42 protein-coding genes and 1 pseudogene (1 of these 43 only partly in view) are annotated in these 46,866 nt (G+C 59.8%); 22 read left to right on the forward strand and 21 right to left on the reverse strand.

The genetic code is table 11. The features are described 5' to 3' along the window. From ACQKPC_RS17425 to ACQKPC_RS17465, 9 genes are all read left to right on the forward strand, one after another. Window positions 1–128, forward strand: the final stretch of a protein-coding gene (locus ACQKPC_RS17425) for a chemotaxis response regulator protein-glutamate methylesterase (RefSeq protein ID WP_427625689.1). Its footprint begins 883 nt before the window's first position; 128 of the gene's 1,011 nt are visible here — the last part of the coding sequence; its start codon lies off the left edge, out of view; it ends in the stop codon at window positions 126–128. Window positions 129–176: 48 nt separating this feature from the next. Next, entirely contained in the window at window positions 177–1,178 is a 1,002-nt protein-coding gene (locus ACQKPC_RS17430; protein WP_427625690.1) for a diguanylate cyclase domain-containing protein, read from the forward strand. Window positions 1,179–1,439: 261 nt separating this feature from the next. Beyond that, window positions 1,440–2,535 (forward strand): peptide chain release factor 2 gene (gene prfB, locus ACQKPC_RS17435; RefSeq protein ID WP_095920368.1). Its coding sequence is split into 2 segments (ribosomal slippage): window positions 1,440–1,511 and window positions 1,513–2,535, totalling 1,095 coding nucleotides; the frame shifts between segments, so codons are not numbered across the junction. A 111-nt stretch (window positions 2,536–2,646) separates the two neighbouring features. Further along, on the forward strand, window positions 2,647–4,149 hold the full coding sequence (lysS, locus tag ACQKPC_RS17440; protein ID WP_008014060.1) for a lysine--tRNA ligase: 1,503 nt from the start codon (window positions 2,647–2,649) through the stop codon (window positions 4,147–4,149). 103 nt (window positions 4,150–4,252) lie between these two features. Next, complete coding sequence (locus tag ACQKPC_RS17445) at window positions 4,253–4,969, forward strand: TetR/AcrR family transcriptional regulator (RefSeq protein WP_427625691.1); 717 nt, start codon at window positions 4,253–4,255, stop codon at window positions 4,967–4,969. Between the two features lie 163 nt (window positions 4,970–5,132). Then, entirely contained in the window at window positions 5,133–5,687 is a 555-nt protein-coding gene (locus ACQKPC_RS17450; protein ID WP_008070395.1) for a hypothetical protein, read from the forward strand. A 36-nt stretch (window positions 5,688–5,723) separates the two neighbouring features. Further along, window positions 5,724–7,001: a flavohemoglobin expression-modulating QEGLA motif protein gene (locus tag ACQKPC_RS17455; protein ID WP_007897658.1), complete on the forward strand. Its 1,278-nt coding sequence runs from the start codon at window positions 5,724–5,726 to the stop codon at window positions 6,999–7,001. Window positions 7,002–7,151: 150 nt separating this feature from the next. After that, the gene (locus ACQKPC_RS17460) at window positions 7,152–8,066 is read left to right on the forward strand and encodes an alpha/beta hydrolase (protein ID WP_427625692.1); all 915 of its coding nucleotides are present in this window, start codon (window positions 7,152–7,154) and stop codon (window positions 8,064–8,066) included. Further along, a complete protein-coding gene (locus ACQKPC_RS17465; protein ID WP_008014068.1) occupies window positions 8,063–8,392 on the forward strand; it encodes a hypothetical protein in 330 nt (109 codons plus the stop codon). The genes ACQKPC_RS17460 and ACQKPC_RS17465 overlap by 4 nt, the downstream gene beginning before the upstream one ends. A 252-nt stretch (window positions 8,393–8,644) precedes the next feature. Here the strand turns inward: ACQKPC_RS17465 and ACQKPC_RS17470 are convergent, their stop codons facing one another. The 3 genes from ACQKPC_RS17470 to ACQKPC_RS17480 form a co-directional block, all read right to left on the reverse strand. Then, window positions 8,645–9,433, reverse strand: a complete 789-nt coding sequence (locus ACQKPC_RS17470) for an OmpA family protein (RefSeq protein ID WP_427625693.1) — start codon at window positions 9,431–9,433, stop codon at window positions 8,645–8,647. A 56-nt stretch (window positions 9,434–9,489) separates the two neighbouring features. Beyond that, entirely contained in the window at window positions 9,490–9,903 is a 414-nt protein-coding gene (locus tag ACQKPC_RS17475; RefSeq protein ID WP_063342619.1) for a DUF4398 domain-containing protein, read from the reverse strand. A gap of 364 nt (window positions 9,904–10,267) precedes the next feature. After that, entirely contained in the window at window positions 10,268–10,612 is a 345-nt protein-coding gene (locus ACQKPC_RS17480) for a hypothetical protein (RefSeq protein ID WP_007897668.1), read from the reverse strand. A gap of 219 nt (window positions 10,613–10,831) precedes the next feature. Here ACQKPC_RS17480 and ppc point away from each other — a divergent pair, with 219 nt between their 5' ends. The 7 genes from ppc to ACQKPC_RS17515 all read left to right on the forward strand — a co-directional run bounded on the left by ppc (window position 10,832) and on the right by ACQKPC_RS17515 (window position 18,339). Then, window positions 10,832–13,462 (forward strand): phosphoenolpyruvate carboxylase, encoded by a 2,631-nt coding sequence (gene ppc, locus ACQKPC_RS17485; protein WP_427625694.1) that lies wholly within the window; start codon window positions 10,832–10,834, stop codon window positions 13,460–13,462. Between the two features lie 289 nt (window positions 13,463–13,751). After that, window positions 13,752–14,399 (forward strand): adenylate kinase, encoded by a 648-nt coding sequence (gene adk, locus ACQKPC_RS17490; RefSeq protein WP_007906266.1) that lies wholly within the window; start codon window positions 13,752–13,754, stop codon window positions 14,397–14,399. A 94-nt stretch (window positions 14,400–14,493) separates the two neighbouring features. Beyond that, window positions 14,494–15,168: a tRNA (adenosine(37)-N6)-threonylcarbamoyltransferase complex dimerization subunit type 1 TsaB gene (gene tsaB, locus ACQKPC_RS17495; RefSeq protein ID WP_427625695.1), complete on the forward strand. Its 675-nt coding sequence runs from the start codon at window positions 14,494–14,496 to the stop codon at window positions 15,166–15,168. A 298-nt stretch (window positions 15,169–15,466) separates the two neighbouring features. Continuing rightward, complete coding sequence (locus ACQKPC_RS17500; RefSeq protein WP_427625696.1) at window positions 15,467–15,772, forward strand: hypothetical protein; 306 nt, start codon at window positions 15,467–15,469, stop codon at window positions 15,770–15,772. Further along, window positions 15,769–16,629, forward strand: coding sequence for a DUF72 domain-containing protein (locus ACQKPC_RS17505; protein WP_427625714.1), 861 nt, complete (start codon window positions 15,769–15,771; stop codon window positions 16,627–16,629). Before ACQKPC_RS17500 ends, ACQKPC_RS17505 begins: the two co-directional genes overlap by 4 nt. A gap of 190 nt (window positions 16,630–16,819) precedes the next feature. Then, complete coding sequence (locus tag ACQKPC_RS17510) at window positions 16,820–17,641, forward strand: isocitrate lyase/PEP mutase family protein (protein WP_427625697.1); 822 nt, start codon at window positions 16,820–16,822, stop codon at window positions 17,639–17,641. Between the two features lie 2 nt (window positions 17,642–17,643). Next, on the forward strand, window positions 17,644–18,339 hold the full coding sequence (locus ACQKPC_RS17515; protein ID WP_427625698.1) for an extensin family protein: 696 nt from the start codon (window positions 17,644–17,646) through the stop codon (window positions 18,337–18,339). Window positions 18,340–18,342: 3 nt separating this feature from the next. Here the strand turns inward: ACQKPC_RS17515 and ACQKPC_RS17520 are convergent, their stop codons facing one another. Continuing rightward, window positions 18,343–18,963, reverse strand: coding sequence for an energy transducer TonB (locus ACQKPC_RS17520; RefSeq protein ID WP_218398476.1), 621 nt, complete (start codon window positions 18,961–18,963; stop codon window positions 18,343–18,345). Window positions 18,964–19,056: 93 nt separating this feature from the next. On the opposite strand from ACQKPC_RS17520, the gene ACQKPC_RS17525 reads away from it, so the two are divergent. After that, a complete protein-coding gene (locus tag ACQKPC_RS17525) occupies window positions 19,057–19,839 on the forward strand; it encodes a class I SAM-dependent methyltransferase (protein WP_008012270.1) in 783 nt (260 codons plus the stop codon). Between the two features lie 120 nt (window positions 19,840–19,959). On the opposite strand, the gene ACQKPC_RS17530 is transcribed toward ACQKPC_RS17525, so the two are convergent. Then, entirely contained in the window at window positions 19,960–20,604 is a 645-nt protein-coding gene (locus tag ACQKPC_RS17530) for a TetR/AcrR family transcriptional regulator (RefSeq protein WP_427625699.1), read from the reverse strand. Between the two features lie 93 nt (window positions 20,605–20,697). Between ACQKPC_RS17530 and ACQKPC_RS17535 the strand changes: the two genes are divergently transcribed. The 3 genes from ACQKPC_RS17535 (at window position 20,698) to ACQKPC_RS17545 (ending at window position 26,397) form a co-directional block, all read left to right on the forward strand. Then, entirely contained in the window at window positions 20,698–21,798 is a 1,101-nt protein-coding gene (locus tag ACQKPC_RS17535) for an efflux RND transporter periplasmic adaptor subunit (RefSeq protein WP_427625700.1), read from the forward strand. A 6-nt stretch (window positions 21,799–21,804) separates the two neighbouring features. Then, window positions 21,805–24,876: an efflux RND transporter permease subunit gene (locus tag ACQKPC_RS17540; protein WP_427625701.1), complete on the forward strand. Its 3,072-nt coding sequence runs from the start codon at window positions 21,805–21,807 to the stop codon at window positions 24,874–24,876. A gap of 174 nt (window positions 24,877–25,050) precedes the next feature. Beyond that, on the forward strand, window positions 25,051–26,397 hold the full coding sequence (locus ACQKPC_RS17545; protein ID WP_427625702.1) for a Fic family protein: 1,347 nt from the start codon (window positions 25,051–25,053) through the stop codon (window positions 26,395–26,397). Between the two features lie 110 nt (window positions 26,398–26,507). Here the strand turns inward: ACQKPC_RS17545 and ACQKPC_RS17550 are convergent, their stop codons facing one another. The 3 genes from ACQKPC_RS17550 to plsB are packed head-to-tail and all read right to left on the reverse strand — an operon-like array spanning window position 26,508 to window position 30,208. Continuing rightward, entirely contained in the window at window positions 26,508–27,197 is a 690-nt protein-coding gene (locus ACQKPC_RS17550; protein WP_427625703.1) for a DUF4197 domain-containing protein, read from the reverse strand. A gap of 56 nt (window positions 27,198–27,253) precedes the next feature. Then, window positions 27,254–27,652, reverse strand: a complete 399-nt coding sequence (locus tag ACQKPC_RS17555) for a YbaY family lipoprotein (RefSeq protein WP_427625704.1) — start codon at window positions 27,650–27,652, stop codon at window positions 27,254–27,256. 51 nt (window positions 27,653–27,703) lie between these two features. Then, on the reverse strand, window positions 27,704–30,208 hold the full coding sequence (gene plsB / locus ACQKPC_RS17560; protein ID WP_427625705.1) for a glycerol-3-phosphate 1-O-acyltransferase PlsB: 2,505 nt from the start codon (window positions 30,206–30,208) through the stop codon (window positions 27,704–27,706). Between the two features lie 167 nt (window positions 30,209–30,375). On the opposite strand from plsB, the gene ACQKPC_RS17565 reads away from it, so the two are divergent. Then, on the forward strand, window positions 30,376–30,585 hold the full coding sequence (locus ACQKPC_RS17565; protein WP_007964248.1) for a cold-shock protein: 210 nt from the start codon (window positions 30,376–30,378) through the stop codon (window positions 30,583–30,585). 116 nt (window positions 30,586–30,701) lie between these two features. Here ACQKPC_RS17565 and ACQKPC_RS17570 read toward each other — a convergent pair whose 3' ends face one another. The 4 genes from ACQKPC_RS17570 to ACQKPC_RS17585 all read right to left on the reverse strand — a co-directional run bounded on the left by ACQKPC_RS17570 (window position 30,702) and on the right by ACQKPC_RS17585 (window position 35,935). Then, window positions 30,702–31,079 carry a hypothetical protein gene (locus ACQKPC_RS17570; RefSeq protein WP_008070352.1) on the reverse strand — a complete coding sequence of 126 codons (378 nt, stop codon included), beginning with the start codon at window positions 31,077–31,079 and terminating at the stop codon, window positions 30,702–30,704. Between the two features lie 84 nt (window positions 31,080–31,163). Beyond that, window positions 31,164–31,973, reverse strand: a complete 810-nt coding sequence (locus tag ACQKPC_RS17575) for a putative RNA methyltransferase (protein ID WP_427625706.1) — start codon at window positions 31,971–31,973, stop codon at window positions 31,164–31,166. Then, window positions 31,973–33,124 carry a succinyl-diaminopimelate desuccinylase gene (dapE, locus tag ACQKPC_RS17580; RefSeq protein ID WP_427625707.1) on the reverse strand — a complete coding sequence of 384 codons (1,152 nt, stop codon included), beginning with the start codon at window positions 33,122–33,124 and terminating at the stop codon, window positions 31,973–31,975. The genes ACQKPC_RS17575 and dapE overlap by 1 nt, the downstream gene beginning before the upstream one ends. Window positions 33,125–33,343: 219 nt before the next feature. Further along, window positions 33,344–35,935: a glycosyltransferase gene (locus ACQKPC_RS17585; protein WP_192344208.1), complete on the reverse strand. Its 2,592-nt coding sequence runs from the start codon at window positions 35,933–35,935 to the stop codon at window positions 33,344–33,346. A gap of 288 nt (window positions 35,936–36,223) precedes the next feature. Between ACQKPC_RS17585 and tcdA the strand changes: the two genes are divergently transcribed. Further along, complete coding sequence (tcdA, locus tag ACQKPC_RS17590; RefSeq protein WP_161794720.1) at window positions 36,224–37,036, forward strand: tRNA cyclic N6-threonylcarbamoyladenosine(37) synthase TcdA; 813 nt, start codon at window positions 36,224–36,226, stop codon at window positions 37,034–37,036. A 126-nt stretch (window positions 37,037–37,162) separates the two neighbouring features. On the opposite strand, the gene ACQKPC_RS17595 is transcribed toward tcdA, so the two are convergent. The 9 genes and pseudogenes from ACQKPC_RS17595 to ACQKPC_RS17635 form a co-directional block, all read right to left on the reverse strand. Then, window positions 37,163–37,567: a SufE family protein gene (locus ACQKPC_RS17595; RefSeq protein WP_427625708.1), complete on the reverse strand. Its 405-nt coding sequence runs from the start codon at window positions 37,565–37,567 to the stop codon at window positions 37,163–37,165. Beyond that, window positions 37,564–38,769 carry an aminotransferase class V-fold PLP-dependent enzyme gene (locus tag ACQKPC_RS17600; RefSeq protein ID WP_427625709.1) on the reverse strand — a complete coding sequence of 402 codons (1,206 nt, stop codon included), beginning with the start codon at window positions 38,767–38,769 and terminating at the stop codon, window positions 37,564–37,566. The genes ACQKPC_RS17595 and ACQKPC_RS17600 overlap by 4 nt, the downstream gene beginning before the upstream one ends. Window positions 38,770–38,911: 142 nt before the next feature. Beyond that, window positions 38,912–39,946: a 2,3,4,5-tetrahydropyridine-2,6-dicarboxylate N-succinyltransferase gene (gene dapD, locus ACQKPC_RS17605; RefSeq protein ID WP_008070343.1), complete on the reverse strand. Its 1,035-nt coding sequence runs from the start codon at window positions 39,944–39,946 to the stop codon at window positions 38,912–38,914. Window positions 39,947–39,979: 33 nt separating this feature from the next. After that, the gene (locus ACQKPC_RS17610; protein ID WP_007907995.1) at window positions 39,980–40,342 is read right to left on the reverse strand and encodes an ArsC family reductase; all 363 of its coding nucleotides are present in this window, start codon (window positions 40,340–40,342) and stop codon (window positions 39,980–39,982) included. 266 nt (window positions 40,343–40,608) lie between these two features. Further along, a complete protein-coding gene (locus tag ACQKPC_RS17615) occupies window positions 40,609–41,340 on the reverse strand; it encodes a M12 family metallopeptidase (RefSeq protein WP_427625710.1) in 732 nt (243 codons plus the stop codon). Window positions 41,341–41,506: 166 nt separating this feature from the next. Further along, complete coding sequence (gene dapC, locus ACQKPC_RS17620) at window positions 41,507–42,706, reverse strand: succinyldiaminopimelate transaminase (protein ID WP_427625711.1); 1,200 nt, start codon at window positions 42,704–42,706, stop codon at window positions 41,507–41,509. Window positions 42,707–42,937: 231 nt separating this feature from the next. After that, window positions 42,938–45,640: a [protein-PII] uridylyltransferase gene (locus ACQKPC_RS17625; RefSeq protein ID WP_427625712.1), complete on the reverse strand. Its 2,703-nt coding sequence runs from the start codon at window positions 45,638–45,640 to the stop codon at window positions 42,938–42,940. 45 nt (window positions 45,641–45,685) lie between these two features. Then, complete coding sequence (gene map, locus ACQKPC_RS17630) at window positions 45,686–46,468, reverse strand: type I methionyl aminopeptidase (protein ID WP_008070337.1); 783 nt, start codon at window positions 46,466–46,468, stop codon at window positions 45,686–45,688. A 304-nt stretch (window positions 46,469–46,772) separates the two neighbouring features. Next, a pseudogene (locus tag ACQKPC_RS17635) lies at window positions 46,773–46,865 on the reverse strand (hypothetical protein); the annotation flags it as partial. Window position 46,866 lies beyond the last annotated feature (1 nt).

Consider the following 46,866-nt stretch of genomic DNA (forward strand, 5'->3'; position numbering starts at 1 on the left):
TCGCTCAGGACCAACAAAGCAGTGCGGTGTACGGCATGCCGAAAGCGGCCGCGGCCATCGACGCGGCTGTGGAAGTTCTCCCGCTGGACAAGATAGCGCCACGATTGATGGAGATCTTCTCAAAATGACTATCATTAGCAGCAATCGTGGCCAAGGCAGTACTCAGGTGACCGCACATGAATGAATTACAGCTCGACGACTTCAAAACCGATGAAAACGCCGCCATGGTGTTGTTGGTGGACGATCAGGCGATGATCGGCGAGGCAGTGCGGCGTGGTTTGTCGAACGAAGAAAACATCGACTTCCATTTCTGTGCCGACCCGCACCAGGCGATCGCCCAGGCGATTCGCATCAAGCCGACCGTAATCCTTCAGGACCTGGTCATGCCTGGCCTCGACGGCCTGAGCCTGGTGCGCGAATACCGTAATCACCCGGCGACCAAGGACATTCCGATCATTGTCCTGTCGACCAAGGAAGACCCGCTGATCAAGAGCGCGGCGTTTGCCGCCGGTGCCAACGATTACCTGGTCAAACTGCCGGACAACATCGAACTGGTAGCGCGTATCCGCTATCACTCGCGCTCCTACATGACCCTGCTGCAACGTGACGCGGCGTACCGCGCGCTGCGGGTCAGCCAGCAGCAGTTGCTCGACACCAACCTGGTGCTGCAACGCTTGATGAACTCCGACGGCCTGACCGGGCTGTCGAATCGCCGGCATTTCGACGAATACCTGGAGCTGGAGTGGCGGCGTTCGCTGCGGGACCAGACTCAATTGTCGCTACTGATGATCGATGTCGACTACTTCAAGTCCTTCAACGACAGCTTTGGCCACCTCGAAGGTGATGAAGCACTGCGCAAAGTCGCCACGGCGATTCGCGACGCCAGCTCCAGACCTTCGGACTTGCCGGCCCGTTACGGCGGCGAAGAGTTCGTCCTGGTCTTGCCCAACACTTCGCCGGGCGGTGCACGAATGGTGGCGGAAAAACTGCGCCAGACCGTGGCCGGGTTGAAAATCCCGCACATTTTCCCGACCGAGGGTTCGAGCCTGACCATCAGCATCGGCCTGTCGACCATGATTCCGCAGCAGGGCAGTGACTGCCGGCAATTGATCTCGGCGGCGGACAAGGGGTTGTACCTGGCGAAGAACAATGGGCGTAATCAGGTGGGGATCGAGTAGTCTTCAGATTAAGTGAAGCTCCCAAGACTGGCATAAACACTGTGGCGAGGGGGCTTGCCCCCGTTGGGTCGCGAAGCGGCCCCAGCATTCTTTCAGTCAAACCCAGCAATCAGGTTTTACGACCGCTTCGCAGCCGAACGGGGGCAAGCCCCCTCGCCACTGGTTTATGTTGCGCCTAAAGCCGCCGGGCGGGCTGCCGTGACAGCTTGATTACGTTATACTCGCCGGCTTTCAAAAGTTCGCCAACGAGTGCTGCCTGCCATGGAAATCAACCCGATCCTTAACAGTATCAAGGACCTGTCCGAGCGCTCCGAAACTATTCGGGGGTATCTTTGACTACGATCAAAAGCATGAGCGTCTGACTGAAGTCAATCGCGAGCTTGAAGATCCGTCTGTCTGGAACAACCCGTCGTACGCTCAGGAACTGGGCCGCGAGCGGTCGCTGCTGGCTCAGATCGTCGAAACCCTCGACGAAATGCACAGCGGTCTGGCCGATGCCAAAGACTTGCTGCTGATGTCCGCCGAAGAAGAAGACCAGGCCGCCGTCGATGACGTCGCTGCCGAAGTCGAGCGCCTGCGCGAGTCCCTGGAAAAACTCGAATTCCGTCGCATGTTCAGCGGTGAGATGGACGCCAACAACGCCTACCTGGACATCCAGGCCGGCTCCGGCGGTACCGAGGCTCAGGACTGGGCCAATATCCTGCTGCGCATGTACCTGCGCTGGGCGGATAAACGCGGTTTCGACGCGACCATCATGGAGCTGTCGGCCGGTGAAGTCGCCGGTATCAAAGGCGCTACCGTGCACATCAAGGGCGAATACGCCTTTGGCTGGCTGCGTACCGAAATCGGCGTGCACCGTCTGGTGCGCAAGAGCCCGTTCGACTCCGGCAACCGTCGTCACACCTCGTTCTCGGCCGTGTTCGTGTCGCCGGAAATCGATGACAACATCGAAATCGACATCAACCCGTCGGACCTGCGCATCGACACCTACCGCTCCTCCGGTGCCGGTGGTCAGCACGTTAACACCACCGACTCGGCCGTACGGATTACACACGTACCGACCAACACCGTGGTCAGCTGCCAGAACGAACGTTCCCAGCATGCGAACAAAGACACCGCGATGAAAATGTTGCGGGCGCGCTTGTACGAGCAGGAAGTGCAGAAGCGCAACGCCGCTTCCCAGGCTCTGGAAGACACCAAGTCGGATATCGGCTGGGGTCACCAGATCCGTTCGTATGTGCTCGATGCCTCGCGGATCAAGGATCTGCGTACCAACATCGAACGCAGCGACTGCGACAAGGTGCTCGACGGCGACATCGACGAATACCTGGTGGCCAGCCTGAAACAAGGCTTGTAAGACATGCATGCAGTGATCAGCTGATTCACCGCGATCCTGTGGGAGCGGGCTTGCCCGCGATCCCCAGCCGAAGGCTGGGGGCAACGAACCTGTGATGGAATATTTAAAGACATGAGCGACCTACAACTCGACCCGCAAGCCCTGCAACAGGAAGAAAACTCCCTGATCGCCCTGCGCAAGGAAAAGCTTGCTGCCGAGCGCGCCAAGGGCAATGCCTTCCCCAACGACTTCCGCCGCGACAATTACTGCGAAGACTTGCAGAAACAGTACGCGGACAAGACCAAGGAAGAGCTGGCAGAGGCTGCAATCCCGGTCAAGGTGGCGGGTCGCATCATGCTCAACCGTGGCTCGTTCATGGTGATTCAGGACATGACCGGTCGCATTCAGGTTTACGTCAACCGTAAAACCCTGTCCGAAGACACCCTGGCCGCGGTGAAAACCTGGGACATGGGCGACATCATTGCAGCCGTTGGCACCCTGGCGCGTTCCGGCAAGGGCGACCTGTACGTTGAAATGACCAGCGTGCGCCTGCTGACCAAATCCCTGCGCCCGCTGCCGGACAAGCACCACGGCCTGACCGACACCGAGCAGCGCTACCGTCAGCGTTACGTCGACCTGATCGTCAACGAAGAGGTGCGCCAGACCTTCCGCGTTCGCTCGCAAGTGATTGCGCACATTCGCAGCTTCCTGATGAAGCGTGACTTCCTGGAAGTGGAAACACCGATGCTGCAAACCATTCCAGGCGGCGCGGCGGCCAAGCCGTTCGAGACGCATCACAACGCGCTGGACATGGAAATGTTCCTGCGTATCGCGCCTGAGCTGTACCTCAAGCGTTTGGTCGTCGGCGGTTTCGAGAAAGTCTTCGAGATCAACCGCAACTTCCGTAACGAAGGCGTTTCGACGCGTCACAACCCTGAATTCACCATGTTGGAGTTCTACCAGGCTTACGCCGACTACGAAGACAACATGGACCTGACCGAAGAGCTGTTCCGCGAGCTGGCTCAGTTGGTTCTGGGCAGCACCGACGTGCCTTACGGCGACAAGGTGTTCCACTTCGGCGAGCCATTCGTGCGTCTGTCGGTGTTCGATTCGATCCTCAAGTACAACCCTGAGCTGACCGCTGACGACCTGACCGACATCGACAAGGCCCGCGCCATCGCCAAGAAGGCCGGCGCCAAGGTGCTGGGCTTCGAAGGTCTGGGCAAGCTGCAGGTAATGATTTTCGAAGAGCTGGTCGAGCACAAGCTGGAGCAGCCGCACTTCATCACCCAGTACCCGTTCGAAGTGTCGCCGCTGGCCCGTCGTAACGACGAGAACCCGAACGTCACCGACCGTTTCGAACTGTTCATCGGTGGCCGTGAAATCGCCAACGCCTACTCTGAGTTGAACGACGCCGAAGACCAGGCCGAGCGTTTCATGGCGCAGGTGGCCGACAAGGACGCCGGCGACGACGAAGCCATGCACTACGACGCCGACTTCGTTCGCGCGCTGGAGTACGGCATGCCGCCAACGGCCGGTGAAGGGATCGGCATCGACCGTCTGGTGATGTTGCTGACCAACTCACCGTCCATCCGCGACGTGATTCTGTTCCCGCACATGCGGCCACAAGCGTAAGTGTTTCAATTAAAAAGCCGCCTATAACAGGCGGCTTTTTATTGCCTGTCTGGTACAAACGTATCAATTGGTTACTTTTGACGTTTAGAGAGGAATACCTGTCGTGAATCGTGCAATGGCTCAAGAAGGTGCAGCGGGTATCGCCACTGCGGTCGCTGAAAGTGTTCAGTACCAGGGCCGCAAGGCCAGCCGACAGGGCAGCGAACAGCGTCGACAGGACATTCTCGACGCAGCGATGCGCATTGTTGTGCGCGATGGCGTGCGGGCCGTGCGGCACCGTGCTGTGGCCGCTGAAGCGGGTGTGCCGCTGTCGGCCACGACCTACTATTTCAAAGACATCGATGACCTGCTCACCGATACCTTCGCCCAATACGTGGAACGCAGCGCGGCGTTCATGGCCCGGTTATGGGCCAGCAACGAAGGCCTGTTGCGCGAGATGGTTGTCAGCGGCGATGGCACCGTCGAGTCCCGCTCACAGTTGGCGGACGATATCGCCCGGCTGATGGCTGACTATGTTCATCGGCAATTGATCAATCGCCGCGAGCACTTGATGGCCGAGCAAGCCTTCCGCCAGGAAGCCTTGCTCAACCCGCGCCTGGCCTTGTTGGTGCGCTCCCATCAGCAAATTCTCCTGCAGGGCACCTGCCAGCTTTTCGAAGTATTGGGTTCCCGTGAGCCACAACAGGATGCCAAAGTGTTGACTGCTATTATCGGACGGATGGAATATCAGGGCCTGCTCAACGACGCCGAGCCTGTAGCCGAAGAGGAAATGCTCGGCATCCTCAACCGCTACATGCATTTGGTGCTGGCGTCGGTGTAACCCGGTACTCCGATCGTTCCCACGCTCTGCGTGGGAATGCCGCCCGGGACGCTCCGCGTGTCCCCTTACTGACGTGACGCAGAGCGTCACCGGATGCATTCCCACGCAGAGCGTGGGAACGATCAATGCGCAAAAGTCGTCGTGTATCGATAGGGAGTGTTGAATGAAAGCCTGGCGCGTCATTGTGATCGCCTTGTCGATCCTGCTGCTCAGTGGCTGTCTGGTGACCTTCAAGGAGCCGCTGCCCGCCAGCGAGCCCGCGCCCAAAGGATTGCTTGGCAAGTGGACCAGCACCAATGCCTGGGGTGAGCCGATGAACCTGGAACTGACGCGCATCGGCGACAATCGCTATCAGGCGGTCAGCTACTTCAAGGCCAAGCCCCATGAGCGTGAAGCCTATCCCTTCACCGTGTCGCGCCATGGCAATCGCTGGTACCTGTCGGCGAAGGTGCCGGCGCAGTTCGGCGGAAACTTCACCATCACCGGTTTCGAGCTCAACGATAAGCACGAACTGGTGGTCTACAACCTCGACCTTGAGCAGATCAAACAGGCCATGGGCCAAGAAGCCCTCAGTGGCCAAGGCTTCCGGACCGACGACGGCGACGGGGTGTTGATCAACAACAGCCTGGATCAGGTGTTTGCCTACCTCGATGACCCGGCCAATTCCGATGTTTTCGTCGAAGCGGTGCGTTATCAGCGCCTGGCCAAAACCAAATAAACCCAGCACGTAACGGTTTTACTACAGGAGTTTCGGGTGGACGAATACCAGCAGACGATACGCATTTTGTCCGATCGCATAGTGCTGGCGCAGACGCCGATTCGCGTTCTGGATGCGGTCAAGTGGGACGACAGCATTCGCAAGGGGTTCTTCAAAGGCAAGGGCAAGGAAATGCCGGCCGTGGACCGCGACTATTACCTCAATCGACCGCTGGCATTTGATTCCAGCAAAGTGAAGCTGGAATTCCAGAACATCGAGCGCGACATCACTCGCCAGCTCGGCCAGTTCAATCCGGTCGGCCAGATCATGCGCCGCATGTGCAAGGAATACCGGATGGTGGTGCGCATGCTTGAAGCGCGCGGCACCGAGGATTTCGGGCTGATTTCCCAGGAATTGTATGGCGCGGCGTCCGATGCGTTCCACGCGGGCGACCCGACCCTGGCCGACCTGGGGCTGATGCTCTCCGATTACCTGAACAACATCGACGGCCGTGGCGACCTCAAGGACGAACCGAAAATCCTTACCGCCAAGGAAGCCGTCGACCTGCTGCAACATCGGTTGAACAAGGTGTTTGGCGAGAACGAAGAAACCATTCGGGTGTTCGAGTCCGACGGGATCGTCGCCGATGCGGCGGCCGGCGCCGACTACATCAAGATCCGCGCCGACGCGATGTTCAACGACCGTGACGTGCGTGCGCTGGAAGTCCACGAAGGGCTGGTGCATGTGGGCACCACGCTCAACGGCCTGAATCAGCCGATCTGCACCTTCCTGTCCAAAGGCCCGCCGTCGTCTACCGTGACCCAGGAAGGCTTGGCGATCCTGATGGAAATCATCACCTTCGCCTCCTACCCGAGCCGCCTGCGCAAACTGACTAACCGTACCCGCGCCATTCATATGGTGGAGGAGGGCGCGGACTTCTTGCAGATTTACGAATTTTTCTGTGAGCAAGGCTTCGAAATGGCCGAAAGCTACGGCAACGCCAGTCGGGTTTTCCGTGGCTCGGTGCCGACCGGTCTACCGTTTACCAAAGACTTGTCCTACCTCAAGGGCTTTATCATGGTTTACAACTACATTCAGTTGGCCGTGCGTAAAGGCAAGCTGGAGCAGATACCGCTATTGTTTTGCGGCAAGACCACGCTGGAAGACATGCGGACCTTGCGCCAGTTGGTGGACGAAGGCCTGGTGGTGCCGCCCAAGTACCTGCCTGACCAATTCCGCGACATGAACGCGCTATCGGCCTGGATGTGCTTCTCCAACTTCCTCAACCACCTGAGCCTGGACCGGATCGAAGCGGATTATTCCAATATCCTCTAACCATGATGAGATCCCCTGTGGGAGCGAGCCTGCTCGCGATAGCGGCTTAACATTCAACATCGATGTTGTCTGACACACCGCCATCGCGAGCAGGCTCGCTCCCACAGGGGGGTGTATTCCAATCCCCCATTTTTCGCGAGGCTTCACCGGATGAGAATCCTCGGCATCTTTTGCCTGCTCCTGGCCCTTGGCGGTTGCGACTCTCTGCTGTTCTATCCCGAGCCCGGCCAGCCGTTCACCCCGGCAAAAGCCAAACTCGAATTCCGCGACGTCACCCTGGTCACCGCTGACGGCCTCAAGCTGCATGGCTGGTGGCTGCCGGCGAAAAAAGGAGTCGAGGTCAAAGGCACGGTGCTGCATTTGCACGGCAACGGCGGCAACCTGGCGTGGCATTTGGGGGGGAGCTGGTGGTTGCCGGAGCAGGGCTATCAAGTGTTGCTGGTGGACTATCGCGGGTACGGTTGGTCCGAAGGTAAACCGGCGTTGCCGGCGATCTATCAGGACATCGATGCCGCGTTCAAATGGCTCGACCAGGCCCCGGAGGTCAAGGGCAAGCCGCTGATCCTTCTCGGTCAGAGCCTTGGCGGTTCGATGGCCGTGCATTTCCTGGCCCAACATCCCGAGCGCCAGCGGCAACTCAAGGCTTTCGTGCTCGATGGCGTGCCTGCCAGTTACCGTGATGTCGGGCGTTTCGCCTTGAGTACGTCGTGGATGACCTGGCCGTTCCAGGTGCCGTTGTCCTGGTTGGTGCCGGACGGCGACAGCGCGATCCATTCCATGAAACAGCTCAACGGCGTACCGAAACTGATCTATCACAGTATTGATGATCAACTGGTGCCCCTTTCCAACGGCATCCGACTGTATCAAGCTGCGCCGCCGCCGCGAGTGCTGCAACTGACCCGGGGCGGTCATGTGCAAACCTTCGCCGACCCGGTCTGGCAAAAGGTCATGCTGCGCTACCTCGAAGACCCGCAGCATTTCAACGGCTTGCGCCGCCTGGGTGAAATCCCGAATTACCCGGCGCCCCCGAATTCTGAAGATGAACCACCAGAGAGTCCGCAATGAGTGAAGAACGTAACGCCATCCCGCTGATCATCACCGGTATTTGCAGCATCCTCGGCACCGTTGGCGCCCTGTGGTGGTACGGCTACCTGCACTTCGCCAAACCCGAAGATGCGCTACTGCTCAGCGACTTCACCATGCTCAAGACCGTGCCGGGCGAAGACTACAAGGTCTCCCTGGAACCGGCCCCGCAAGTGGCCCAGTGCATCGATGGCGTGCTGGTGCTGTTCGACACCGACCAGAAAGGCCTGACCGGCGTGCTGATCAACAGCAAGAAAAAAGCCGTGCGCTGCATGGGCCAGGAAACCCCGCAAAAACTTGAACAATAAGTCTCGCATCCATCGGCAACGATGAACCCTTGTGGTGAGGGGGCTTGCCCCCGTTGGGTCGCGAAGCGGCCCTGAAACCTGCATTCGCGTTTTGTCGGTAATACCTTGGGGGATGGTCTCACGACTGCTTCGCAGCCGAACGGGGGCAAGCCCCCTCGCCACAGGGTGTTTACCCGCAGATCGAGTGTTCAGCCAATAAAAAGCCCCGCCTGATCAACTCAGGCGGGGCTTTTGCGTTACCGCAGGTTCAATTTAGTTCGAGCTGATCGCCGAACGCGGTACGACAGGCTGGTTGTCGTTGGAAATGGTCACTTCCACCCGACGGTTCATCGCACGGCCCGAGACGCTGGCGTTCTCCGCAACCGGGTATTCCTTGCCATAACCCTGGGCCACGATGCGCACAGGATCTACACCCATCTTGATCAGGGCCACTTGCACCGAGGTCGCGCGACGCTCGGACAGCGACTGGTTGTACGACGCCGAGCCAGTGCTGTCGGTGTAACCCTCGACAATCACTTTGCGGTCCGGGTTTTCCTGAAGGAACTGCGCCAGTTTATTAATATTCACCAAACCGTTGGACTTCAGGTCCGCCTTGTTGGTGGCGAACAGCACATCACCAAACGTCACCAGCGTGCCGCGATCGGTCTGTTTGGCGTTCAGACTGTCCTGCAGCTGTTTGATCTGCTGGTCGCGGGCATCCAGACGAGCCTGGGCCCGTTGTGCCGCGGCATTTTTCAGGTTGTTTTCAGCGGTGCGCAGGGCGATGGTCTGCTTGGCCACTTCAACACGCTGATTGGTCAGGTAAGCCAGTTGGTCGACCTTGGCCTGGTCTTCCCTATCCAGGTAAGCCTTGTCGGCCTTGTCCAGGTATTCGCTGGCGTCTTTGGTTTCCAGCGCTGCGACTTTGCTGGCTTGCGGGTTGGCTTGCAGGCCGGTGTAGTTGGTGCGAGCTTGCTCCAGGTTCGCGTTGGGCGGTGTGGAGCAGGCAGCCAGTGCAACACTTGCGGCCAGGAGGGCGGGGATCATCAATTGTTTGCGCATAATAGTTCGTCCTTTCTATCGATAAGTGTTTCAGGTCTGAAAAACGGGATGGGCGCTTACTGCACGGTGCGCTGACTTTCCTGACGCAGTTCCTGAACACCTTTCTGAGAGTCCTTCACAGCTTGTTCGGCTTTCATCGCCTGGGCCTTGCGCTCGGCGACGCGGGCGTCCCACTCGGCTTGCTCGGCCAGCATTCTGGCTTCGTCATACTTTTTGTCGTGCATGGCGATTTCGGCTTGTTTGAGCTTGTCCTGAGCGGCCTTCATTTCCACAGCGGCGAATTCGGTACCGCCGGCGCTGACAGCGCTGTTCACGGCGGATTGGGTCACGGCGTATTGCTCGCTCGGCGGGTTACCGGCGCAACCGGCCAGAACGAAGCTGCCGCCGATGGCCAGGGCCGCCAGTTTGAGACCGCGCAGATGGGGGAACGAGGATGATGCGATGCTGGTCTTCATGGTCTTCAACTCCATTGGATAACTCCTGAAAAACATCTGAATCCATCCTGGGCAAGGAGCCGCAACCTACAATTTCCAGAGCATTTTGAATCGGCCGTCCCAGGCGTGGTTATTGGGTTGACCCAAAGTGTTTTTCAAAAGTTCAGAGAAGATGGCCTATCGCCCGAAAAAACTTGATCGAGCGGACAAGGCTCTACATCGGGAACTTTCGGGCGGCACAGGCGTATTCACAGGGCTTTAAGTGACCCGCAAGTTCACCGTTCAGCAGGAAGAATGCGATCAAATTGTGGGAGCGAGCCTGCTCGCGATGGGGCCATATCATTCAACATCAACGTTGACTGTTAAACCGCTATCGCGAGCAGGCTCGCTCCCACAGGAATCAGTGTTTCTGCTTGTCGTTATCGCCCGACAAATCATGCAAATGACGCCGGGACAAGGCGAGAAAGCGCGGGGTCGGGCCGACGTCTTCGTACAGCGGATCACCTTCTTCATCGGTGGCCACCACCGTTGACCCTTTCACATACGGAAAACTCGCTTCGAGTTCTTCCAGGGCGGCGCCGATCAGCTCGCCGAGCAGTTCTTCGGGGTGCCGTTTAGGGTACATGTCGATAATCGCCGCCAGCCGTGCGGCGGCTTCCACGTCCAGATGAATCGCGTAGCCAGAGTCGGTCAGACGACCCTTGGCGTTTTCTTCCCAATGCTTGGCGAGCTCGCGGATTTTCATGATGACCTCGTTGCGCACCTGCTCGTGGCAGGCCGGGTGAGTGTCCGGCGGTGGCCGGTGATACGCCGTTGTACGGCTTATGGTTGAGATTAGCTGTAATGCCCGGTGTTTGAAGTCGCTTTGTCGTCTGCTTGTAAGAAGCGCTTTACGACGGCACTCTCTATATCAGAGCCTTTGTAACCAAGCATAGCCGCCCGGATTTTCGCTGGAGAACTGCTGATGACCGATATTGATGCACGCTTGCGCGAGGACGTTCACCTGTTGGGTGAGCTGTTGGGCAACACCATTCGTGAACAGTACGGGGACGACTTTCTCGACAAAATCGAGCAGATCCGCAAAGGCGCCAAGGCCGACCGTCGCGGTTCGATGGACGCCGAACTCAGCGCCAGCCTCAACCAGTTGAGCGAAGGCGAGTTGCTGCCGGTGGCGCGGGCGTTCAACCAGTTCCTCAATCTGGCCAATATCGCCGAGCAATATCAGCTGATTCATCGCCGTGAAGAATCGCAGCCTGCGCCGTTCGAGGCACGGGTGTTGCCGGAATTGCTCGCTCGCCTGCTGACTGCGGGCCATGACGCCGAGTCCCTGGCCCGGCAATTGGGCCGGCTGGAAATCGAACTGGTATTGACCGCGCACCCCACCGAAGTGGCGCGTCGCACGCTGATCCAGAAGTACGACGCGATCGCCGCGCAACTGGCCGCCCAGGACCATCGCGACCTGACCAGCGCCGAACGCGAGCAGATCAAGACGAAGTTGCAGCGCCTGATCGCCGAAGCCTGGCACACCGAAGAAATCCGCCGTACCCGTCCGACACCGGTGGACGAAGCCAAGTGGGGCTTCGCGGTGATCGAGCATTCGCTGTGGCAGGCGATTCCCAACTATTTGCGCAAGGCCGATCAGGCCCTGCATGCCGCCACCGGCCTGCACCTGCCACTGGAAGCCGCACCGATTCGCTTTGCCTCATGGATGGGCGGCGACCGCGACGGCAACCCCAACGTCACCGCCGCCGTAACCCGCGAAGTGTTGCTGCTGGCGCGCTGGATGGCCGCCGATTTGTACCTGCGCGATGTCGATCACCTCGCCGCCGAGTTGTCGATGCAGCAGGCCAGTGACGAGTTGAAAGCCAAGGCCGGCGACAGCGCCGAGCCTTACCGTGCAGTGCTCAAACAATTGCGTGAACGCCTGCGCGCGACCCGTAATTGGGCCCACGCATCCCTGACGGCAAACACGCCAGCGTCGGCCGATGTGCTGCAAAACAACCGCGACCTGCTGGACCCGCTGGAGCTGTGCTACCACTCGCTGCATGAATGCGGCATGGGCGTCATTGCCGACGGCCCGTTGCTCGATTGCCTGCGCCGCGCGGTGACGTTCGGGTTGTTTCTGGTGCGCCTTGATGTGCGGCAGGACTCGTCGCGCCACACGGCGGCCATGACCGAAATCACCGATTACCTCGGCCTGGGCCGTTATGAGGACTGGAGCGAAGAGGAGCGCATCGCCTTCCTGATGCGCGAACTGAACAATCGCCGTCCGTTGCTGCCCGCGTACTTCAAGCCGTCTGCCGACACAGCCGAAGTGCTGGCGACGTGCCGGGAAATCGCCGCGGCACCGGGGGCCTCCCTCGGCTCTTATGTGATTTCCATGGCCGGTGCCGCTTCCGACGTGCTGGCCGTGCAATTGCTGCTCAAAGAATCCGGTGTATTGCGGCCGATGCGCGTGGTGCCGCTGTTCGAAACCCTCGCCGACCTCGATAACGCCGGCCCGGTGATCGAAAAACTCTTGTTGTTGCCGGGCTATCGCTCGCGCCTGCAAGGGCCGCAGGAAGTGATGATCGGTTATTCCGACTCGGCCAAGGACGCCGGCACTACAGCGGCAGCCTGGGCGCAGTATCGGGCGCAGGAGCGTTTGGTCGACATCTGTCGCGAACAGCAAGTGGAACTGCTGTTGTTCCACGGTCGCGGTGGCACCGTGGGCCGTGGGGGTGGTCCGGCGCATGCGGCGATTCTGTCGCAGCCGCCGGGGTCGGTGGCGGGGCGTTTCCGCACCACTGAGCAAGGGGAAATGATTCGTTTCAAATTCGGCCTACCGGACATCGCCGAGCAAAACCTCAATCTGTACCTGGCGGCGGTGTTGGAGGCGACCTTGCTACCACCGCCACCCCCTGAGCCTGCCTGGCGCCATTTGATGGACGAATTGGCCGCCGACGGCGTCAAGGCTTACCGCGCTGTGGTGCGGGAGAATCCGCAGTTCGTCGAATATTTCCGCCAGTCCACCCCGGAACAGGAATTGGGGCGTTTGCCGTTGGGCAGCCGCCCGGCCAAGCGCCGTGCGGGTGGAATTGAAAGCTTGCGCGCCATTCCCTGGATCTTCGGCTGGACCCAGACGCGCCTGATGCTGCCGGCCTGGCTTGGCTGGGAAGCGGCATTGAGCAAGGCACTGGAGCGCGGCGAGGGTGAGTTGCTGGGGCAGATGCGCGAGCAGTGGCCGTTCTTCCGTACCCGCATCGATATGCTGGAAATGGTGCTGGCCAAGGCCGACGCCGACATCGCCCAGTCTTACGATGAGCGCTTGGTCGAGCCGGATCTGCTCCCTTTGGGGGCGCATTTACGCGACCTATTGTCGCAGGCGTGTGCGGTGGTCCTGGGGTTGACCGGTCAGTCGCAGCTACTGGCACATAGCCCAGCCACCCTTGAATTCATCCGCCTGCGCAACACTTACCTCGACCCGCTGCATCTATTGCAGGCCGAACTGTTGGCACGTTCGCGGCAACAGGATGTGGCCCAGGGCAGCCCGGTAGAACAGGCGTTACTGGTGTCTGTGGCGGGGATTGCCGCCGGTTTGCGAAATACCGGCTAAGGTTTTCATCGTGGGGGACAGGCACCCGGCGCGAGCGTCGAGTGCCTGCTGGCGAGCGGTCGAAAAGGTCTGTCACGCGACAGTTAATGATGGGGTTGCGACTTGGGTTACCCCTTCGCAGGGTCTCGTAAGGGGCGGGTTTCTCCGACTTTCGGCGGCTTGTGTGGGCAGGGCCTGCTGTGTATCTTGATCAGCCTTTGGCCGTTTGGGCGGTCGCGATCCTATTTTTGAGATTGGCCCCAAGAGGCGAATCTGACGTTATCTATATAAAAAATTGAGGAGCACATCGATGCGCGTCATTCTGCTGGGAGCTCCCGGGGCCGGTAAAGGTACTCAGGCTAAGTTCATCACCGAGAAATTCGGCATTCCGCAAATCTCCACCGGCGACATGCTGCGTGCTGCTGTAAAAGCCGGTACCGAGCTGGGTGTTAAAGCCAAAGGCATCATGGATGCCGGTGGTCTGGTCTCCGACGATCTGATCATCGCCCTGGTCAAGGACCGTATCGCGCAGCCTGACTGTGCCAATGGTTTCCTGTTCGACGGTTTCCCGCGCACCATTCCGCAAGCTGAAGCGCTGGTAGAAGCGGGTGTGGAACTGGACAACGTGGTCGAAATCGCCGTCGATGACGAAGAAATCGTTCAGCGTATCGCCGGTCGTCGCGTTCACGAGGCCAGCGGCCGCGTGTACCACACCGTCTACAACCCGCCGAAAATCGCCGGCAAAGACGACATCACCGGTGAAGAGCTGGTGCAGCGCAAGGACGACACCGAAGAAACCGTGCGTCATCGCCTGTCGGTCTACCACTCCCAGACCAAACCACTGGTGGAGTTCTACCAGGGGCTGGCCTCTGCTCAGGGCAAGCCGAAATACAGCCATATTCCGGGTGTTGGCTCGGTTGAAGTGATCACCGGCAAGGTGCTTGAAGCACTGAGCTGAAAAGTCTGATCGGCTTCATCTTCTACGGCCCGCTTGCGGGCCGTAGTTGTTTATACTGACGCACTTTTTTCTGACCTCTCTTACGGAAACATCGATGAGCACCTTGCTGGCCCTGGACACCGCGACTGAAGCTTGCTCCGTTGCTTTGCTGCATGACGGTAAAGTCACGAGTCATTACGAGGTGATCCCGCGCCTGCATGCGCAGAAGCTGCTGCCGATGATCCAGCAACTGCTGGCCGATGCCGGGACCACGCTGCAAGCGGTCGATGCCATTGCGTTCGGCCGTGGTCCGGGCGCGTTCACCGGTGTGCGGATCGCCATCGGCGTGGTGCAGGGGCTGGCGTTTGCGCTGGATCGCCCGGTGTTGTCGGTCTCCAATCTCGCCGTACTCGCCCAGCGGGCTTATCGCGAACATGGCGTTAGCCAGGTCGCGGCGGCAATCGATGCGCGCATGGATGAGGTGTATTGGGGGTGCTACCGCGAAACGGCGGGGGAGATGCGGTTGGTGGGCAACGAAGCAGTACTGCCACCGCAAGCCGCTACGTTGCCGGCCGATGCCAGCGGCGAGTGGTTCGGCGCAGGCACCGGTTGGGGGTATTCCGAGCGCATTGCCGTCAACCTGAGCGGGCAGGACGCGGGCATGCTGCCCCACGCCGAAGACCTGCTGACCCTGGCGCGCTTTGCCTGGGAACGCGGTGAAGCGATCGTGGCCGATCAGGCGCAGCCGGTGTATTTGCGCGATAAAGTCGCGACGCCGAAAGCGCGTTAATCCCGGTTGATGGGGCCTTCTGTGGCGAGGGGGCTTGCCCCCGTTGGGTCGCGAAGCGACCCCAAAAACCACCACCACATTCCCCTGACACACCGCATTGGCTGGTTTTGCAACTGCTTCGCAGCCGAACGGGGGCAAGCCCCCTCGCCACAATCAGCATTTCATCTCTAGCCAATCGTCACTTTCTAACCCGCGCTTTTAAACCTTTTCACTTTTCTGTGTTCTAGTTATCACTCGGCAGTTTGCGAAGTGGGCCATGTGCCACTAAGCTGCCATCATTGATACCGGACATGTACTCATGCGTATAGACGGCCTTTCCTCTCAGTCCTACCCCATCAAGCGCAAGCCTCGCAAAGGCCATGTGTCCGAGGATGACTCCGTCGATATCGACGGCGAGCTGGAATTCCCTACCGAAGAGCAATTGGCCGCCCGTGCCGCCAAAGCTTCCGCACAACGCCTGAGCAATCTGCCCGCCCGCCAACAAGACATGATTTATCACCGCGCCATGAGCAAAAGTGTGGCGATGGCACTGGCCAGTTACCTGAGCACCGCCACTTTTGTCGATTGGGATGCGGATGTACTGGGTCTCGACCTGTACATCTGATGCTGCCTTACTACCTCGGCTGCCCGTCCTGGAGTGAAAACGCCTGGCGCGATTACTTGTATCCGCAAGACGCCAGGCCTGCCGAGTTTCTCAATCTTTATGCTCAAGTGTTCAACGCCGTGGAAGGCAATACGACTTTCTACGCGAGCCCCTCCGCCGCCACTGTGCAGCGCTGGGCCGAAATCATGCCCGAACACTTTCGCTTCACCGCCAAATTCCCCGGCGACATCAGCCATGGCGGTGACCTGCGCGAACAATTGACCGCCGCCGAGACATTTCTGCAATTGCTCAGCCCTCTGGGTGAACGGGTTTCGCTGCTATGGCTGCAATTATCGAAAAGCTTCACCCCGCAACGTTTGTCCGAGCTGGCCGGTTTTATTGACGCGGTGGATCGGCCCTTGGCGGTCGAAGTGCGACACGATGAGTTCTTCGCCAAGGGCGATGCCGAGCGGATGCTCAATCGCCTGTTGCTGGACCGTGGTGTCGAGCGTATCTGCCTTGATCCGCGAGCGCTGTTCAGCTGCACCTCGACCGATCCTTCGGTGCTCCACGCCCAATCGAAAAAGCCCAGGGTACCGCCTCGCCCTGCTGCGTTTACTCAGTTCCCACAGGTGCGTTTCATCGGCCATCCTGTGCTTGAAGCCAACGATCCATTCCTGGTGCCGTGGGTCGAGAAAATCGCTGCCTGGATCGAAGAGGGCCGCACGCCCTATATCTTCCTGCACACCGCCGATAACCTGCTGGCGGCAAAACTCGCCCAACGTTTTCACGCACAACTGATGCTGCGTTTGCCTGGCTTGCCGCCGCTGCCTGAGCTATACAGAGAGCCCGCCGCCGAGCAACTTGGCTTGCTCTGAAGCGGCCTCGTTCCCTGATGCCAGTCAGCTGAGATGCGAAACCTGTGGGAGCGGGCTTGCTCGCGAAGACGGCGGCACAATCAACATTGTTGTCGTCTGACACTCCGCTTTCGCGAGCAAGCCCGCTCCCACACGGATTGCGCTTAACTGACTGGTATTAGCTTCGTTTCCTCTTTCCAGGAGCCTGCCAATGGATGCGCAAACCCTTCGAGCCCAGGCGTTCAAAGCACTGCACGAACGCGAGGGCGCTTTTGTCATTCCCAACCCTTGGGACGCCGGCTCGGCGAAAATGCTCGCCAGCCTTGGCTTCGAGGCGCTGGCAACCACCAGTGCCGGTTACGCCTTTTCCCGGGGACGTCCCGACGGTGGGCTGACGCTCGACGAGACCTTGGCGAACGTTGAAGCGATTGTTTCAGCCACTGATCTGCCGGTGGCGGTGGATCTCGAAAACGGTTTTGCCGACGCCCCCAACGACTGCGCCCAAAGTATTGTGCGTGCGGCAAAGGCTGGTGCCGTTGGTGGTTCGATCGAAGATGCCACCGGGCGTGAGGACGGTCCGATCTACTGCTTCGAGCATGCCGTGGCGCGTATCGAAGCGGCTGTCGCGGTGGCTCGCAGTTTGCCTTTTCCCTTCGTGCTGACGGCGCGTGCCGAGAACTTTCTGCACGGCAATCCTGACCTCGACGACACCATTCGCCGCTTGCAGGCATTCGCCGAGGCGGGGGCCGACGTGCTTTACGCACCGGGCCTGCGCAGTGCTGAAGAGGTCTTGGCAGTGGTCCGTGCCGTGGAGCCGAAGCCGGTCAATGTGTTGATGTCCGGCGGGCTCAAGCTGACGGTCGAGCAGTTGAGTGAAATGGGCGTCAAACGCATCAGCGTTGGTTCGGCCCTGGCCTTGGCGGCGTATGGCGAGTTCTTCCGCGCAGCCGAGGAAATCCAGCAACACGGGACCTTCGGTTTTACCTCCCGGTCGATGCCGTTCCAGAAGGCCAATCAATTGTTCAAAGGCTGACGATGCGGTTTCGGTGGGGGCTGTTGCTGGTGCTGTTGATCGTCGGCGCTGCCGGGTTGAGCGTCTGGTGCGGCTGGGTTTCCATTCCTGCGCAATGGAACCCGTGGGCGCCGCTGGACGTGAAGGCCGAACCGAACCTGCTGACTCGCTACAAACTGATGCGCCTGCGCGATGATCCGCAGTTATGCGACCAGGTCCTGAGCAGCTCAGGTTTGCGGGTGGCTCGTCAGGCCGACAGCCCGGACGCGACTTGCCCGTTGACCAACACCTTGCGTGTGCAAGGTGGCGAGGCGGCGCTGAGCAGCAGTTTCCTCGCCAGTTGCAGCCTGGCGGTAGCGTTCGCCTTGTTCGAGCGCCACGCCCTGCAACCGGCGGCTCAGGCGGTCTACGGCCAGGCGGTGAAACGGGTCGACCATCTCGGCAGCTTCGCCTGTCGCAACGTCTACAACCGCGAAAACGGCAGGCGCAGCCAGCATGCCACGGCCGATGCGCTGGATATCAGCGGATTCCGGCTGGCGGACGGCAGATCGATCAGCGTGCTCAGGGATTGGCCGAAAGATAACCAGGACGCGCGATTTCTGCGTCAGGTCCGCGACGGCGCCTGCGATATGTTCAGTGTGGTGTTGAGCCCGGACTACAACGCCGCCCATCGCAACCACTTTCATGTGGATGTCGGGCCGTGGTGGCGGTGCCGCTGAGGGTTATGCGGCGATGCGCAGATTCTGCAAAACGATCGGGCGTGCCCAACCGTTATCGAAATCCAATTGTTTCTGTTGTTCCACCAGCTCTTCGGGCGAGAAAGGCGGGAACGGTTTGTCCAGCAGCTCAAGTTCGAACTCGGCGATCGGCAAGCGTAGCGGACGCGGTTGCGGTGCGATGCCAGGCTCTGGCAGCGGTTGACCGGCGGTGAGCACGATCGGGCGTACCCAGCCGCTGTCGAAGTCCTGTTGTTTCTGTTGCGCGACGATTTCTTCCGGCGGGAACGGCGGGGAAGGTTTGTCGGCCAGGTCCATTTCGAACTCGGCAATCGGCAGGAACAGTGGCTCTGGCGGGCGGACGGGTGTTTCGATCACATCACATTCGCGCTGGGAAACGATGTGCGCCAGCAGCTCACTGCCAACGGTCGGTTCGACCGGGCTGTCGAGATCGACCGGCGGAAAGTTGAGAGACTCCGGCACGACATCGCCCGACTGATCGGCCAGGGCCTGGGCAAAAAAATCCTGCCACAGGTGACTGACGCCGCTCAGTGCTTGGGAATTTCGCAGGCCAAAATCGCCGTGGGGCGAGATGTAACCTATCGATGTGCGTTGAATGTCTGACATTTCTCTCGGTCGACGCTCAGCTCTGGCAAAATGCTCGATAGTTTGGTTATCGGCCGTTTTTGCCGATCATTAATTTTTTGAGCGTGTTTTCCCATGATTGAGCAACCTGCGGCCTGCCGCATCCATGTCGAGGCCTTGGGCACGACCTTTCAGCCACAGGCCGAACAATGGGCCGAGCGCCTGGGGTTGCCGTTGCAGGTGGATGACGGCGAGTTTGCCTTGCAGGTGGGCGAGCAGGGGTTGCAGCTGCAGCAGCTCGGGCCGGACGCTCCGGGACCGGTGAGGGTGGACTTCGTCGAGGGAGGCGCGGCCCATCGTCGGTTGTACGGCGGTGGCAGCGGTCAGATGATCGCCAAAGCGGTCGGTGTCGCCCAAGGCGTGCGTCCGCGCGTGCTGGACGCCACGGCCGGGTTGGGCAAGGATGCGTTCGTGCTGGCTAGCCTGGGCTGTGAGATGAGCCTGATCGAGCGCCAGCCGCTGATCGGCGCCTTGCTTGAAGATGGCCTGGCGCGCGGCGCGGAAGATTTCGACGTGGCACCGATCGTGGCGCGGATGCGTTTGCTCAAGGGCAATTCGATCGAGGTGATGCGCAACTGGGAAGGCGAGCCACCGCAGGTGATTTACCTCGACCCGATGTTTCCCCATCGCGAGAAAACCGCGCTGGTGAAGAAGGAAATGCGCCTGTTCCGGCCGCTGGTCGGCGATGACCCGGATGCGCCGGCATTGCTCGAAGCGGCATTGGCCCTGGCCAGTCACCGGGTGGTAGTCAAACGCCCACGCAAGGCGCCGTGCATCGACGGGCCGAAGCCGAGTCATGCGCTGGATGGCAAGTCCAGCCGGTATGACATTTATCCGAAGAAAGCGCTCAAACCCTGATTCGATACTGATCGTTCCCATGCTCTGCGTGGGAATGCCTCAATGGACGCTCTGCGTCCGCTTCGAAAGGGACGCGGAGCGTCCCGGGCTGCATTCCCACGCAGAGCGTGGGAACGATCATCAGGCCGACTCCGGCCGATAAGCCCGCATAAACAGCCCCACCACTTCCCGCACATGGGCCTCGGCCGCATCCCCGGTCACCGGCTCGCCGCAGCCGTACAGCAAGCGGAAATTCCCCGCGCCCTTGAGCAGGCAAAAGAAATGCTCGGCGGCATTGCGCGGTTTATCGATGCTCAATGCGCCGCTCTGATTGACCTTGTTCAGCAACCCCTCCATGCCGTGAAGTACGCGTTCTGGCCCGGCCTGGAAGAAAATCAGTGAGAGTTTTGGGTCCTGGCTACCCAGCGTCATCATCAGTCGATGCAGGTTCACCGATTCATCGCTGTTGATCAGCTGATGAAAGCCGCGTGCGATGTTCAGCAGCACGGTTTCCACCGCAATGCCGTCCGGCAATTCAAAAAACAGCGGTGGCAATTGCTCCTCGCACTTGGCCACCACGGCGGCGGAGAACAGCGTCTCCTTGTCGTTGAAATGGCTGTAGACCGTCAGCTTCGACACGCCGGCCTCGGTCGCCACGGCATCCATGCTGGTATTGGCGTAACCCTTACTCAGAAACAGAATTTTCGCCGCGTCGAGGATTGCCTGGCGCTTGGCCAGATCCTTGGGGCGACCCGGACCACTGGGTGTTGAAAGATTGTTAGACATTCTTCGCTTTAATACTGGACTGGTGAGTTTGCTATTAATAACATACTGGTCAGTATAATTATTCAAAGCACCATTAGCGAAAGGTCCTTCACCATGTTCCGCTATGCCTTGTCCCTCGCATTGCCGGTCAGTCTGGCTTTTTTATTGTCTGCGTGTGGCCATGAAGAGGCGCCTCAAGTCACCGTCCGCCCGGCCATGGTCGTACAGCCAGAGCCCTCGGCCCAGGCCATGGAAAGTTATCCCGGTGAAGTCCGCGCGCGCTATGAGCCAGATCTGGCCTTTCGCATTGGCGGCAAAGTCAGCCGACGACTGGTCGAGGAAGGCCAGCGGGTCAAGGCTGATCAACCCTTGGCGGAACTGGATCCTCAGGACGTGCGCCTGCAACTGGAAGCCACCCGTGCCCAGGTCGCGGCCGCAGAAGCCAACCTGAGCCTGGTGCGCGCCGAGCGTGATCGCTACAAGACCCTGATGGAGCGGCAGATGGTCAGCCGTTCGCAATACGACAATGCGGAAAACCTCTACCGCTCCGGTGAAGCACGCCTCAAGCAAATCAAAGCCGAATTCAATGTATCGACCAATCAGGCCAGTTACGCGGTGCTGCGCGCGCCGCAGGATGGGGTGGTGGCCAAACGTGCGGTTGAAGTCGGGCAAGTGGTGGCGGCCGGGCAAACCGTGTTTACCCTCGCCACCGATGGCGAGCGCGAAGTGTTGATCAGCCTGCCGGAGCAGAGTTTCGGTCGCTTCAAGGTCGGCCAGCCGGTCTCGGTGGAACTCTGGACCCAACCCGATCAACGTTTCCCCGGACGCATCCGTGAGTTGTCACCTGCGGCCGACCCGAAATCCCGCACTTTCGCCGCCCGTATCGCTTTTACCGCTGGCAAGGTTCCCGCCGAACTTGGCCAGAGCGCCCGGGTGTTCATCCAGACTGCCGATGTGGTGTCGTTGTCGGTGCCGCTGTCGGCGGTCACTGCGGAAAACGGTGCCACTTATGTGTGGGTGGTCGGCGCCAACAACACCCTGAAGAAAGCTCCGGTGCGGGTCGGTGCATTCGGTGAGAAAACCGTGCCGGTGCTTGAAGGCCTGAACGCCAGCGACTGGGTGGTGGCGGCCGGTGTTCATGTGCTTCACGACGGGCAGCAAGTACGCCCGGTGGATCGCTCCAACCGTGTGGTCAATCTGGCGCACAAGGAGTAATCCCCGATGGGTTTCAATCTTTCCGAATGGGCGCTGCGTAACCGCCAGATCGTACTGTTTCTGATGCTCTTGCTGGCCGTCGTCGGCGCGTTGTCCTACACCAAGCTGGGCCAAAGTGAAGACCCGCCGTTTACCTTCAAAGCCATGGTGATTCGCACCAACTGGCCGGGGGCCACGGCCGAGGAAGTATCGCGCCAGGTTACCGAGCGTATTGAAAAGAAACTGATGGAAACCGGCGAGTATGAACGGATCGCTTCGTTCTCCCGCCCGGGCGAATCTCAGGTCACGTTCATGGCGCGGGATTCCATGCATTCGGTGGAAATCCCGGACCTCTGGTATCAGGTCCGCAAGAAGATCAGCGACATTCGCCACACCCTGCCGCCGGGCATCCAGGGACCCTTCTTCAACGATGAGTTCGGCACCACCTTCGGCAACATTTACGCCCTGACCGGCGAAGGTTTTGATTACGCGGTGCTCAAGGACTACGCCGACCGTATCCAGATTCAGCTGCAACGGGTCAAGGATGTGGGCAAGGTCGATCTGCTCGGGCTGCAGGACGAGAAGATCTGGATCGAACTGTCCAACGTCAAACTGGCCACCCTCGGGTTGCCGTTGGCGGCGGTGCAGCAGGCGCTTGAAGAGCAGAACGCGATGTCCAACGCAGGTTTCTTCGAAACCACCAGCGAGCGTTTGCAGCTACGGGTTTCGGGGAATTTTCAGACGGTAGACGAGATCAAGAACTTCCCGATCCGGGTCGGTGATCGCACGTTCCGCATCGGCGATGTAGCGAACGTTCGTCGTGGCTTCAACGATCCACCGGCACCGCGCATGCGCTTCATGGCTGAAGACGCCATCGGCCTGGCCGTGGCCATGAAAAGCGGTGGCGACATTCTGATTCTGGGCAAAGCGCTGGAAGTCGAATTCGCCCGGATCCAGAAAAACCTCCCGGCTGGCATGCAACTGCGCAAGGTGTCCGATCAACCCGCCGCGGTGAAAACCGGTGTCGGCGAGTTTGTTCAGGTACTGGTGGAGGCGCTGGCAATTGTGTTGCTGGTGAGTTTCTTCTCCCTCGGTGTACGCACCGGCATGGTCGTAGCGCTGGCGATTCCGCTGGTGTTGGCGATGACGTTCGCCTGCATGTATTACTTAGGGATAGGCCTGCACAAGATTTCCCTTGGCGCGCTGGTACTGGCGCTGGGGTTGCTGGTGGACGACGCGATCATCGCCGTGGAAATGATGGCGATCAAAATGGAGCAGGGCTTCGACCGGGTCAAAGCCGCCAGCTATGCCTGGACCAGCACCGCGTTCCCGATGCTCACCGGGACGCTGATCACCGCTGCCGGTTTCCTGCCAATAGCCACCGCACAATCGGGCACCGGCGAATACACCCGCTCGATTTTCCAGGTGGTGACCATCGCGCTGTTGGCGTCGTGGGTTGCCGCCGTGGTCTTTGTGCCTTATCTGGGGGAAAAACTCCTGCCGGACCTGGCGAAAATTCACGCCGCCAAACATGGCACCGGCGACGGCCAACCCGACCCCTATGGCACGCCGTTCTATCAGCGCGTCAGACGGCTGGTGGAGTGGTGCGTGCGCCGGCGCAAAACGGTGATCGTCCTGACCATCGTGATGTTCGTCGCGTCAGTGGTGCTGTTCCGTTTCGTGCCACAGCAGTTCTTCCCGGCTTCGGGGCGACTGGAGTTGATGGTCGATCTGAAGCTTGCCGAAGGTGCCTCCCTGAGTAACACCGCCGAGGAGGTCAAACGCCTCGAAGGCCTGCTCAAGGATCACGCCGGGATCGACAACTACGTGGCTTACGTCGGCACCGGTTCGCCGCGTTTCTACCTGCCGCTGGATCAGCAACTTCCGGCAGCGAGCTTCGCCCAGTTTGTCGTCCTGGCCAAAACCATCGAGGACCGCGAAACCCTGCGCACCTGGCTGATTGAAACCCTAAACGAACAATTCCCGGCGCTGCGCTCGCGGGTTACACGGCTGGAGAACGGCCCACCGGTTGGCTATCCGGTGCAGTTTCGGGTCACCGGTGAGCACATCGAGGAAGTCCGCGCATTGGCCCGTAAAGTCGCGGCCAAGGTTCGCGAGAACCCACACGTGGCCAACGTGCATCTGGACTGGGAAGAGCCGAGCAAAGTCGTTTACCTGAACGTCGATCAGGACCGTGCACGAGCGCTGGGTGTGAGCACGACGAACCTCTCGGGTTTTCTGCGAAGCTCGCTGACCGGTGCCAGCGTCAGCCAGTACCGCGAAGACAATGAGTTGATCGAGATCCTGCTGCGCGGCACGGTGCATGAGCGCACCGAGTTGGCGTTGCTGCCAAGTCTGGCCGTGCCGACCGACAACGGTCGCAGCGTGGCCCTGTCGCAGATCGCGACGCTGGAATACGGCTTCGAAGAAGGCATCATCTGGCATCGTAATCGCCTGCCGAACGTGACGGTTCGCGCCGATATCTACGGCAAGGAACAGCCGGCGACGCTGGTGCAGCAAATCATGCCGACCCTCGATCCGATTCGCGCCGAGCTGCCAGACGGCTATCTGCTGGACGTCGGTGGTACGGTGGAAGACTCGGCGCGCGGGCAGAACTCGGTGAAGGCCGGTGTGCCGCTGTTTATCGTGGTGGTGCTGACGTTGCTGATGCTGCAACTGCGCAGTTTCTCGCGCACGGTGATGGTGTTTCTGACGGCGCCACTGGGGCTGATTGGTGTGACGCTGTTTCTGATGGTGTTCCGCCAGCCGTTCGGTTTTGTGGCGATGCTCGGGACCATCGCCTTGTCCGGGATGATCATGCGTAACTCGGTGATTCTGGTGGATCAGATTGAGCAGGATATCGCTGCCGGGCTTAAGCCTTGGCAGGCGATTATCGAGGCGACGGTGCGACGGTTCCGACCGATTGTGCTGACGGCGTTGGCGGCGGTGTTGGCGATGATTCCATTGTCACGCAGTGTGTTTTTCGGGCCGATGGCGGTGGCGATCATGGGCGGGCTGATTGTGGCGACGGCATTGACGTTGCTGTTTTTGCCGGCGTTGTATGCGGCTTGGTTCAGGGTCCGTAAAGAGTCTGTGTGATTATTTGGTCTTGGCGGCCTTCGGGCCGACCATGGTCACTCCATTGTAGGAGCGAGGCTTGCCCGCGAAGGCGGTCCAAGCTCCTACACATATTTCAGATCCGTCTGATATTGAGTCAACGTAGGTGCGCTGTTGTACTCAAGACTCAACTTCGTGAGTTTTTGAGATACCGAAATGAAAAAACCGCCCATGCTCAAGGGCAGATCCGACCCGGTGTTCGATCTGTTGGGGCAGTCGCCCCACAAGGAACGCCTCTCGGACTACCTCGCACTGCTCAAGCCGCTGGACGATCAGGGCCGCTACCTTCCTTTCGATGAGTTGCGCTACCGCTGGGCGCCTGGACTGGATGCGAACCTGTGCTGGGCCTTGGTCAAGAAAGCCCGGACCGCACAGTATTCCAGCATTTTGCCATTGGGCGAGCCCATTCAATGGGGCCAATTTGTGCTGACCCCATTGGCCCAGAAAGCTGTTTCGGCCGTCGATCGACAAGCGACGACGGCAGCGCTGGAATATATGACCGGCCAGATCGGCGAACGAGCGCATTTCAGCTATCTGCTCAACGATCTGATCGAAGACGAAGCCATCAGCAGCAGCCAGCTCGAAGGCGCGGCAACCACCACCCGGGTGGCCAAGGACATGCTCAAGCGCAAGCGCCTGCCGCGTACGCCGGATGAGAGGATGGTCATCGGTAACTACAAGATGATGAACTTCGCCTGGGAAAAGCGTTATGAGCCCTTGAGCGTCGAGCTGATCGCGGCGATGCATCGTGTCGGCGTCGAAGGTATCGATGACCCGCAATATTCACCGGGTGCCTTCAGGGTCAACGATGACGTGGTGGTGCAGGATGGCGAAGGTAATACCGTGCATACGCCGCCTCCCGCAGCGGGGCTCGTGTCGCGATTGCAGGTGCTGTCGAAGTGGATCAACGAGTCTCACGACGATCCCGGTCAAGTGGATTACCTTCATCCATTGATCAAAGGTATCGCGCTGCATTTTGCACTGGGCTATGAGCATCCTTTTCGCGATGGCAACGGCCGGGTCGCACGGGCACTGTTTTACTGGTTCATGTTCAAGAATGACTTCTCGGCCTTTCGCTACATCGCGATCAGCTTGTTGCTGCGCAATGCGCCGGTGAAATACGGGCGCTCGTATCTGAATACCGAGGCCGATGATCTGGACCTGACCTACTTCATCGATTTCCAGTGTTCAGTCATCTCCCGGGCTGTCAGCGCTTTTACCGAGGCTTATCGAAAAAGCCTGGCCTATACCGAAAGCTTTGATCGATGGCTGCTGGAGTCTGGTTTTTTCGACCGATTGACCGAGAAACAGCGAGCCGTATACCAAGTGGCCAAGAGTGGTATGGCCAAGGAGTTCACGGCGGTCAATGTGAAGGAGAATCTGAACTGCTCTTACAACACCGCGTCAGCCACTCTGAATGGTTTGGTCGAGTTGATGGTGTTCGAGAAAAGGAGGATGGGGCGCGAGTGGGTGTTCTTCCTGCGGGCAGCGTCCGCGGTCTGATTCTCAGGGGCGTGAGATTGCTCGCGATGAGTCCGTGTCAGTCGACATAAACTGTGGCTGACACACCGCAATCGCGAGCAAGCTCGCTCCCACAGGATCGGAGTTGAGGCTTAGAGCGTACCAAACACCTTCTTCGCCAAACTGGTTGCCGCCGCCGCAGGGTTCTGGCGAATGGTTTCTTCCTGTTTGCCAATCATCTCGAACAAACCGTTCAACGCTTGCTCGGTTACGTAGCCTTCGATGTTGGCGTTTTTCGCATCCAGCACGCCCAAGGTCGCGGCTTGTCCGGCGAACGAGTTGTACTGCTGGGCCAGGCCGACCTGGTCGGTGGCTTGTTTGACGATTGGCAGGAATTTGGTGCGAATCTGCTCGCGGCTGGTTTTGCTCAGGTACTGAGTCGCCGAGTCCTTGCCGCCGCCGAGAATCCCCTTGGCATCCTCCACGGTCATCTTCTTCACCGCATCCACCAGAATCGGCTGAGCCTGCGTCACGGCCGCCTCAGCCGCTTTGTTCATGCTGGTTTCCAGTTGATCGACCTGATCGCCCATGCCGAACTGTTTCATTTTCTTGGCGACCTTACCCAGCTTGCCCGGCAGTTCGATTTTCACGTCCGGGTTGTTGCTGAAGCCGCCGGGTGTGCCGAGTTGTTTAACGGCCAGTTGCGCACCTTGGGTCAGAGCGTCCTTGAGACCGCCGGTGGCGTCTTGTTGCGACAGGTCATTGAGCGACAAGGCCAAGGCGTTGGCGCAGATCATCAAGCCTGCGCACAGGCCGGCGAAGCGAAGGGTAGGGCGGAGCATGGCGGCTTCCTTATTTAGAGAAAAAAGGCTCAGAAAAAAAGGTTCAGAAAATAGAATTAACGGGCCACGTCGACGCGGATTTTCAGGGGTTGCCGATCTTTGCCGTCCAGTTGCACGGCGTGATTTTCAGTGGTGATGAACATCAGCTCGCCATCGACTTCAATGCGCGCGCTGACCGAGTAGCGGTGGCCGGGTTTGACCTGCGCCGGATCGTAGCTCAAATGGAACGGCAACGGCACCTGGCCTTTGACCGGACCTTTCTGCTCGTCGAGCACTACTGCGGGTGCGTCGGCCAAGGACACATCTTGCAAGGTGACGCTCAAGGTTGCACTCGGTGGCAGGGCGATGCGTTGCAAGTAGAACACTTCGCCGTCGAGGCTGGCGTTGGCGGTCGGTGGTGTCGACTGGCAGGCACCGAGCAGGGTAGTCAGCAGGACGAGAGAGAGTTTTTTCATCGAAGATCTCAGTATCGAAGGCGCCAGAAGAAGCCTGGCGCCTGTAGGAATTTAGACGGTCTGCGCTGGCGCCGCGACTTGGTCCGCCGCATCTTCACTGCGATGCAGCGCCACCTGACGGATCGACAAGCGAATCTCCGCCGGCAATACCCGTTTGGCTGCACCTTCGGCCAGTTCGCCGAGCAGTTTGTGATAGCTCAGCTTGCCGGCTTCGTCGCGGCGCAGCACGTCGAGGTCCAGCATTGTCTGGATGAAGTGACGGAACAGGCTCTTGTCGAAGAACTCCGGGGCGTTCAGGCCGTGGAGGATCGACAGACGCTGGGCCATGACCGTGCACAAATCTTCCAGTTCTTCGGCGCTGATGCTGTTCTGGCCGCTGTTGAGCAGCAAGGAAACAGTCATGTAGAAGCGCTGCAAGGTCTGGGCGATGCTTTTCGACAGTAGCGTCAGTAGTACGAAATGCCGTGAGCTCGGTGCCGGACGCAGGTACACGTCTTTTTCGAAACGCAGCAGGCCTTGCTCGACGAAAGCCTCGAGCCATTGATCGATAACGGCATCGAGTTCGTCCATCGACCAGCGAATGAACAGCTCCGATTGCAGGTACGGATACAGCGCGCGGGTGTAGCGCAGGATCTGCTCGCGGCTCATGCGCGAGGTGCTCTGGAAGAAACTCGCCAGCAACGACGGCAATGCGAAGATGTGCAGCACGTTGTTGCGGTAGTAGGTCATCAGGACGGCGTTTTGTTCGTCCAGGTACAGAATCTTGCCCAGCGCATCGCTTTGCTCGGACAGCAGGTCCATGTCCTTCACATGCTCGATCAGCGCCCGTCCGTCACCTTCCGGCAGGGTGGTATGCGAGGAGTAGGGAACCTTGCGCAACAGCGCCAGATACAGATCGAGCACCCGCGCCATGGCGCGATCGTCCAGGGCCAGGCGGCTGGTGGACAGCAACGCCAGGGCCACTAGATTCACCGGGTTGATCGCCGCCGCTTCATTCAAATGCTGTGCGACTTTCTCGCCGAGGCGGTTGGTGGTTTCGTTGAGCCAGGCCGGTTTGAACTGCGGACCGAGTTCCTGTTGGCGCCAGTCTGGTTGTTCGCTGTCGAGGAATTCCGCCAGTTTGATCGGCTCGCCAAAGTTGACCGCGACCTGACCGAAGCGCTGTTTGAGCGCGCCGATGACTTTGAAAATGTCGAAGATCGATTCTTTCTTCTTGCTCGCGCCACGCAATTCGCCGAGGTAGGTGCGGCCTTCCAGCACGCGCTCATAGCCGATATACACCGGCACGAAGACGATCGGCATGCGCGACGAACGCAGGAAGCTGCGCAGGGTGATCGCAAGCATCCCGGTTTTCGGTTGCAGCATGCGCCCGGTGCGCGAGCGGCCGCCCTCGACGAAGTACTCAACCGGGAAGCCTTTGGTGAACAGGGTGTGCAGGTATTCGTTGAACACCGAGGTATAGAGCGGGTTGCCCTTGAAGGTGCGGCGCATGAAGAACGCCCCGCCACGGCGCAGCAGGCTACCGATCACCGGCATGTTGAGGTTGATCCCGGCGGCAATGTGCGGCGGGGTCAGGCCGTTGCGAAACAGAAGATAGGAGAGCAGCAAATAGTCGATGTGGCTGCGGTGGCACGGCACGTAGATCACTTCGTGACCCTGGGCGACTTTCTGCACACCTTCGATGTGGTTGACCTTGATCCCGTCGTAGATCTTGTTCCAGAACCAGCTCAGCACCACTTCCAGAAAGCGGATCGCGGTGTAGGTGTAGTCCGAGGCGATCTCGTTTCCATAGCGCAAGGCCTGGGCCTTGGCTTTTTCCGGGGAGATGTTCTCGCGCTCGGCTTCGTCGAGGATCGCCTGTTTGACCGAGGGCTGATTGAGCAGGCCTTTGACCAGGTTGCGGCGGTGGGAAATGTCCGGGCCGATGACGGCGGCTTTCAGGTTGCGAAAGTGTACCCGCAGGATCCGCTGGGCCATGCGTACGGTGCGCTCGTGACCTTTGTTGTGATCGATCAGTTCACGCAAATGAATCGGCGCCGAGAACTGCGCCCGGGTTTTGCGCCCCAGAATCATGATGCTCAGCAGTCGACGCAAACGCCCGGTGACGGCCCAGCTGTCGGCGAACAGCAGTTTCCACGGGCTTGATTCGCTGTCCGGCGACTGGCCCCAGAACACGCTCACCGGAATGATCTGCGCGTCTTCGGCGGCGTTCTGGCTCAGGGCGCTGACCAGACGGGTCAGGGTGGGTGGCGCACCGCGTTTGTCCTGACGGCCGAGCCAGTCGGGCTCCGGCGTCAGGTAAAAGAACGCTGCGGGCTCCACCAGCGCACCCACCGATACCGGCAACACCGGGCGCGGCAGGCCGGCCTTGCTGCATTCGGTATCGACCACGGCGAGGTCGGTCAGTGAAGGATTTTGCAGGACGTAGAACACCGGCCGGCTGCGGTCGAGGTCAAGGGTGAACGACGACTGATTGATCGTCTCCGAGCGAACCCAGAGGTACAGCAGTCGGCGCAGGGTGCCAAACACAAGACGGCGGAACGGGGAACGGGTCATACGGCTTCTGCGTGAGTGGAAAAAACCGAGCGTTTGCTCGGGCGGCAGATAGTGTGCCGTATTCGCCGAAAATCGGCAAAAAAGCGCCTAAGTAAACTTGAGTTGAGAGTTTTTGCGGCTGTCATATACTCGGCCGTTCAAAATAAAAACAAGGGGGTAACTTAGATATGGCTACGCGCGAAACCGGCAATGTGAAGTGGTTCAACGACGCCAAGGGCTATGGCTTCATTCAGCGCGAGGACGGGGTGGACGTGTTCGTGCACTACCGCGCTATCCGCGGCGAAGGTCATCGTTCGCTGACTGAAGGTCAGCAGGTCGAGTATGCAGTGGTGACCGGGGAGAAGGGCTTGCAGGCCGAAGACGTTGTAGGCCTCTGAAGATCGTTCCCACGCTCTGCGTGGGAATGCAGCCCGGGACGCTCCGCGTCCCATCAAAAGCCGAACGCGGAGCGTCCGTTGAGGCATTCCCACGCAGAGCGCGGGAACGATCAATGTCAGGCAGTTTTCCAGGTGATTTCTTCTTCACCATCGGCGCTGATACGCATCCAGCGATCGGCCGTCTCTTCACCTTCTTCCTCGACCCAGCTACCCGGCGCGCAACGCACTTCGACGTTCAGCGCTGCAAAGGCTGCGCGGGCGCAGGCGATATCGTCTTCCCATGGGGTCTGGTCGCTTTCCAGGTACAGGCTGTTCCATTTGCCAACGGCTTTCGGCAGCCAGGTGACCGGCACGCTGCCGGCCTTGCACTTGTAGGTCTGGCCTTTCTGAACCCAGTCGGTGCACGGGCCTAAAGCCGCGCCGAGCCAGGCCGCGATGGCCTTGTAGTCGACGTCGGCGTCTTTCAGGTAAATCTCGATATCGGGTTGGCGCATGGATGTCCTCACTGCGGGTCTGAAAAATCCATTCGCGGATTTAGCCGGCCTCAAGCTGTTTGCTCAAGACCAAAATTTAAGAGTTTATTGAAGAACAAAATAATCGTAGCGCATCGAAACAGTGACCTCGAACGGCTCGGCCTGTTCGATAACCGCCGCCCGGCGTTCGGCACTGGCGCGCCAGCCGTGGGGTGTCATGGCCAACAGGTTCGCGCGATCCTGACCATTGACCAACGTCAGTTTGAACTCCAGGGTTTCGCTGTGCTGCAGCGTCATGCCTTCCGGCACCAGCGCCAAATGCTTGTCATCGGTGTACTCGCGGACTTCGTCGTACAGTCGCTCGCGCAATTCCATCAGATGGCCGCTGGTCGGCCCGACTTTCATCAAGCCGCCGCCGGGGCTGAGCAGGCGCTTGGCTTCTTCCCAGTCCAGCGGGCTGAAAACGCTGGCGAGAAACTGGCAACTGCCGGAGGCCAACGGCACCCGTGCCATGCTGGCGATCAACCAGGTCAGGGCAGGGTTACGTTTGCAGGCGCGTTTGACCGCTTCCCGGGAAATGTCCAGCGCATAGCCGTCAGCGTTGGGCAAGGCTTCGGCGATTTGCGCGGTGTAGTAACCCTCGCCACAACCGATGTCCAGCCAGCGTTGGGGCGCGTACTGCGCCGCCAGTTCCGCCAGACGCTTGGCCACCGGCGCGTAATGGCCGGCGTTCAAAAAGTCGCGACGGGCTTCGACCATCGCCAGGTTATCCCCAGGGTCGCGGCTGTTTTTATGCTGCACCGGCAACAGGTTCAGGTAACCCTGCCGCGCACGGTCGAAACGATGCCCGGCGGGGCAAGCCACGCCGTTGTCCACCGCGTTCAGCGGTTCGCTGCAGATCGGACACGCGAGCATCAGGCGAGCAACTTGATCAGGGTCTGGTAGTAGATCTCGGTCAGCACGTCGAGATCGGCCGCCAGCACGCGCTCGTTGACCTGGTGAATCGTCGCGTTCACCGGGCCCAGTTCGACAACCTGAGTGCCCATGGTCGCGATGAAGCGCCCGTCGGAAGTACCGCCGCTGGTGGAAGCTTGCGTTTCGCGACCGGTGATGTCCTTGATGCTCGCCGACACCGCGTCGAGCAGGGCGCCCGGTTCGGTGAGGAACGGCAGGCCGGACAGCGCCCAGTCGATGTGCCAGTCCAGGCCATGCTTGTCGAGAATATCGGCGACGCGTTTTTGCAGGCCTTCGACGGTGGACTCGGTGGAAAAGCGGAAGTTGAACACCGCCACCAGATCACCCGGGATCACGTTGGTCGCGCCGGTGCCGGAATTGACGTTGGAAATCTGGAAACTGGTCGGCGGGAAGAAATCGTTGCCGTGGTCCCAGTGCTCGGCGGCCAGTTCGGCCAGCGCCGGGGCAGCGAGGTGGATCGGGTTCTTCGCCAGGTGTGGATACGCCACGTGACCCTGCACACCGCGCACGGTCAATTTGGCGCCGAGGGAGCCGCGACGGCCATTCTTGACCACGTCACCCACCAGGGTCGTGCTCGATGGTTCGCCGACGATGCACCAGTCCAGACGTTCCTTACGGGCGGCGAGGCGTTCGATCACAGCCTTGGTGCCGTGATGCGCCGGGCCTTCTTCGTCGCTGGTGATCAGGAAAGCGACCTTGCCTTTGTGGTCCGGGTAATCGGCGACGAAACGCTCGGCTGCCACGGTCATGGAGGCCAGGCTGCCTTTCATGTCGGCCGCGCCACGGCCGCAGAGCATGCCGTGTTCGTCGATCACCGCGTTGAACGGATCGATCTGCCAGGCGGTTACCGGACCGGTCGGAACCACGTCAGTGTGGCCGGCGAAGCACAGCACCGGGCCTTCGTGTTTACCGTGGGTCGCCCAGAAGTTATCCACCTCTTCGATGCGCATCGGTTCAAGCTTGAACCCGGCATCGCCCAGGCGCTGCATCATCTGCTTCTGGCAATCGGCGTCGACCGGCGTCACGGACGGACGGCGGATCAGGTCGATAGCGAGTTGAAGGGTCGGCGAAAGGTCGGCGTGGGCCGTCATGAAAAGCTCCGGAAACATGAAATATGGGCGCGGGCTAAATGTGGGAGCGGGCTTGCTCGCGAAGGGGCCATCACTGACGCCAAAAGCTTCGCGAGCAAGCCCGCTCCCACAGGTATGGCGTTCGGCCGTTGGTACGTGCCCGGCCAAGGCCTGCAAAATGGCGGTTATCTTAAAGCAAAACGGCGGCCATTGGCCGCCGTTTAGTGCATCTGTACTGATTTAGACAGCCGGTGCGGTCGTGGCTTCAGCTACCGGTTTGGGCAGCGACGACAGGAACGCCATGATCAGCGCCGCCAGGTATGGCAGCGACTGCACCAGCAACATGGTCACCCAGAAGCGCATGTCGTTGCTCGGCAGGCCCTGCACCAGGAAGATCCCCAGCGCCGCGCCCCACAACAACAGCATGATGAACACCTCTTCGCGCGCTTCCGAAATGGCTACCCAGAAGCCGTGATTATCGGCGTTTTTCGGGGTACGGAAGAACGGAATGCTGCTGGTGAAGAAACCGTACAGCACCGCTTTGGCGATGGTGTGTGACAACGCCAGCCCTGCCAATGCCGCGCAGAACGCATCCTTGAGGTTGACCCCGACCGCACGGCGGTACAGGAAGATGATCTTGCCGACCTTGAACACGAACAGCGCCAATGGCGGGATCGCGAAAATCAACAACGGCGGATCGACCCGTTGCGGCACGATGATCATCGCTGCCGACCACAACAGTGCGCCGACGGTGAAGAAGATGTTCATGCCGTCCGCCACCCACGGCAACCAGCCCGCGAGGAAGTGGTAACGCTGGCCACGGGTCAGTTCGGTGTCCTTGCCGCGCAGCAGGCTGGCGGTGTGACGCTTGATGATCTGAATCGCCCCGTAGGCCCAGCGGAAACGCTGTTTCTTGAAGTCGATAAAGGTATCGGGCATCAGGCCTTTGCCGTAGCTGTCGTGGTAATACGCCGCCGACAGGCCTTTTTCGAACACGCGCAGACCCAACTCGGCGTCTTCACAGATGCACCAGTCGGCCCAGCCCAGTTCCTCGAGCACCGAGCGTCGGGTCATGGTCATGGTGCCGTGCTGGATGATCGCGTCACGGTCGTTGCGGGTGACCATGCCGATGTGGAAGAAGCCTTTGTATTCCGCGTAGCAGAGCTTCTTGAAGGTGCTTTCGTTCTGGTCGCGGTAATCCTGTGGCGATTGCACCACGGCGATTTTCGGATCCGCGAAATGCGGCACCATGTGCTTGAGCCAGTTCGGGTCGACGCAGTAATCCGAGTCGATCACCGCAATCACTTCGGCATCTTTGGCGGTATGCGGAATCAGGTAATTCAGCGCGCCACCCTTGAAACCGGCCAACGGTGCCACGTGGAAGAACTTGAAGCGCGGGCCGAGGGTTTCGCAATAATCGCGCACCGGTTCCCAGACCGCCGGGTCTTTGGTGTTGTTGTCGATGATCAGGACTTCGAAGTCCGGATAGTCGAGGTTAGCCAGGGCGTTGAGGGTCTGTTTGACCATCTCCGGCGGCTCGTTGTAGCAAGGTACGTGAATCGACACCTTCGGTCGGTAGTGCGAATCACCCACCACTGGCAGGAATTCACGCCGGCGTTTGTGGGTCCAGACCGCTTCGGCCAGTTCGTGGGCTTCGGTCAGCAGAACGATAAACACCCCGAGTGCACCGAGGGCGAGCAAGAAGCCCACCGTCAGGCTGAACCAGGTGCTGTATTGCTGGCTGTAGTCGTAACCGATCCACACCAATACCGAACCGCACAGGAACGCGATAAAGGTCAGGAAGGTGCGGCCGCGTTGACGCAGGGCCGAGCCGTCAATCATCAGCAGGGTCAGCGACAGCAGTGCCAGCACTACCGAGCCGATAGCCAATACGCGCCATTGCGGGATCGCGACGACCGGGCCTTCGAAGTTGAATTTCTGCTGGCGTGCGGCGTTGAACACGCCCCAGTACGCGCCCACTGAACCTTCGTCACTGGCCTTCCACGGTTGGTCGAACGCTTCGATCACGAAGTAGTTGAAGCCTTGGCGGTTGAGCTTGTTGACCAGCGTGCGCAGGTAAATCGCCTGGTCCGCCGGCGACGCATCGGCGCCACCGCGCATGCGGCCGTTGCTCGGCCAGCCGACCTCGGAGAGCAGCAGCGGTTTTTTCGGAAACATCTTTTTCAGATCACGGGCGCGGTCAAGAACGAACTGACCGGCCTTGTCCACCGGAACGAACTCCCAGTAGGGCAGAACGTGAGCCGCGATCAGGTCAACGTGCTTGGCCAGGCTCGGGTTTTCTTCCCAGACGTGCCACTGTTCAGAGGTGGTGACCGGAACCTTTACGGCCGCGCGGACGCGATCCAGGATCAGGCTCAGCTCTGCTGCAGTGATTTCCTTACGGAAGATCGCCTCGTTACCGACAATCACGCGAACCACGCTGCGCGAGGTGTTGGCGATTTCGATGGCGCGGGTGATCTCGCGCTCGTTGCGCTCTTCATCCGGGCTGATCCAGATACCCAGGGTCACCCGCAGGCCGAATTCTTCCGCCAGTTTGGGAATGTTCTCCAGCGTGCCGTCGACCGAGTAGGTCCGGATGTTGTCCGTCAGCTTGCTCATGATCTCCAGGTCGCGACGCATTTCATCGTCGGTCGGGTACTGGGCTTTTTGCGGGTACTGGCCTTGTTGAAACGGCGAGTACGAAAAGCCGGAGATCTGCTCAGGCCAGTTGGGGGCGGTGACGGGGCGATTGACCAGCGCCCAGAAACCGGTGAACAAGGCGGCGATTGCAAGAACCACGACCAGGTTGAGTCCAAATTTACGCGATGACATAGCTATTTCAGGTTCCAGGGGCTACTGAACGAAGGAACGGTCGGCGGCCGGCTGCCAAGGGGCGGGGGCGCGCATCCTACACTGGGCGTTCACTGACCGTACAGCGGACAGGGAAATGCCGGACGTTGGGCAATCCAAGTCGACTTAAGTTCTTTGACCGGGGCGTTGTAGCCCAATTCCAATAAATTTGTAGGCAATTAAGGCAGTCAAGACCGCCGTTTATAGACCCAAAGATGCTCTTGGCCGCCGACGGCCCTATAATGCGCGCCGGTTTTTGGGGTAATGGTCATGAGTACAGAAGATCCGCGGTTTGCTGGCATTGCCCGCTTGTATGGCATCGAAGGCCTTGAGCGCTTGCGTGCGGCCCATGTGGCGATCGTCGGCGTCGGTGGCGTCGGTTCCTGGGCGGCGGAAGCTGTTGCCCGGTGTGGCGTGGGCGAGATTTCGCTGTTCGACCTGGACGACGTCTGTGTCAGCAACGTCAACCGTCAGCTGCATGCGCTGGACAGCACCGTCGGCAAGCCCAAGGTCGAGGTGATGGCCGAGCGTCTGCGCGGGATCAACCCGGATTGCACGGTGCATGCGGTGGCGGACTTCGTCACCCGTGAAACCATGGCCGAGTACATCACGCCGAACATCGACTGCGTGATCGACTGCATCGACAGCGTCAACGCCAAAGCCGCGCTGATCGCCTGGTGCAAGCGGCGCAAGATCCAGATCATCACCACTGGCGGCGCGGGCGGGCAGATCGACCCGACACTGATCCAGGTCTGCGATCTGAACCGCACGTTCAACGATCCCCTGGCCTCGAAAGTACGCTCCACGTTGCGCCGCGACTACGGCTTCTCCCGCACCGTGACCCGCCACTACAGCGTCCCGTGCGTGTTTTCCACCGAGCAACTGCGTTACCCGAAACCGGATGGCAGCATTTGCTTGCAGAAGAGTTTTGTCGGTGATGGCGTGAAGCTCGACTGCGCCGGGGGCTTTGGCGCGGTGATGATGGTGACGGCGACGTTCGGCATGGTCGCGGCGACCAAGGCTGTGGATAAGATTGTGGCTGGAGTTCGGCGCCCGGCAGATCGGGTCAAGCCTGAGGTTTAATGGTTGTTACTGATCATTCCCACGCTCTGCGTGGGAATGCAGCCCAGGACGCTCCGCGTCCCTTTCTAGAGCTGGAACGCGGAGCGTCCCTTGAGGCGTTCCCACGCAGAGCGTGGGAACGATCGGTCAGGCGGCCAGTTCACGCATCCGCTGTAACACGGCATTCAGGCCATTACTGCGGGACTGGGACAACTGGCGGCCCAACCCCAGCTGATTAAACCAATCCGCCAAATCCACCTGCTGCAACTCAACTGCGGACACCCCGTTGACCCGTGCCAGCAGCAGCGCCACCAACCCGCGAATCAAGCGCGCATCGCTGCTGGCGCTGAATTGCCAGTGCCCGTCCTGCAACGTGCCGACCAGCCACACCTGGCTCTCACAGCCATGCACGCGGTTGACCTCGACCTTATCCACATCGCTCAACGGCGGCAGACGGTCACCCCATTGCATCAGCAACCGCGCCCGCTGTTCCCAGCTTGCAGCCTTCTGAAAAGTATCCAGCGCGGTGACGGCATCGGCGGGCAAGGTCATCGCAACAACTCCAGGGCCTGATCCAGCGCTTCAAAAAAGCGCTCAAGGTCTTCGGAGTCGTTGTACAACGCCAACGACACCCGAATCGCCCCGGCCAGTTCAAAGCTTTTGAGCAACGGCATGGCGCAATGATGACCGGCGCGAACGGCGATTCCCTGTTCGGTCAGCAAATGCGCCAGATCAGCGTTATGCACACCCTCGACGACAAAACTGGCCAGTGCCAGTTGCGGCTTGCCCAGCAGACGAATGCCGTTGCGCGCTTCAAGGCCTTTGAGCAGATAGTCATGCAGCGCGGCTTCGTGGGCGGACACGGCGTCCTGATCCAGCCCGGCCAGATAATCCAGGGTCGCCCCCAGGCCAATCACGCTGGAAATCGGTGGCGTACCCGCCTCGAACCCCAGCGGCGCAGGACGAAAGCGTGCGTCGTGGTAGTTGGCATCCAGCACCATTTCGCCGCCGAACTGCCACGGGCGCAGTTGCTTGAGCGCTTCATGATGACCGAACAGCGCACCCAGGCCATCCGGGCCGTAGAGCTTGTGGCTGGAAAACACATAGAAGTCGCAACCCAGCGCCTGCACGTCATGCCGACCATGCACCACGCCTTGAGCGCCGTCGACCACGGTCAGCGCGTTGTGCGCTTTGGCCATCGCCAGTAACGCGGGCAACGGCTGCCAGGCGCCGAGCACGTTGGACAGCTGACTGACCGCCAGCAGACGGGTACGCGGGCCGATCAGGCGAGAGGCGGCTTCAAGGTCAATCAAGCCGTCGGCATCCAGCGGCAGGATCACCAGTTTCAAGTCGCGACGCTGGGCCAGTTGCTGCCATGGCAACAGGTTGGCGTGATGCTCCAGAGCGCTGATGACAATTTCATCGCCCGGATTGAATACGTGTTCCAGGCCATAGGCCAGGAGGTTCAGCGCGGACGTCGCGCCGTGGGTAAAGATGATCTGCCCGCAATCGCCGGCGTTGAGCCATTGCGCGACTTTGCTGCGGCTGTCTTCGAACGCCTGAGTGGCATGGGCGCCGGGCAAGTGTTGCGCCCGATGCACGTTGGCCGCGCCGTTGGCGTAGTAATGCGCCAGGGCATCCAGCAGGGCTTGAGGTTTTTGCGTGGTGGCGGCGTTGTCCAGATAAGTCTGGTCTTGCCGTTGCAGGGCGGCGATGGCCGGGAAATCGGCGCGCCAGGGAGAGGGAATCATCATGCTATCGGGCCCTGCTAAACATGGGCGAGGTGTACGCCTGACCCTGTGGGAGCGGGCTTGCTCGCGAAGGCGTCCTTGAGGTCGCCAAAAGCTTCGCGAGCAAGCCCGCTCCCACAGTTGATCGGTTGGGTTGCTGCAGCAATCAGTTGTGAGCGTGCAGCGCTTCGTTCAGTTCGATGGCCGATTTGTGGGTTTTGCACTCCACGGCACCGGTCTCCGAATTGCGGCGGAACAGCAGGTCAGGTTGACCGGCCAGTTCACGCGCCTTCACGACTTTGACCAGTTTGTTGTTTTCGTCCAGCAGCGCCACTTTGGTACCAGCGGTCACATACAGGCCCGACTCAACGGTGTTGCGGTCGCCCAGCGGGATACCGATACCGGCGTTGGCGCCGATCAGGCAGCCTTCGCCGACCTTGATCACGATGTTGCCGCCGCCCGACAGGGTGCCCATGGTCGAGCAGCCGCCGCCCAGGTCCGAACCCTTGCCAACGAAAACGCCCGCCGACACACGGCCTTCGATCATGCCCGGGCCTTCGGTGCCGGCGTTGAAGTTGACGAAACCTTCGTGCATCACGGTGGTGCCTTCGCCCACGTAAGCGCCCAGGCGAATACGCGCCGCGTCAGCGATACGCACGCCGGCCGGTACCACGTAGTCGGTCATTTTCGGGAACTTGTCCACCGAGAACACTTCCAGCAGCTCGCCGCGCAGACGGGCTTCCAGTTGATGTTCGGCCAGTTCGGCCAGATCGATCGCGCCCTGGCTGGTCCAGGCCACGTTCGGCAGCAACGGGAAGATCCCGGCCAGGTTCAGGCCGTGCGGCTTGACCAGGCGATGGGACAGCAGGTGCAGCTTGAGGTAAGCCTCAGGCGTGGAGCTCAGCTGTGCATCTTCGGCCAGCAGCGTGGCGACCAGCGGCTTGTGGCTCTCGGCCAGACGGGTCAGCAGTGCCGCTTGTGCAGCGTCGACGCTTTTCAGCGCTTCGGCCAGTTGGGACGCCTGAGCGGTGCTGAAGGCGATGGCCTGATTGCCGTCGGTGTAGCCCAGAACCGGCGCAATGGCGGCGACCAGTTCGGCCGACGGGTTGAGCAGTGGCTGCGCGTAAAACACTTCCAGCCATGCGCCTTGACGGTTTTGAGTGCCGACACCAAAGGCCAGGCTGAACAGGGTAGTGGACATGTTGATACCTCTAACAAAATGGAACGGGCTGCCTTACTTGAGCGCTGCCGCGTAGATATCTGGCTTGAAGCCAATCAGGGTTCGGTCACCGAGATCGAGCACCGGGCGCTTGATCATCGAAGGTTGTGCGAGCATCAGTTCGATGGCTTTGCGCTGGTCGAGATCGGCTTTGCGTTCGTCGTCGAGCTTGCGAAAGGTCGTGCCTGCACGGTTCAACACCACTTGCCAGCCGTGCTCGTCGCACCATTGGCTCAGGTGTTCACGGTCGATTCCGACCGTTTTGTAATCATGGAAGTCATAGCTGACAGCGTGTTCATCGAGCCAGGTGCGCGCCTTTTTCATGGTGTCGCAGGCTTTGATGCCGAAAAGGTGCAACGTTTTGCTTGAAGCGGTCAAGGAATTGCCCCCTTTGCAGGTGCTGAAAATAAAAGGTGACGGATTATGCCATGACCGGACGGTTTCGCGTCGGCTGTGGTCGGGTTTGTCTGTAGGCCATGGCGATCAGCTGTGTCGTGCGACATGGGGGCAACAGTCAGCGGCATCGGACGGCTGCCCCCTGCAGCCGCCGCTGGTACACATCTGTGGGGGCAACGGCTGGAGTGGCATAGCCTCGGTCGTCATCACCAGATCGGTGATGACGCATTGCGGGAAGTGTTGGGCTGTCAACGTTTTGGATAAAGCAACTTCATGAGTTGTTTGTCTTTTCTACTGATCTTGCGGTTGATAGGTATTTCCCAATCGCCCAGTGTCAGTGTGTTAGCCACGGGGTGATGCATGATGGACTTCCTGTCGTAAGGCGTATAAATCGCTTCGATGGTATCGAAGGGCTGAAACAGGTTCATATCGACTTGTTCTTTGGTCAGTGGATTCATCTCTCGATTCTGGTAGAACTCATACACTTTCGGTTTATCCCAAGGAATATTGGCTTCGGGGTGTTGATGTTCGTGCATCGCCCCTAATGCATGTCCGAATTCATGAGTCACGATCACTTCGAAATCTTCATGTTCAGGTTCGACGCCCAGATCCATGGTTGGCCAGTCTGGATGAATCAGTAGCGCATCGGTGCCCAACATCGAGCTGTTAATAGGGTTTTTTGTCGCAATTCGGATATCACCTTCCAGCCCTTCGACGAAATCGAAATTCAGATTGATATAGGGCAGCCACTGACTGGCCGCCCTGATGATCTTCTGTTTGTGTTCATCGTCGGGATCGTCGATAAATGCGATTTTGAGCGTGCGTCCATTTGCCCACAACTTCGAATAAGCGATCAGAGAGCGCTTGCGACGTGTGCCGAGGGTGGATCCTGCATTTCCGGGGTTTTCATTGATAGCCGCGTCGTAGGATTGCTGGTCGTCGGGCCATTGGATAAGGGTGCAGTTTTCAATATTGTTCATTAGGTACTTCTTCCATGAAGTAAAGGCTAAAGTTGTGTGAGTGCGCACAGTAATGCGCTGCATGAGAGTAAGAGGTCTCTGCAGTTCAGTGAATCTTAATTGCGAGTGATGTGTTACTGGTTATAAAAAAGCTCCCGCACTGTATTGCACAGTGCGGGCGGGGAGACTATTTGTTGCGGGTAATGAACGCGCGAAGGCGCTCGGCCGCTTCCACGCATTCAGCCAGCGGCGCAACCAGCGCCATGCGTATGCGTCCGGCACCCGGGTTGACGCCATCGACATCGCGGGACAGGTAGGAGCCCGGTACCACGGTCACGTGTTCCTGTTCGAACAGGTCACGGCAGAACGCCGCGTCATCACCGTTCACATTCGGCCACAGGTAAAAACCACCGTCCGGACGCTGTACGTCCATCACCGGGCTGAGGATCTCCAGCACCGCATCGTATTTCTCGCGGTACAGCGCACGGTTGGCGCGTACATGCACTTCATCATTCCATGCGGCAACGCTGGCCAGTTGGGTCTGAACCGGCATCGCGCAGCCGTGGTAGGTGCGATACAGCAGAAAGCCTTTGAGAATATCGGCATCACCGGCCACGAAGCCCGAACGCAGGCCGGGCAGGTTGGAACGCTTGGACAGGCTGTGGAACACCACGCAACGCTTGAAGTCTTTGCGACCCAGTTCGACGCATGCACTGAGCAGGCCGGCCGGTGGGGTTTGTTCGTCGAAATACAGTTCGCTATAGCATTCGTCTGCGGCGATCACGAAGTCGTATTCGTCAGCCAGGGCGATCAGCTTCTTCAGGGTTTCGACCGGAATCAGCGCGCCGGTCGGGTTGCCTGGAGAGCACAGGAACAGGATCTGGCAGCGCTTCCAGATGTCCGGCGAAACAGCGTCGAAGTCCGGGTTGAAGCCGTTTTCATCAAGGCACGGCAGGTAATGCGGCTTGGCTCCGGCAAGGAACGCCGCGCCTTCATAGATCTGATAGAACGGATTCGGGCTGACCACCAGCGCGTCTTCGCCACGGTTAACTACGGTCTGGGTGAACGCGAACAGCGCTTCGCGCGTGCCGTTGACCGGCAGCACATTGCGCGCCGGGTCGAGCCAGCCGTTCGGGACGCTGAAGCGGCGTTCGCACCAGGCGGCGATGGCTTCACGCAAGGCCGGGATGCCGAGGGTGGTCGGGTACACGGCCATCTGATCCAGATTGCTCGCCAGCGCTTCGGCGACGAAGCTCGGCGAACGGTGCTTCGGTTCGCCGATGGATAACGCAATGGCGCGTTTGTCCGGGTTTGGCGTGACGCTGCCGAGCAGGGCGCGGAGCTTTTCGAACGGGTAGGGCTGCAACTGGTTCAGAGCGTTGTTCATGAGGGCCTCGTTCAATGTGGGAGGGCTAATGTGGTGCAGGGGGCTTGTTGTGGTGAGGGGGCTTGCCCCCGTTCGGCTGCGGAGCAGTCGTAAAACCTTTGTATGCGGTGTATCTGATACATCGCGGTGCAGGTTTTGGGGCTGCTTCGCAGCCCAACGGGGGCAAGCCCCCTCGCCACAACAAGCCCCCTGTCCACAGGAAGTCCATACCCACAGGGGGAAGTTATTAATTCAGATGTTGATGCGCGAAAGTTTGATATCGGGTTCCTGGCTGACGCTCAGCTGTTCGACGATGGCATCCTGCAAGCGGCTGCACAGCAACGGGTCGGACAGCGGCTGATTGTTCGCGTCGGTGATGAAGAACACGTCTTCCACGCGCTCGCCCAAGGTGGCGATCTTGGCGTTCTGCAGCGACAAGTCGAACTCCAGGAAGATCGTGCCGATCCGCGCCAGCAACCCCGGACGGTCGGGCGCACTGAGCTCCAGCACGGTCACCGGACGCTGAGCATCGTTGTGGATTGTGACCTGTGGCGCAAACGCGAAATGCTTGAGCTGGCGCGGCACCCGACGCTGGATGATGGTCGGGTAGTTGTCCGGGTTGCGCAGGGCTTCGGTCAGGCCTTCGCGGATCTGCTTGACCCGCGCCGGGTTGTCGCCGATCGAATCGCCATCGGTGTCGAGCACGATATAGGTGTCGAGGGTGAACTGGCTGCTGGAGGTGATGACCCGGGCATCGTGAATGTTCAGGTTGAGCTGGTCCATCGCTGCCACGGTCACGGCGAAAAAGTCGTGCTGGTCCGGTGCATAAATGAAGATCTGCGTACCGCCCTCGAACTCGCGCTGGGTGGTTTCCTTGATCAGCACCAGCGGGCCGCCGTCGGCCGGCTGCTGCAGAATCGCGTCAGTGTGCCAGGCCACGTCGCCGGCGGTGTGACGCAGGAAGTAGTCATCGCCCAATTGCGCCCAGAGCTGCTCGACATCGTCCGGATCGTTGCCGCCGCGTACGAGAATGTCCAGCGCCGCGCTCTGGGTCTGGCGGATCTGCTCTTCGCGATCCACCGGGTTTTCCAGACCACGACGCAAGGCGCGCTTGGTCTCGGTGTAGAGCTGGCGCAACAGGCTCGCGCGCCAGGAGTTCCACAGCGTCGGGTTGGTTGCGTTGATGTCGGCAACGGTCAGCACGTACAGATAATCGAGGCGGGTTTCATCGCCGACGGTCTGCGCGAAATCGTGGATCACGTGCGGGTCGGACAGGTCTTTGCGCTGGGCCGTGGTCGACATCACCAAATGGTTCTGCACCAGCCATACGATCAGACGGTTGTCCCAGATCGGCAACTGGTGGCGCTGGCAAAAAGCTTCGGCATCCACGGCGCCGATTTCCGAGTGATCGCCATGCCGGCCCTTGCCGATGTCGTGATAAAGACCGGCCAGGTAAATCAGTTCGGGTTTGGGCAGTTTGGCCATGAGCTTGCTGGCCAACGGGAATTTTTCCGACACCTGGGTGTACTGCAGCTTACGCAGGTGCTTGATCAGGTTCAGGGTGTGCGCGTCGACCGTATAGATATGAAACAGGTCATGCTGCATCTGCCCGACAATGAAGCCGAACTCCGGCAGATAGCGCCCAAGGATGCCGTAACGGTTCATCCGCCGCAGATTGCGGTGGATGCCGATTTTGCACTTGAACAGCTCGATGAACAGGCTGGTATTACGAATATCATTGCGGAAGTCGTCATCGATCAGATGACGATTCTCGCGCAGCAGACGGATGGTATCGGCGCGTACGCCTTTGATTTCCGGTTGCTGGGCCATCAGCACAAAGATCTCGAGCATGGCGAATGGCGTACGGCGGAACACGTTGTCGCTACGCGCCTCGATGTAGCCGTCGTGCAGCTGGAACCGCGAGTTGATCGGCTGTGGTGGTGCTTCGTCTTCGGGGGCCAGGATCACTTCTTCGAAGTGCTGGATGATCAGGTCGCTGAGCTGGGCAATGCTCATGACTACCCGGTAATACTGCTGCATGAAGTTTTCGATGGCTTGCTTGGCGTCGTTGCCTTCGAACCCCAATAGCCCGGCGATGGAACGCTGGTGGTCGAACAGCAGGCGGTCTTCGGAACGGCCGGCGAGCATGTGCAGTGCGTAACGTACCTTCCACAAAAACTCCTGGGACGAGGCCAGCAGGGCGTTTTCGCTCTCCACCAGGAAACCTTCGCCCGCCAAGGCCCGCAGGTTCAGGGTGCCGTATTCGCGACGGGCCACCCAGAGAATCGTCTGAATATCCCGAAGGCCACCGGGCGAGCCTTTCACGTTGGGTTCCAGGTTGTATTCAGTGTCGTTGTATTTGTGGTGACGGGCCTTTTGCTCGGCGCGCTTGGCCAGGAAGAACTCCTTGCTCGGCCACATGTGCGCGGTGCTGGTGACATCCAGCATGCGCTGGCGCAGCCGCTCGGGGCCGCAAATGGTGCGGCTTTCCATCAGATTGGTGACGACCGTCAGGTCGGCACGGGCCTCGACGGCGCATTCGTCCACCGAACGAACGCTCTGGCCGACTTCCAGGCCGATGTCCCACAGCAACGTCAGAAAGCGTTCGATGGAATCCCGAAAAATTTCGTGATCGGCGCTGTCCAGCAAAATCAGCAGATCGATGTCGGAATAGGGGTGCAACTCGCCGCGACCGTAGCCACCGACTGCCACCAGGGCGATATCGGCGTCCTCGCTCCAGTTAAACTGTTCCCAGGCTTGTTGCAGGATGTTGTCGACAAACCAGGCGCGATCCTCGATCAGCCGGCGAATGTCCCGGCCACTGCGGAACCGCTCGTCGAGCACCTCGCGGGCCTGACGGATCGCCTTCTTGAAAGCAGCAATAGGGCTTGCCTTCAGGGCCAGTTCAGCCTGGAACTGGCCGCGGTCGAAGAGTTCGGGATCCACCTGCGGCATCGATTGGCTTTCCTTTCTATAAGGCTGGGAACGGAGCGGGCGGGATCAGGCCGAAACGCGCGCGATGGTATCGTCGTTGCGCAGGGTGAAGATCTCGTAGCCGGTTTCGGTCACCAACAGGGTGTGCTCCCACTGCGCCGACAGCTTGCGATCCTTGGTGATAGCGGTCCAGCCGTCGCCCAATACCTTGGTATCGGCCTTGCCCTGGTTGATCATCGGCTCGATGGTGAAGGTCATGCCGGCTTTCAGTTCCATGCCGGTGCCGGCACGGCCGTAATGCAGAATCTGAGGTTCTTCGTGGAACACCTTGCCGATGCCATGACCGCAAAACTCGCGAACCACCGAGAAGCCGTTCTTTTCCGCGTGCTTCTGGATCACTTCACCGATATCGCCCAGGCGGCAGCCGGGTTTGACCAGTTCGATGGCCTTGTACATGCATTCCTGGGTCACCTGGGACAGACGCTCGGCCCAGACCGGCACGGTACCGACGTGGAACATGCGGCTGGTGTCGCCGTGGTAACCGTCCTTGATCACGGTGACGTCGATGTTCAGCGTGTCGCCATCCTTCAGCGGTTTCTCGTTCGGGATGCCATGGCAGACCACATGGTTGATTGAGGTGCAGATCGACTTCGGGAAGCCCTTGTAGTTGAGCGGGGCAGGGATGGCTTTCTGCTCATTGACGATGTAGTCGTGGCAGATGCGGTCCAGTTCTTCGGTGGTGACACCCGGTTTGACATAATCGGCAATCATTTCCAGCACATCGGCGGCCAATTTGCCGGCGATCCGCATTTTTGCGATGTCCTCTGGGGTTTTGAGGGTGACGGTCATACAGGCTCTCTCTGCGCTCAATGGCGCCTTCTAAAACGAAATGGGCATTGCGTGAGCGATCTTCGCAGCCCTGAAAAACGCGATTCTACCAGACGATCAGCGCAAATCTGAGCCTCTGTGCATCGCTTCTATCTATAGGATGGCGCATTCTGGGGAGATTCCAAGGCAGGGGCCAAAAGCATTGCTCAGGTTTTCAGAATCCGGGTTCCGTTTTTTTCTGCCTTGTGATATAAAATGCGCCGCTTTCCGGGGATACCCTGGGAAGCTTAAATCCACACACGTGTCGACACGATGACCTGGGTGCGAGGTCGGCACCGATGGTGGGTAACAGGCCAACGATGACGAACTCCGTCGTCCCGATGGCGAAAGCGCTGAGGGTCAGTGCGAGCAAGGCAATG

The sequence above is a fragment of the Pseudomonas sp. NPDC089918 genome (assembly GCF_050280605.1).
Lineage (GTDB): Bacteria > Pseudomonadota > Gammaproteobacteria > Pseudomonadales > Pseudomonadaceae > Aquipseudomonas.

Coding starts and splice junctions, on each gene's coding strand:
- ACQKPC_RS17595 (WP_427625708.1), bottom strand. CDS start 37,567: ATGACCTTGCCCGCCGATGCCGTCACCGCGCTGGATACTTTTCAGAAG.
- ACQKPC_RS17500 (WP_427625696.1), top strand. CDS start 15,467: ATGCGTATAGACGGCCTTTCCTCTCAGTCCTACCCCATCAAGCGCAAG.
- dapC (WP_427625711.1), bottom strand. CDS start 42,706: ATGAACAACGCTCTGAACCAGTTGCAGCCCTACCCGTTCGAAAAGCTC.
- dapD (WP_008070343.1), bottom strand. CDS start 39,946: ATGTCCACTACCCTGTTCAGCCTGGCCTTTGGTGTCGGCACTCAAAAC.
- ACQKPC_RS17570 (WP_008070352.1), bottom strand. CDS start 31,079: ATGCGCCAACCCGATATCGAGATTTACCTGAAAGACGCCGACGTCGAC.
- tsaB (WP_427625695.1), top strand. CDS start 14,494: ATGAGCACCTTGCTGGCCCTGGACACCGCGACTGAAGCTTGCTCCGTT.
- map (WP_008070337.1), bottom strand. CDS start 46,468: ATGACCGTCACCCTCAAAACCCCAGAGGACATCGCAAAAATGCGGATC.
- lysS (WP_008014060.1), top strand. CDS start 2,647: ATGAGCGACCTACAACTCGACCCGCAAGCCCTGCAACAGGAAGAAAAC.
- plsB (WP_427625705.1), bottom strand. CDS start 30,208: ATGACCCGTTCCCCGTTCCGCCGTCTTGTGTTTGGCACCCTGCGCCGA.
- tcdA (WP_161794720.1), top strand. CDS start 36,224: ATGAGTACAGAAGATCCGCGGTTTGCTGGCATTGCCCGCTTGTATGGC.
- dapE (WP_427625707.1), bottom strand. CDS start 33,124: ATGACGGCCCACGCCGACCTTTCGCCGACCCTTCAACTCGCTATCGAC.
- ACQKPC_RS17510 (WP_427625697.1), top strand. CDS start 16,820: ATGGATGCGCAAACCCTTCGAGCCCAGGCGTTCAAAGCACTGCACGAA.
- ACQKPC_RS17515 (WP_427625698.1), top strand. CDS start 17,644: ATGCGGTTTCGGTGGGGGCTGTTGCTGGTGCTGTTGATCGTCGGCGCT.
- ACQKPC_RS17480 (WP_007897668.1), bottom strand. CDS start 10,612: ATGAAAATCCGCGAGCTCGCCAAGCATTGGGAAGAAAACGCCAAGGGT.
- ACQKPC_RS17550 (WP_427625703.1), bottom strand. CDS start 27,197: ATGCTCCGCCCTACCCTTCGCTTCGCCGGCCTGTGCGCAGGCTTGATG.
- ACQKPC_RS17470 (WP_427625693.1), bottom strand. CDS start 9,433: ATGCGCAAACAATTGATGATCCCCGCCCTCCTGGCCGCAAGTGTTGCA.
- adk (WP_007906266.1), top strand. CDS start 13,752: ATGCGCGTCATTCTGCTGGGAGCTCCCGGGGCCGGTAAAGGTACTCAG.
- ACQKPC_RS17520 (WP_218398476.1), bottom strand. CDS start 18,963: ATGTCAGACATTCAACGCACATCGATAGGTTACATCTCGCCCCACGGC.
- ACQKPC_RS17540 (WP_427625701.1), top strand. CDS start 21,805: ATGGGTTTCAATCTTTCCGAATGGGCGCTGCGTAACCGCCAGATCGTA.
- ACQKPC_RS17525 (WP_008012270.1), top strand. CDS start 19,057: ATGATTGAGCAACCTGCGGCCTGCCGCATCCATGTCGAGGCCTTGGGC.
- ACQKPC_RS17530 (WP_427625699.1), bottom strand. CDS start 20,604: ATGTCTAACAATCTTTCAACACCCAGTGGTCCGGGTCGCCCCAAGGAT.
- ACQKPC_RS17535 (WP_427625700.1), top strand. CDS start 20,698: ATGTTCCGCTATGCCTTGTCCCTCGCATTGCCGGTCAGTCTGGCTTTT.
- ppc (WP_427625694.1), top strand. CDS start 10,832: ATGACCGATATTGATGCACGCTTGCGCGAGGACGTTCACCTGTTGGGT.
- ACQKPC_RS17615 (WP_427625710.1), bottom strand. CDS start 41,340: ATGAACAATATTGAAAACTGCACCCTTATCCAATGGCCCGACGACCAG.
- ACQKPC_RS17545 (WP_427625702.1), top strand. CDS start 25,051: ATGAAAAAACCGCCCATGCTCAAGGGCAGATCCGACCCGGTGTTCGAT.
- ACQKPC_RS17555 (WP_427625704.1), bottom strand. CDS start 27,652: ATGAAAAAACTCTCTCTCGTCCTGCTGACTACCCTGCTCGGTGCCTGC.
- ACQKPC_RS17600 (WP_427625709.1), bottom strand. CDS start 38,769: ATGATGATTCCCTCTCCCTGGCGCGCCGATTTCCCGGCCATCGCCGCC.
- ACQKPC_RS17565 (WP_007964248.1), top strand. CDS start 30,376: ATGGCTACGCGCGAAACCGGCAATGTGAAGTGGTTCAACGACGCCAAG.
- ACQKPC_RS17625 (WP_427625712.1), bottom strand. CDS start 45,640: ATGCCGCAGGTGGATCCCGAACTCTTCGACCGCGGCCAGTTCCAGGCT.
- ACQKPC_RS17575 (WP_427625706.1), bottom strand. CDS start 31,973: ATGCTCGCGTGTCCGATCTGCAGCGAACCGCTGAACGCGGTGGACAAC.
- ACQKPC_RS17430 (WP_427625690.1), top strand. CDS start 177: ATGAATGAATTACAGCTCGACGACTTCAAAACCGATGAAAACGCCGCC.
- ACQKPC_RS17465 (WP_008014068.1), top strand. CDS start 8,063: ATGAGTGAAGAACGTAACGCCATCCCGCTGATCATCACCGGTATTTGC.
- ACQKPC_RS17450 (WP_008070395.1), top strand. CDS start 5,133: ATGAAAGCCTGGCGCGTCATTGTGATCGCCTTGTCGATCCTGCTGCTC.
- ACQKPC_RS17475 (WP_063342619.1), bottom strand. CDS start 9,903: ATGGAGTTGAAGACCATGAAGACCAGCATCGCATCATCCTCGTTCCCC.
- ACQKPC_RS17460 (WP_427625692.1), top strand. CDS start 7,152: ATGAGAATCCTCGGCATCTTTTGCCTGCTCCTGGCCCTTGGCGGTTGC.
- ACQKPC_RS17585 (WP_192344208.1), bottom strand. CDS start 35,935: ATGTCATCGCGTAAATTTGGACTCAACCTGGTCGTGGTTCTTGCAATC.